At 58.9% G+C, this 56,224-nt stretch carries 55 protein-coding genes and 2 pseudogenes (1 of these 57 running past the window's edge); 29 read left to right on the plus strand and 28 right to left on the minus strand.

From position 1 onward, the window contains the following. Positions 1-131 precede the first annotated feature (131 nt). Entirely contained in the window at positions 132-1,469 is a 1,338-nt protein-coding gene (locus tag AC07VR_RS02965) for an ammonium transporter (RefSeq protein ID WP_494990868.1), read from the minus strand. A 33-nt stretch (positions 1,470-1,502) separates the two neighbouring features. After that, positions 1,503-1,841, minus strand: coding sequence for a P-II family nitrogen regulator (gene glnK, locus AC07VR_RS02970; RefSeq protein ID WP_002555808.1), 339 nt, complete (start codon positions 1,839-1,841; stop codon positions 1,503-1,505). A 419-nt stretch (positions 1,842-2,260) separates the two neighbouring features. On the opposite strand from glnK, the gene AC07VR_RS02975 reads away from it, so the two are divergent. Continuing rightward, positions 2,261-2,521, plus strand: a complete 261-nt coding sequence (locus AC07VR_RS02975; protein WP_494990869.1) for an accessory factor UbiK family protein — start codon at positions 2,261-2,263, stop codon at positions 2,519-2,521. 399 nt (positions 2,522-2,920) lie between these two features. Continuing rightward, positions 2,921-3,448, plus strand: coding sequence for a BRO-N domain-containing protein (locus AC07VR_RS02980; RefSeq protein WP_495010421.1), 528 nt, complete (start codon positions 2,921-2,923; stop codon positions 3,446-3,448). Positions 3,449-3,502: 54 nt separating this feature from the next. Here AC07VR_RS02980 and AC07VR_RS02985 read toward each other — a convergent pair whose 3' ends face one another. Both AC07VR_RS02985 and AC07VR_RS02990 read right to left on the minus strand, forming a co-directional pair. Further along, the gene (locus tag AC07VR_RS02985) at positions 3,503-3,808 is read right to left on the minus strand and encodes a HigA family addiction module antitoxin (RefSeq protein ID WP_494990871.1); all 306 of its coding nucleotides are present in this window, start codon (positions 3,806-3,808) and stop codon (positions 3,503-3,505) included. Between the two features lie 8 nt (positions 3,809-3,816). Then, a complete protein-coding gene (locus tag AC07VR_RS02990; RefSeq protein WP_494990872.1) occupies positions 3,817-4,095 on the minus strand; it encodes a type II toxin-antitoxin system RelE/ParE family toxin in 279 nt (92 codons plus the stop codon). A gap of 133 nt (positions 4,096-4,228) precedes the next feature. On the opposite strand from AC07VR_RS02990, the gene AC07VR_RS02995 reads away from it, so the two are divergent. Continuing rightward, positions 4,229-5,722 (plus strand): YifB family Mg chelatase-like AAA ATPase, encoded by a 1,494-nt coding sequence (locus AC07VR_RS02995; protein ID WP_494990873.1) that lies wholly within the window; start codon positions 4,229-4,231, stop codon positions 5,720-5,722. An 87-nt stretch (positions 5,723-5,809) separates the two neighbouring features. Here the strand turns inward: AC07VR_RS02995 and AC07VR_RS03000 are convergent, their stop codons facing one another. Both AC07VR_RS03000 and AC07VR_RS03005 read right to left on the minus strand, forming a co-directional pair. After that, positions 5,810-7,024: an aldose 1-epimerase family protein gene (locus tag AC07VR_RS03000; protein ID WP_495010422.1), complete on the minus strand. Its 1,215-nt coding sequence runs from the start codon at positions 7,022-7,024 to the stop codon at positions 5,810-5,812. Between the two features lie 198 nt (positions 7,025-7,222). Then, on the minus strand, positions 7,223-8,143 hold the full coding sequence (locus AC07VR_RS03005; RefSeq protein ID WP_494990875.1) for a LysR substrate-binding domain-containing protein: 921 nt from the start codon (positions 8,141-8,143) through the stop codon (positions 7,223-7,225). Positions 8,144-8,295: 152 nt separating this feature from the next. Between AC07VR_RS03005 and AC07VR_RS03010 the strand changes: the two genes are divergently transcribed. Then, positions 8,296-9,708: a NorM family multidrug efflux MATE transporter gene (locus AC07VR_RS03010; protein ID WP_495010423.1), complete on the plus strand. Its 1,413-nt coding sequence runs from the start codon at positions 8,296-8,298 to the stop codon at positions 9,706-9,708. On the opposite strand, the gene AC07VR_RS03015 is transcribed toward AC07VR_RS03010, so the two are convergent. Continuing rightward, positions 9,705-11,375, minus strand: a complete 1,671-nt coding sequence (locus AC07VR_RS03015) for a putative bifunctional diguanylate cyclase/phosphodiesterase (RefSeq protein ID WP_495010424.1) — start codon at positions 11,373-11,375, stop codon at positions 9,705-9,707. The genes AC07VR_RS03010 and AC07VR_RS03015 overlap by 4 nt on opposite strands. A gap of 265 nt (positions 11,376-11,640) precedes the next feature. Here AC07VR_RS03015 and rep point away from each other — a divergent pair, with 265 nt between their 5' ends. Together rep and AC07VR_RS03025 are read left to right on the plus strand one after the other, a co-directional pair. Next, positions 11,641-13,650 carry a DNA helicase Rep gene (gene rep / locus AC07VR_RS03020; RefSeq protein WP_494990878.1) on the plus strand — a complete coding sequence of 670 codons (2,010 nt, stop codon included), beginning with the start codon at positions 11,641-11,643 and terminating at the stop codon, positions 13,648-13,650. Positions 13,651-13,720: 70 nt separating this feature from the next. Continuing rightward, complete coding sequence (locus AC07VR_RS03025) at positions 13,721-14,293, plus strand: xanthine phosphoribosyltransferase (RefSeq protein WP_495010425.1); 573 nt, start codon at positions 13,721-13,723, stop codon at positions 14,291-14,293. Between the two features lie 128 nt (positions 14,294-14,421). Here AC07VR_RS03025 and AC07VR_RS03030 read toward each other — a convergent pair whose 3' ends face one another. The 6 genes from AC07VR_RS03030 to dadA form a co-directional block, all read right to left on the minus strand. Continuing rightward, positions 14,422-16,341: an acetyl-CoA hydrolase/transferase C-terminal domain-containing protein gene (locus tag AC07VR_RS03030; RefSeq protein WP_495010426.1), complete on the minus strand. Its 1,920-nt coding sequence runs from the start codon at positions 16,339-16,341 to the stop codon at positions 14,422-14,424. Positions 16,342-16,476: 135 nt separating this feature from the next. Further along, a complete protein-coding gene (locus AC07VR_RS03035) occupies positions 16,477-16,902 on the minus strand; it encodes a c-type cytochrome (protein ID WP_495010427.1) in 426 nt (141 codons plus the stop codon). 168 nt (positions 16,903-17,070) lie between these two features. Next, a complete protein-coding gene (locus tag AC07VR_RS03040; protein ID WP_489069446.1) occupies positions 17,071-17,619 on the minus strand; it encodes a cupin domain-containing protein in 549 nt (182 codons plus the stop codon). A gap of 127 nt (positions 17,620-17,746) precedes the next feature. Next, positions 17,747-18,820, minus strand: a complete 1,074-nt coding sequence (gene alr / locus AC07VR_RS03045) for an alanine racemase (protein ID WP_495010428.1) — start codon at positions 18,818-18,820, stop codon at positions 17,747-17,749. Positions 18,821-18,927: 107 nt separating this feature from the next. Next, the gene (locus AC07VR_RS03050; RefSeq protein WP_495010429.1) at positions 18,928-19,281 is read right to left on the minus strand and encodes a RidA family protein; all 354 of its coding nucleotides are present in this window, start codon (positions 19,279-19,281) and stop codon (positions 18,928-18,930) included. Further along, positions 19,253-20,557, minus strand: coding sequence for a D-amino acid dehydrogenase (dadA, locus tag AC07VR_RS03055; protein ID WP_495010430.1), 1,305 nt, complete (start codon positions 20,555-20,557; stop codon positions 19,253-19,255). Before dadA ends, AC07VR_RS03050 begins: the two co-directional genes overlap by 29 nt. A gap of 156 nt (positions 20,558-20,713) precedes the next feature. On the opposite strand from dadA, the gene AC07VR_RS03060 reads away from it, so the two are divergent. Further along, complete coding sequence (locus AC07VR_RS03060) at positions 20,714-21,202, plus strand: Lrp/AsnC ligand binding domain-containing protein (RefSeq protein WP_494990885.1); 489 nt, start codon at positions 20,714-20,716, stop codon at positions 21,200-21,202. Positions 21,203-21,245: 43 nt separating this feature from the next. On the opposite strand, the gene AC07VR_RS03065 is transcribed toward AC07VR_RS03060, so the two are convergent. Then, complete coding sequence (locus AC07VR_RS03065) at positions 21,246-21,599, minus strand: YkgJ family cysteine cluster protein (protein ID WP_494990886.1); 354 nt, start codon at positions 21,597-21,599, stop codon at positions 21,246-21,248. Between the two features lie 148 nt (positions 21,600-21,747). On the opposite strand from AC07VR_RS03065, the gene AC07VR_RS03070 reads away from it, so the two are divergent. Beyond that, complete coding sequence (locus AC07VR_RS03070) at positions 21,748-23,061, plus strand: NAD(P)/FAD-dependent oxidoreductase (RefSeq protein ID WP_495010431.1); 1,314 nt, start codon at positions 21,748-21,750, stop codon at positions 23,059-23,061. A gap of 180 nt (positions 23,062-23,241) precedes the next feature. Here the strand turns inward: AC07VR_RS03070 and AC07VR_RS03075 are convergent, their stop codons facing one another. Next, positions 23,242-23,487, minus strand: a complete 246-nt coding sequence (locus AC07VR_RS03075; protein WP_494990888.1) for a DUF1127 domain-containing protein — start codon at positions 23,485-23,487, stop codon at positions 23,242-23,244. A gap of 179 nt (positions 23,488-23,666) precedes the next feature. Here AC07VR_RS03075 and AC07VR_RS03080 point away from each other — a divergent pair, with 179 nt between their 5' ends. Both AC07VR_RS03080 and AC07VR_RS03085 read left to right on the plus strand, forming a co-directional pair. Beyond that, positions 23,667-25,100 carry an aminotransferase-like domain-containing protein gene (locus AC07VR_RS03080; protein ID WP_495010432.1) on the plus strand — a complete coding sequence of 478 codons (1,434 nt, stop codon included), beginning with the start codon at positions 23,667-23,669 and terminating at the stop codon, positions 25,098-25,100. Between the two features lie 60 nt (positions 25,101-25,160). Further along, a pseudogene (locus AC07VR_RS03085) lies at positions 25,161-25,369 on the plus strand (phospholipase D family protein); the annotation flags it as partial. Between the two features lie 114 nt (positions 25,370-25,483). On the opposite strand, the gene AC07VR_RS03090 reads toward AC07VR_RS03085, so the two are convergent. Both AC07VR_RS03090 and AC07VR_RS03095 read right to left on the minus strand, forming a co-directional pair. Beyond that, positions 25,484-26,626 (minus strand): MFS transporter, encoded by a 1,143-nt coding sequence (locus AC07VR_RS03090; RefSeq protein ID WP_494990890.1) that lies wholly within the window; start codon positions 26,624-26,626, stop codon positions 25,484-25,486. Between the two features lie 187 nt (positions 26,627-26,813). After that, positions 26,814-28,307 (minus strand): aldehyde dehydrogenase, encoded by a 1,494-nt coding sequence (locus tag AC07VR_RS03095; protein WP_495010433.1) that lies wholly within the window; start codon positions 28,305-28,307, stop codon positions 26,814-26,816. 237 nt (positions 28,308-28,544) lie between these two features. Between AC07VR_RS03095 and AC07VR_RS03100 the strand changes: the two genes are divergently transcribed. Further along, positions 28,545-28,907, plus strand: a complete 363-nt coding sequence (locus AC07VR_RS03100; RefSeq protein WP_495010434.1) for a cupin domain-containing protein — start codon at positions 28,545-28,547, stop codon at positions 28,905-28,907. 58 nt (positions 28,908-28,965) lie between these two features. On the opposite strand, the gene rpmG is transcribed toward AC07VR_RS03100, so the two are convergent. Together rpmG and rpmB are read right to left on the minus strand one after the other, a co-directional pair. Further along, positions 28,966-29,121, minus strand: a complete 156-nt coding sequence (rpmG, locus tag AC07VR_RS03105; protein WP_274106790.1) for a 50S ribosomal protein L33 — start codon at positions 29,119-29,121, stop codon at positions 28,966-28,968. Between the two features lie 11 nt (positions 29,122-29,132). Continuing rightward, positions 29,133-29,369 (minus strand): 50S ribosomal protein L28, encoded by a 237-nt coding sequence (gene rpmB / locus AC07VR_RS03110; RefSeq protein ID WP_150803776.1) that lies wholly within the window; start codon positions 29,367-29,369, stop codon positions 29,133-29,135. Between the two features lie 545 nt (positions 29,370-29,914). Between rpmB and AC07VR_RS03115 the strand changes: the two genes are divergently transcribed. Next, positions 29,915-31,501 carry an ABC transporter substrate-binding protein gene (locus tag AC07VR_RS03115; RefSeq protein WP_494990893.1) on the plus strand — a complete coding sequence of 529 codons (1,587 nt, stop codon included), beginning with the start codon at positions 29,915-29,917 and terminating at the stop codon, positions 31,499-31,501. A 12-nt stretch (positions 31,502-31,513) separates the two neighbouring features. Here the strand turns inward: AC07VR_RS03115 and radC are convergent, their stop codons facing one another. Further along, positions 31,514-32,188, minus strand: a complete 675-nt coding sequence (radC, locus tag AC07VR_RS03120) for a RadC family protein (RefSeq protein WP_494990894.1) — start codon at positions 32,186-32,188, stop codon at positions 31,514-31,516. A gap of 139 nt (positions 32,189-32,327) precedes the next feature. Here radC and coaBC point away from each other — a divergent pair, with 139 nt between their 5' ends. The 4 genes and pseudogenes from coaBC to argB all read left to right on the plus strand — a co-directional run bounded on the left by coaBC (position 32,328) and on the right by argB (position 36,724). Beyond that, complete coding sequence (gene coaBC / locus AC07VR_RS03125) at positions 32,328-33,536, plus strand: bifunctional phosphopantothenoylcysteine decarboxylase/phosphopantothenate--cysteine ligase CoaBC (RefSeq protein WP_494990895.1); 1,209 nt, start codon at positions 32,328-32,330, stop codon at positions 33,534-33,536. Positions 33,537-33,541: 5 nt separating this feature from the next. Then, positions 33,542-33,997, plus strand: coding sequence for a dUTP diphosphatase (gene dut / locus AC07VR_RS03130; protein WP_494990896.1), 456 nt, complete (start codon positions 33,542-33,544; stop codon positions 33,995-33,997). Positions 33,998-34,308: 311 nt separating this feature from the next. Next, positions 34,309-35,789, plus strand: a pseudogene (locus AC07VR_RS03135) (phosphomannomutase/phosphoglucomutase); the annotation flags it as partial. Between the two features lie 29 nt (positions 35,790-35,818). Continuing rightward, positions 35,819-36,724 (plus strand): acetylglutamate kinase, encoded by a 906-nt coding sequence (argB, locus tag AC07VR_RS03140; RefSeq protein WP_494990897.1) that lies wholly within the window; start codon positions 35,819-35,821, stop codon positions 36,722-36,724. 74 nt (positions 36,725-36,798) lie between these two features. Here argB and pyrE read toward each other — a convergent pair whose 3' ends face one another. Further along, positions 36,799-37,440: an orotate phosphoribosyltransferase gene (gene pyrE, locus AC07VR_RS03145; RefSeq protein ID WP_494990898.1), complete on the minus strand. Its 642-nt coding sequence runs from the start codon at positions 37,438-37,440 to the stop codon at positions 36,799-36,801. An 81-nt stretch (positions 37,441-37,521) separates the two neighbouring features. Between pyrE and crc the strand changes: the two genes are divergently transcribed. After that, a complete protein-coding gene (gene crc / locus AC07VR_RS03150; protein ID WP_003176915.1) occupies positions 37,522-38,301 on the plus strand; it encodes a catabolite repression control protein Crc in 780 nt (259 codons plus the stop codon). Between the two features lie 61 nt (positions 38,302-38,362). On the opposite strand, the gene AC07VR_RS03155 is transcribed toward crc, so the two are convergent. Both AC07VR_RS03155 and rph read right to left on the minus strand, forming a co-directional pair. Beyond that, positions 38,363-38,731: a DUF4870 domain-containing protein gene (locus tag AC07VR_RS03155; protein ID WP_494990899.1), complete on the minus strand. Its 369-nt coding sequence runs from the start codon at positions 38,729-38,731 to the stop codon at positions 38,363-38,365. Positions 38,732-38,760: 29 nt separating this feature from the next. Continuing rightward, positions 38,761-39,483: a ribonuclease PH gene (gene rph / locus AC07VR_RS03160; RefSeq protein WP_494990900.1), complete on the minus strand. Its 723-nt coding sequence runs from the start codon at positions 39,481-39,483 to the stop codon at positions 38,761-38,763. A gap of 280 nt (positions 39,484-39,763) precedes the next feature. Here rph and AC07VR_RS03165 point away from each other — a divergent pair, with 280 nt between their 5' ends. From AC07VR_RS03165 to AC07VR_RS03190, 6 genes are all read left to right on the plus strand, one after another. Further along, on the plus strand, positions 39,764-40,627 hold the full coding sequence (locus AC07VR_RS03165) for a YicC/YloC family endoribonuclease (RefSeq protein WP_494990901.1): 864 nt from the start codon (positions 39,764-39,766) through the stop codon (positions 40,625-40,627). Between the two features lie 12 nt (positions 40,628-40,639). Beyond that, positions 40,640-41,260, plus strand: a complete 621-nt coding sequence (gmk, locus tag AC07VR_RS03170; RefSeq protein WP_495010435.1) for a guanylate kinase — start codon at positions 40,640-40,642, stop codon at positions 41,258-41,260. A gap of 166 nt (positions 41,261-41,426) precedes the next feature. Then, positions 41,427-41,690: a DNA-directed RNA polymerase subunit omega gene (rpoZ, locus tag AC07VR_RS03175; protein ID WP_150640823.1), complete on the plus strand. Its 264-nt coding sequence runs from the start codon at positions 41,427-41,429 to the stop codon at positions 41,688-41,690. A 57-nt stretch (positions 41,691-41,747) separates the two neighbouring features. Beyond that, positions 41,748-43,853 (plus strand): bifunctional GTP diphosphokinase/guanosine-3',5'-bis pyrophosphate 3'-pyrophosphohydrolase, encoded by a 2,106-nt coding sequence (gene spoT, locus AC07VR_RS03180; protein ID WP_494990903.1) that lies wholly within the window; start codon positions 41,748-41,750, stop codon positions 43,851-43,853. A 24-nt stretch (positions 43,854-43,877) separates the two neighbouring features. After that, positions 43,878-44,258 (plus strand): RidA family protein, encoded by a 381-nt coding sequence (locus AC07VR_RS03185; RefSeq protein ID WP_003229509.1) that lies wholly within the window; start codon positions 43,878-43,880, stop codon positions 44,256-44,258. Positions 44,259-44,322: 64 nt separating this feature from the next. Further along, a complete protein-coding gene (locus AC07VR_RS03190; RefSeq protein WP_494990904.1) occupies positions 44,323-45,063 on the plus strand; it encodes a putative periplasmic lipoprotein in 741 nt (246 codons plus the stop codon). Between the two features lie 52 nt (positions 45,064-45,115). On the opposite strand, the gene AC07VR_RS03195 is transcribed toward AC07VR_RS03190, so the two are convergent. Continuing rightward, positions 45,116-45,973 carry an SDR family oxidoreductase gene (locus AC07VR_RS03195; RefSeq protein ID WP_495010436.1) on the minus strand — a complete coding sequence of 286 codons (858 nt, stop codon included), beginning with the start codon at positions 45,971-45,973 and terminating at the stop codon, positions 45,116-45,118. 188 nt (positions 45,974-46,161) lie between these two features. Between AC07VR_RS03195 and exbB the strand changes: the two genes are divergently transcribed. The 6 genes from exbB to AC07VR_RS03225 all read left to right on the plus strand — a co-directional run bounded on the left by exbB (position 46,162) and on the right by AC07VR_RS03225 (position 53,049). Further along, positions 46,162-47,139, plus strand: coding sequence for a tonB-system energizer ExbB (exbB, locus tag AC07VR_RS03200; RefSeq protein WP_495010437.1), 978 nt, complete (start codon positions 46,162-46,164; stop codon positions 47,137-47,139). 6 nt (positions 47,140-47,145) lie between these two features. Further along, positions 47,146-47,574: a TonB system transport protein ExbD gene (gene exbD / locus AC07VR_RS03205; protein WP_494990907.1), complete on the plus strand. Its 429-nt coding sequence runs from the start codon at positions 47,146-47,148 to the stop codon at positions 47,572-47,574. Then, entirely contained in the window at positions 47,571-48,317 is a 747-nt protein-coding gene (locus tag AC07VR_RS03210; RefSeq protein ID WP_495010438.1) for an energy transducer TonB family protein, read from the plus strand. The genes exbD and AC07VR_RS03210 overlap by 4 nt, the downstream gene beginning before the upstream one ends. A gap of 247 nt (positions 48,318-48,564) precedes the next feature. After that, entirely contained in the window at positions 48,565-49,485 is a 921-nt protein-coding gene (locus AC07VR_RS03215; protein ID WP_495010439.1) for a hydrogen peroxide-inducible genes activator, read from the plus strand. A 9-nt stretch (positions 49,486-49,494) separates the two neighbouring features. After that, positions 49,495-51,570 (plus strand): ATP-dependent DNA helicase RecG, encoded by a 2,076-nt coding sequence (recG, locus tag AC07VR_RS03220; RefSeq protein ID WP_495010440.1) that lies wholly within the window; start codon positions 49,495-49,497, stop codon positions 51,568-51,570. Positions 51,571-51,648: 78 nt separating this feature from the next. Continuing rightward, positions 51,649-53,049 (plus strand): aminoacyl-tRNA deacylase and HDOD domain-containing protein, encoded by a 1,401-nt coding sequence (locus AC07VR_RS03225; protein WP_494990911.1) that lies wholly within the window; start codon positions 51,649-51,651, stop codon positions 53,047-53,049. Between the two features lie 135 nt (positions 53,050-53,184). Here the strand turns inward: AC07VR_RS03225 and AC07VR_RS03230 are convergent, their stop codons facing one another. The 4 genes from AC07VR_RS03230 to AC07VR_RS03245 all read right to left on the minus strand — a co-directional run. Continuing rightward, positions 53,185-53,955 (minus strand): hypothetical protein, encoded by a 771-nt coding sequence (locus tag AC07VR_RS03230; RefSeq protein WP_495010441.1) that lies wholly within the window; start codon positions 53,953-53,955, stop codon positions 53,185-53,187. Positions 53,956-54,112: 157 nt separating this feature from the next. Continuing rightward, the gene (locus AC07VR_RS03235; RefSeq protein WP_495010442.1) at positions 54,113-54,532 is read right to left on the minus strand and encodes a hypothetical protein; all 420 of its coding nucleotides are present in this window, start codon (positions 54,530-54,532) and stop codon (positions 54,113-54,115) included. A 179-nt stretch (positions 54,533-54,711) separates the two neighbouring features. Further along, positions 54,712-55,530 carry a hypothetical protein gene (locus AC07VR_RS03240; RefSeq protein WP_495010443.1) on the minus strand — a complete coding sequence of 273 codons (819 nt, stop codon included), beginning with the start codon at positions 55,528-55,530 and terminating at the stop codon, positions 54,712-54,714. Between the two features lie 160 nt (positions 55,531-55,690). Then, positions 55,691-56,224 carry the 3' portion of a hypothetical protein gene (locus AC07VR_RS03245; protein ID WP_495010444.1) on the minus strand. It continues 36 nt past the right edge of the window, so the window shows 534 of its 570 coding nt (coding positions 37-570); its start codon lies beyond the right edge, outside the window — the gene reads right to left on this strand; the stop codon is at positions 55,691-55,693.

Here is a 56,224-nt window from a genome sequence, read left to right on the forward strand (position 1 = left end):
AAAACAGCTTCGATGAACACGCCTGGGAGCGAAGGAAAAAACCTTTCAGCTGTTCCCTTATCGACAAAAGCCAGACAAAAAAATGCCCGACGGGGTCGGGCATTTTTTTCTCGCGTTTCTTTCTCGAGAACTTACACGTTGTAGGCGCGCTCATTGTGTTGCGCCAGATCGAGGCCGACCGACTCTTCCTCTTCGGTGATACGCAGCCCCATGACGGCGTCCAGCACCTTGAGAATGATGAAGGTCGCGATCGCGGTGTAGATCACCGTGAAGCCAACACCTTTGCACTGAATCCAGACCTGCGCCGCTATATCAGTCACGGTGCCGAAACCGCCCAGCGACGGAGCCGCGAACGCACCGGTGAGGATCGCGCCAAGGATACCGCCGATACCGTGCACGCCGAAGGCGTCCAGGGAGTCGTCATAACCCAGTTTGCGTTTCAGGGTGGTCGCGCAGAAGAAGCACACCACACCCGCCGCCAGACCGATAATCAGCGAACCCATCGGGCCGACCGTACCGGCCGCCGGGGTAATCGCCACCAGACCGGCAACCACACCCGAAGCGATACCCAGTGCGCTAGGTTTGCCGTGGGTCAGCCACTCGGCGAACATCCAGCCCAGGGCCGCAGCAGCGGTAGCGATTTGAGTCACCAGCATCGCCATGCCGGCAGTGCCGTTGGCCGCAGCGGCGGAACCGGCGTTAAAGCCGAACCAGCCGACCCACAGCATGGCGGCGCCCATCAGGGTGTAACCAAGGTTGTGCGGCGCCATCGGCGTGGTCGGGAAGCCTTTACGCTTGCCCAGCACCAGACAGGCCACCAGCCCGGCGACACCGGCGTTGATATGCACCACGGTGCCGCCAGCAAAGTCGAGCACGCCCCAGTCACCCAGCAGCGAACCCGGACCACTCCAGACCATGTGCGCAATCGGTGCGTAAATCAGGGTGAACCACAAACCCATGAAGATCAGCATCGCGGAGAACTTCATCCGCTCGGCAAAGGCACCGACAATCAGCGCCGGGGTGATGATCGCGAAGGTCATCTGATAAGTAACGAAAACCGCCTCAGGAAACAGCGCCGTAGGACCGGTAATACTGGCGGGCGTGATGCCGGCCAGGAAGGCCTTGGCGAAGCTGCCGACAAACGAGTTGAAGTTGACGACGTTTACTTCCATGCCAGTCGTGTCAAACGCCATGCTGTAGCCATACAGGAACCACAGGATGGTGACCAGACCGGTAATGGCAAAGCACTGCATCATCACCGAAAGAATGTTTTTGGAGCGAACCATGCCGCCGTAGAACAGCGCGAGGCCGGGAATAGTCATGAACAGCACGAGTGCAGTGGAGGTCAACATCCAGGCGGTATCGCCGGAGTTGAGGACTGGAGCCGCCACCGGATCTGCCGCCATGGCCAGGCTGGGCATTACGAGGGACAACAGGGCTCCTAGCCCTGCGAAATTACGCAGAGTCATATTGTTTTCTCCTGGGGCGTTGGGTTTGGTGGCTTAGATTGCGTCGGTGTCGGTTTCGCCGGTACGGATGCGAATAGCCTGTTCCAGATTGACCACAAAGATCTTGCCGTCACCAATCTTGCCGGTGTTGGCCGCCTTGGTTATCGCCTCGATAACCCGATCAAGATCCTTGTCGTCAATGGCGACATCAATCTTCACCTTGGGCAGAAAATCGACCACGTACTCCGCGCCGCGATACAGCTCGGTGTGACCCTTCTGCCGACCAAAGCCTTTGACCTCAGTAACGGTAATGCCCTGCACGCCGATCTCGGACAACGACTCGCGCACATCGTCCAGTTTGAACGGCTTGATGATGGCAGTGACTAGCTTCATGAAAACTCTCTCCCGAATTGGTGGACTTGCCCCAGGAAAACAAACCCGTCTCAAGTCTAAGCGCAGTGCCTGGCTTTGTAACGCATCGTCGGCCTGACTCAGCCATCCCGACGCCAGCTAACCGCTCCTGACGAAACACTTCCCCGTTCCGCCCGGCGCACTGCATTCGTCACAGCGACTGCATCAGTGCATGGGTTACCAACGACTAAGCAGAAAGCTTGCCATCTCGTGAAAACCCATTGATTTCAATCCCTTGGCCGCTGCAGCAGGCGTCTGTTTACAACCAGCGCAACAGATACGCACAACAACAGTGCGCGATCGCCCGCCAACATGCGCGAAAAGCGTGCATCCCTGCCTGCGCCATTGACTATAGACACTGCGTGATACACTGGCGGCCATCAGTTTTCAGGACACCTCCCATGCTCGCGCCCAAAGATCTCCTCGACGCCCTGAGCGGCCACGCTTCCCGCCTGTTCAGCGGCGACACCCCGCTGCCACGCAACGAAATCGAAAGCCAGTTCAAAGCCCTGCTGCAAAGCGGCTTCAGCAAGCTTGATCTGGTGAGCAGAGAAGAGTTCGACAGCCAGATGGTGGTACTGGCGCGCACGCGCGCTCGACTGGAAAGCCTGGAAGCGAAGGTGGCCGAACTTGAAGCGAAGCTGAGTCCGCCTGCAGAATGACGTTATCGTCCACCCCGCTCCTCCTGTAGGAGCGAGGCTTGCCCGCGATAAGGTCGGAACGACCTTCCGGCAATCTTGAAGCCCGCCCTACATCCAGGCTGATTCCTACAAAAACCACCACCGATTTCCGATTGCGCCGCTAGACCCGGGTCTCTACGCTCACCCCCAGCTGAACATTCAGCACTGGGTTTGGCGACCCGGAAGCTTAAGGCGCACGACGCCCACCATACGATAGCGGGCGTTTTTCATGTCCGTCGACTCATGTCATGGCGGCTGTGCGTGGGAGACTTTCGGGTCTGCCGGGTTCCTTTTGCTCCGGTTCGCCAACCCGCGTACAGCTGCCACCCAATCGTTTGGCGACGATTGCTGGCAGCCCCTTAAGCAGAAGGAGCTGTATCAATGAATAAAAATGAAGCTTATCTAGTCCCCCACGTCTTCACCCGCCACAAACTCCACCTCCACGCACTCCTGCTGGAAAACCAGGCATGGTTCAGCGCCCGCGATCTTGGGCGTTTGCTCCGGCTTTTTCTGGATGAGCGCGCGTTGCGCAAACTTGATTCCGATCAGCGCCAGACCTTGCGGCTGCTTTGCCATGGCAAGGTTGAGCACACGCTACTGATCAGCGAGTCCGGGGTCTATGCGTTACTGGTCTATCACTACTGCCCGGAGTACCGGGGTTTGCGGGAGTGGCTGACTCACGATGTGGTCCCTGCGTTGAGGGATGCCCAGCAAGCGACTTCAAGCGAACGCCCGATTCTGAGCCTGCTGGATTGGCCGCAGATGTCCCTGAGCCTGTTGCACTGGAATAACCAGCCATGGATCCGGTTGCAGGATGTTCCACACATGCTGCCGGAGGGTGAGCGGCCACGGAGTGTGAGCAATGCACCTTGGTGGAAACGTGCTTCACGGTTGCTTCAATCGTTTTAAGCCCTGTAAAGAACGAACCCCACGCTTTGGCATGGGGTTCGATCAACAGGTCTGTCAGGCGCAGTGTGGAAGACGCTCAACCTGATCCCGGATCGCAGCGCCACGCTCGATTTCAGCTTTGCGCAGGTCGTAAGTCGATTGCAGGTTCAGCCAGAACTCGGGGGTGGTGTCCAGGCAAATGGCAAGCCTGAGCGCGACATCGGCACTCACGCCGCGGCGCTGAAGCACGATGTCATTCACCGTTGGGGTGGATACATTCAGCGCCCTGGCCAAAGCCGCTGCCGTAAGACCCAGAGGCTCAAGGTATTCCTCTTTAAGGATTTCGCCGGGGTGAACCGGGCGCATACCGTTCTTAGTCATTTCTCACCTCAGTGATAATCGACGATTTCGACATTTTCAGGTCCGCTAGGACCCCAGATAAAGCAAATTCGCCATTGAGCGTTGATGCGGATGCTGTGTTGCCCTTTGCGATTTCCCTCCAACGCTTCCAGGCGATTGCCCGGAGGAGACCGAAGGTCCATCAACACGGCAGCAGCATCAAGCATCGCCAGTTTCCGTTCCGCGACACTGAGAATGGCTGACCACAGACGGGTCCTACCGTTGCGAAACAAGTACTCGGTCTCAGAACATTTAAAGCTTACGATCATGATTAAAGCTTAACGTTATTCGTTAACGTGAAGTGTATAGTCAAGATACATAAATGCAACCTGCTCGCTCGTTCACCTCAACTATCCTTCCAAAACCGCAGGACGCGGCTTCCGCACCATCAAGGAATGATTTATGTCTCTGGCCATCGTCCACAGCCGCGCCCAGATCGGCGTGGACGCACCCGCTGTCACCGTTGAGGTCCATCTGGCCAACGGCTTGCCATCCCTGACGCTGGTGGGCCTGCCGGAAACGGCCGTCAAGGAAAGCAAAGACCGGGTGCGCAGTGCGATTCTCAATTCAGGCCTCGATTTTCCGGCGCGTCGCATCACATTGAATCTCGCTCCCGCCGATCTGCCAAAGGACGGCGGGCGCTTTGATCTGGCGATTGCCTTGGGGATTCTCGCGGCCAGCATGCAGGTTCCGACATTGACGCTGGACGATGTCGAGTGTCTTGGGGAGTTGGCGTTGTCCGGTGCCGTACGGGCGGTACGCGGGGTATTGCCGGCCGCACTGGCCGCCCGCAAGGCCGGACGCACCCTGGTGGTGCCGCGCGCCAATGCCGAAGAGGCCTGCCTGGCTTCCGGGTTGAAGGTAATCGCGGTCGATCATCTGCTGGAGATAGTCGCGCACTTCAACGGCCACACACCTGTCGAACCTTTTGTTTCCAACGGTTTGCTACTGGCGAACAAGCCTTATCCCGACTTGAATGAAGTGCAGGGTCAGCTCGCGGCCAAGCGAGCCCTGCTGATCGCCGCAGCGGGCGCTCATAACCTGCTGTTCAGTGGCCCACCAGGCACCGGAAAAACGCTGCTGGCCAGTCGCTTGCCCGGTTTGCTTCCACCATTGGACGAGCATGAAGCGCTGGAAGTCGCAGCGATTCAGTCAGTCGCCAGCCATGTGCCGCTGAGCCACTGGCCACAACGGCCGTTTCGCCAACCCCATCATTCGGCATCCGGCCCGGCGCTGGTGGGTGGTGGCTCAAAACCGCAACCGGGGGAAATCACCCTCGCCCACAACGGTGTACTGTTTCTCGATGAACTGCCGGAGTTTGATCGCAAGGTTCTGGAGGTTTTAAGAGAGCCCCTGGAGTCCGGTGAAATCGTCATTGCCCGAGCCCGAGACCGGGTACGTTTCCCGGCACGCTTCCAATTGGTGGCAGCCATGAATCCCTGCCCGTGCGGTTATCTCGGCGAGCCCAGCGGACGTTGTCGCTGCACGCCGGAACAGATTCAGCGCTATCGCAACAAGCTCTCCGGCCCTCTGCTGGATCGCATCGACCTGCACCTGACCGTCGCTCGCGAAGCCACGGCGCTCAACCCTGCGAAACCATCCGGCGATGACACCGCCAGTGCCGCTTTACTGGTCGCCAATGCCCGCGAACGGCAGCAACGGCGTCAGGGTTGTGCCAATGCCTTCCTCGACCTGCCGGGGCTGCGCCAGCATTGCCAGTTATCCACAGTCGATGAGAATTGGCTTGAGACGGCATGCGAGCGGTTGACGTTGTCGCTGCGGGCGGCCCATCGACTGCTCAAGGTAGCGCGCACGTTGGCGGACCTTGAGCAGGTCGACTTGATCAGCCGGGAACATCTGGCTGAGGCGTTGCAGTATCGACCGACGGGTCAGTAAGCCGCGTTTGTAATCATTTTTTTAAGAAAACCCTCATTTCCAATCGTTTTTCTCAACGAACAATCGATTTTTCAGGTTTCGCCTCGCTCACCCCTTGCTCAGATCCACCAACGGCGTCTGCCGCACTTCGGTCTGTCGCCCGTTCTGAATCTCGTTGACTCGCTTCAGTGCCTTATCCACAGCCGGCTTATCCGCCAACAAGCTGTAATTGATCTGGAACTGACGCTGCTGCTTGGCACCGATAGTTGGCACCAGGTTCAGCGGCCGCTGATAGCGACGGTTGTAGGAGAAACTCGTGCCCGGCTCCAGGCCGGTAACGTAACCCTGGCCTTGGGTGTCGGTGTTTTTCCAGAGGGAGAACACAGGCAATTGCTCGGTGTTGAAACCGACCGCCACGCCCAGACTGCCCGCTTTGTTGTGCAGAACGGTGAGCGTGTCGCCCTTGGCGTCGGCGTATGGCACCACGTTGTAGACGGTTTCGTCGTAATCCTTGGTCGGACCTCGATAGGTTTGCCAGTCAGACAAATCCGCTTTGGCCTTGTCGTTGAACGGTGAGACTTGTTTCACCGGCGCGGCGAAACGGGCGCCTTGCTCCAGGAATGGCGTGCTGAAGTTGCTGTGATAAAGCGCCTGATATTCTTTCGGATAGTCGCCGTTGTTGGTCAGCGTGTCGTTGAGCGCAAAGCGCACGCTGCCGGGGTCGGTGACCAGTTCGGTCGCCACCGAAAAGTCGACTTTCTTGAAGGCCTGCTCTTTCAGCTCACCGCGCAGGCTGATGGCATAGGGCGGCTTTTCGTCGATATGCAGGGTGACCTTGTTCGCCGGGATATTGGCGGCGCGGCCATGCAGGGTCAGCAGCTCACCGTTGTCCATGCCCGGATGGCCGACCCATTCGTAGCCACAACGGGTGACCAGTTCGTTGAAACCCTCCAGCCAGCCCAGTCCGCCGCGGCCGTTGAGTTCGATAAACGACGGGTTGACCACGTCCTTCACTGGAGAATCCCAGCCCATGCGCACATTACCCACCGAGGCCTGCAGGACGTTCATTCCGCGAGTCGGCACCACGGACAGCTTCATTGCACCATTATCGATGTCGACAATGCTGACGCCCTCCTGACGACCACCATGCAGCGTGCGCATCGTCACGGAGAATGGCTTGGCGGTTTTTACTCCCAACTTTTCGCTGGTGATCTGAAAGTTTTGCGCGGCTTTGTCGGTATCGAGCAACACATAATCCCAAGCCATGGCTTGAGATGCAGCAGTCAGTGCGCTGAGGGCAACGATCAATTTGAGCGGGGTCATGGGAAAGCCTTTCTTGGAGTTGTGCAATTTTTATAGCGCTGATGAAACGATTCAGCAAGTATAAAAACGCACAGTTGAACGCCAATTGAGCTTTTGGCAGCGGATCCGTCACCTCGGTCATTTCGTGGGACTCGAGTTGCTTGTTCTGATGTCTTCGCGAGCAAGCCCGCTCCAGGGGGAAATCAGGGCGTCATCGTTTCAGCTCAGGCGCTCGACGTCAGGTAACTCCATCGCCTGGACTTCGCTCTGGAGAAAATCGCTGAGCCTGCGCAAACGCTCACCTCCTGGACGGGTTTTCGGCCAGACCAGGTAATAATTCTCACCGCTGGCGACGGCTGTCGGCCACGGCAGACTCAACCGCCCCTGCGCGACATCCTCAGCCACCATGAGCAGGTCGCCCATGGAAACACCGTAGCCACGGGCAGCGGCGATCATGCCCAGCTCCAGTGTGTCGAAGACCTGGCCGCCCTTGAGTGACACTTGTTCGGAGAGACCCATGCGCTCCAGCCAATTGCGCCAATCGCGACGGTCCGGCGTCGGATGCAGCAACTCGGCGCTAGCCAGGCGCGCGGCGTCCCAGGGTTGATCGCTCAATAGACTCGGCGCGCCTACCGGGATCAGCAGCTCGGGGAACAGGTAGCTGGCCTCCCAATCCGGGGGAAAGTGCCCGTTGCTGAGCAGTACCGCACAATCGAAGGGTTCCTGGTTGAAGTCCACCGAGTCGACATCCATCCAGGCGCTGGTCAGTTGCACCTCGTTACCCGGTTGCAAATGCCGGAAACGGCTGAGGCGCGCCAGCAGCCAACGCATGGTCAAGGTCGACGGCGCCTTCATTCGCAGGATGTCATCTTCAGCGCGCAGGGTATTGCAGGCACGCTCCAGTGCCGAGAAGCCTTCACGTATCCCTGGCAGCAGCAGACGCGCAGCTTCGGTCAGCTGCAAGTTTCGACCGCTGCGCTGAAACAGACGGCAGGCGAAATGCTCTTCCAGCGTGCGAATGTGTCGGCTGACAGCGCTCTGGGTAATCGACAGCTCTTCGGCCGCACGAGTAAACGAGCTATGCCGCGACGCCGCTTCAAAAGCGCGCAAAGCGTAAAGAGGAGGAAGACGACGGGACATTGGGAGCGTTCCTATAGCGCAATGGCAAAACCCTACCAGAAACCTCGACGCATGAGTTTTAATCATGCGAGCAATCGTTTTTATCCCTTTGTGCACACGCCCGAGAGCGCCGAGAATCAACCCTTCCCTGCCCTTGTGAACAATCGAGACTGATGATAATGCAGCATCCAGCACGTATCGAACTCCGGGCCATCCTGCGGCTGGCCGGGCCGCTGATCGCCTCGCAGTTGGCACACATGCTGATGGTGCTCACTGACACTTTGATGATGGCCAGACTGAGCCCCGAAGCCCTCGCTGGTGGCGGTTTGGGCGCCGCCAGCTATACGTTCGTGTCGATCTTCTGCATCGGTGTGATTGCCGCGGTTGGCACCCTGGTTGCCATTCGCCAGGGCGCAGGCGACATCAAAGGCGCTACCCGCCTGACCCAGGCCGGGCTCTGGCTGGCCTGGCTGATGGCACTGGTGGCCGGTCTGCTGCTGTGGAACCTCAAGCCCGTTCTGCTGATGTTCGGCCAGACCGAAACCAACGTCCACGCCGCCGGCCAGTTCCTGCTGATCCTGCCATTCGCCCTGCCCGGCTACCTGAGTTTCATGGCCTTGCGCGGTTTTACCAGCGCCATCGGCCGCGCGACTCCGGTGATGGTCATCAGCCTGGGCGGTACCGTGGCCAACTTCCTGCTCAACTATGCGTTGATCACCGGCATGTTCGGCCTGCCGAAGCTCGGTCTGACCGGGATCGGCCTGGTCACGGCAATCGTCGCCAATTGCATGGCTCTGGCGCTGGCCTGGCATATCCGTCGGCATCCGGCCTACGACGCTTATCCGCTGCGTCAGGGGCTGTCGCGGCCAAACCGCCAGTACCTGCGCGAGCTGTGGCGTCTGGGGCTGCCAATCGGTGGCACCTATGCGGTGGAAGTCGGCCTTTTTGCGTTCGCCGCGCTGTGCATGGGCACCATGGGCAGCACGCAACTGGGCGCACATCAGATCGCGCTGCAAATCGTCTCGGTGGCATTCATGGTTCCAGCGGGTATTTCCTATGCGATTACCATGCGCATCGGTCAGCACTATGGCGCAGGGCAATTGCTGGACGCCCGCTTGGCCGGTCGGGTCGGGATCGCCTTCGGTGGGGCCGCGATGCTCGGTTTCGCGATGGTGTTCTGGCTAGTGCCGAACCAGCTGGTCGGGCTGTTCCTCGATCAAAACGACCCGGCCTTTCGCGATGTGATCAACCTGGCTGTGAGCTTGCTGGCGGTGGCTGCCTGGTTCGAGCTGTTCGACGGCACGCAAACCATCGCCATGGGCGCGATTCGCGGGCTCAAGGACGCCAAGACCACCTTTGTGGTGGGCCTGGGCTGCTATTGGCTGATCGGCGCACCCGCTGCGTGGTTAATGGCCTTTACCCTCGGTTGGGGGCCGACCGGCGTTTGGTGGGGTCTGGCGTTGGGGCTGGCCTGCGCGGCAGTGAGCCTGACGCTGGCGTTCGAAGGGAAGATGAAGCGGATGATCAAAGGCAAGCCCTCATCGCAGAGGGCTCTGGAGCAAGGCATCGGCGACCTGTCGGCTTAGCAGAAATCCTGCACGGTTTGCTGGCAGGCGCCGAACGTCAAGTACTCGACCAATTCAACCAAGGGTAACGGCTTGCTGATCAGGTAACCCTGAACCTGATCGCAGCCGAAGCCGCTCAGTAACGCAAGCTGCTCCGGCGTTTCGACGCCTTCGGCCACCACTTCCAGGTTGAGGTTGTGCGCCAGATTGATCATCGCGTGGACCAGCTTGCGGTTCTCTTCGCGCAGTTCCATGCCGCCGACAAAGCTCTTGTCGATCTTCAGCAGCGCAATCGGCAGGCTGTTGAGGTGAACGAACGAAGAGAAGCCGGTGCCGAAGTCATCCAGTGAGAAACGCACACCCAAACGACCCAGCGCATCCATGGTCTGCTTGACCAGGTCACTTCGGCGCATCACTGCGGTTTCCGTCAGTTCGAACTCCAGCCATTGCGCCTCGACGCCACGCTCGGCAATCAGGCGACTCAACGTCGAGAGCAGCTGACTGTCCTGGAACTGCCGGAACGACAGGTTGACCGCCATGTGCAACGGCGGCAGGCCGCGTTCGCGCAGAGCCTGCATATCCCGCAGGGCGCGGGAAATCACCCAATAACCGAGCGGCACGATCAAACCGCTTTGCTCGGCCAGCGGAACGAATTCGCTGGGCGGCAACAGGCCACGCTCGCCATGCCGCCAGCGCACCAACGCCTCGAGACCGACAATCTGCCCGTCTTCCAGGTTCAGCCGTGGCTGGTAATGCAGTTCCAGTTCGTCACGACGCAAGGCACGACGCAGTTCGCTTTCGAGATCGGCGAGGCTGCGGGCGTTACGATTGATGCGCTCATTGAAAATATGAAAAGTGCAGCCTTGGGTGCTTTTGGCCTGTTGCATGGCGATATGCGCGTGCCACATCAGCGGGTCGGCACCGGCCCGTGTGCGGGCATGGGCAATACCCAGACTGCAGCCGATCAGCAGGCTTTCACCATCGACCCAATAGGGCTCGGACATGGCTTCGATAATGCGTTCAGCCATCCACTCGGCACGCTGCGGCGCCCGGCGGGTGTCGACCAACAAGGCAAATTCATCACTGCCCAGACGCGCCAGTTGATCGCCGGCTTCAAGCTGGCTTTTGAGCCGCGAGACCACCTGCAGGATCAGCCGGTCACCGGCCTGGTGACCGAGGGCATCATTGGCGTGACGAAAGTTGTCGAGGTCCAGATGACCCAGCGCAAGGCCACGCCCTTCATTCTCGGCAAGACGGGCTGCCAGCAAGGTCTGAAACCCCTGGCGATTGGCGATGCCGGTCAGCGGGTCCTGTTCAGCCAGGCGTTGCAAGGTGTTTTCCAGCACACCTCGCTCACGAACATGGCGCAGACAACGGCGCAACGTAGCAATATCCAGAGCATCGCGGACCAACCAGTCGCTGACACCGTCCGGTGCGACTACCGGTTCGTGCTCCAACAGCAATACCGTTGGCAAACTGCAGCGACCCGGAGCGGGTTGCAGGGCTGGAGTCGTCAATAACACCGCAGTGCGGTCGTCATCGAACAAACTACTGACCGACTCCCAGCTCGGCGCACTGATCAGCACAGCCGAGCTCCCCATCGGAGCCAGACACTCGCGCAACAACGCTGCCCACGCTGGCTCTTGGGCCAGAAGCAGCAAACGCAAGGGTTCGACAGGCGTAGACAAGCTAGCTCCCTAGACTCTGCAAAAGATGTTGGCGGCGGGCATTATGACGTGCCGATAAACACTGACCAATGCTATTGATTATCAAAAACCGGCTTGTACCGCTCAAACACGAACATTAGACGCAAATTCATTGCGCATCCTGCGGGAAAGTAACAAAACCGGCAAATTTAGATCGAGTGCTACGTCACAAGTCGCAGAGGAGCGGCAGAATCTTTCCAGCCTGTTAAAATGCCCGCCCATTTCGCAAGCGACCTCCTTTTCCGTCATGTCCCGACTCAATCCCCGGCAGCAAGAAGCCGTGAACTATGTCGGCGGCCCTCTTTTGGTGCTCGCCGGCGCAGGCTCCGGCAAGACCAGCGTGATCACCCGCAAAATCGCCCATCTGATCCAGAGCTGCGGCATCCGTGCGCAGTACATCGTCGCCATGACCTTTACCAACAAGGCCGCGCGGGAGATGAAGGAGCGAGTCGGCAGCCTGCTGCGCGGCGGCGAAGGCCGCGGGTTGACGGTGTGTACGTTCCACAATCTGGGTCTGAACATCATCCGCAAAGAGCATGCACGTCTGGGCTATAAGCCAGGGTTCTCGATTTTCGACGAGACCGACGTCAAAGCCCTGATGACTGACATCATGCAGAAGGAATACTCGGGCGACGACGGCGTCGACGAGATCAAGAACATGATCGGCTCGTGGAAAAACGACCTGATTCTGCCGCCCGAAGCCCTGGAAAATGCCCGCAACCCCAAGGAGCAGACCGCCGCCATCGTCTACACCCACTATCAGCGCACGCTCAAGGCATTCAACGCGGTGGACTTTGACGACCTGATCCTGCTGCCGGTAAAACTGTTCCAGGAGCACGCCGACATCCTGGAAAAATGGCAAAACAAGGTCCGCTACCTGCTAGTGGACGAATACCAGGACACCAACGCCAGCCAGTATTTGCTGGTGAAGCTGCTGATCGGCAAGCGTAACCAGTTCACCGTGGTGGGTGATGATGACCAGTCGATCTACGCCTGGCGCGGCGCACGCCCGGAAAACCTGATGTTGCTCAAGGACGACTATCCGTCCTTGAAAGTGGTAATGCTCGAGCAGAACTACCGCTCCACCAGCCGTATCCTGCGCTGCGCCAACGTGCTGATTTCGAACAATCCCCACGCGTTTGAAAAACAACTGTGGAGCGACATGGGGCACGGCGACGAAATCCGCGTGATCCGCTGCCGCAACGAAGACGCCGAAGCAGAGCGCGTGGCCGTGGAACTCCTCACCCTGCACCTGCGCACCGACCGGCCCTACAGCGACTTCGCCATTCTTTATCGCGGTAATTACCAGGCCAAGCTCATTGAGCTCAAGCTTCAGCATCACCAGATTCCGTATCGCCTCTCCGGCGGCAACAGCTTTTTCGGACGTCAGGAAGTCAAAGACCTGATGGCTTACTTCCGCCTGCTGGTGAACCCGGACGACGACAACGCCTTCCTGCGGGTGATCAACGTCCCACGCCGGGAAATCGGTTCGACCACCCTGGAAAAGCTCGGCAACTACGCCACTGGGCGCAAGATCTCAATGTACGCCGCTACCGAAGAAATTGGCCTTGGCGAGCACCTGGACAGCCGCTTCACCGATCGCCTGACGCGCTTCAAGCGCTTCATGGATCGCGTACGTGAGCAATGTGCGGGAGAGGACCCGATTTCCGCACTGCGCAGCATGGTCATGGACATCGATTACGAGAACTGGCTGCGCACCAACAGTTCCAGCGACAAAGCCGCGGACTACCGCATGGGCAACGTCTGGTTCCTGATCGAGGCGCTGAAGAACACCCTGGAAAAAGACGAAGATGGCGAAATGACCATCGAAGACGCCATCGGCAAGCTGGTCTTGCGCGACATGCTCGAACGTCAGCAGGAAGAGGAAGACGGCGCCGAAGGTGTGCAAATGATGACCTTGCACGCCTCCAAGGGCCTGGAATTCCCCTACGTGTTCATCATGGGCATGGAAGAGGAAATTCTCCCTCACCGCTCCAGCATCGAAGCCGACACCATCGAAGAAGAACGCCGCCTGGCCTACGTCGGAATTACCCGAGCTCGTCAGACTCTGGCCTTCACCTTCGCTGCCAAGCGTAAGCAATACGGCGAGATCATCGACTGTGCGCCGAGCCGCTTCCTCGATGAACTGCCGCCGGACGACTTGGCCTGGGAAGGCACCGACGACATCCCTACCGAAGTCAAAGCCGTTCGTGGCAATACCGCGTTAGCGGATATACGCGCAATGTTAAAGCGCTAAATTGACTACTTTTTAACCGAACACTTTTTATCAGAGCTTAGGCGCACAAAGCGCTAAAAGAGGACGTTCCGTGGAAGCCCTGCACAAGAAAATTCGCGAAGAAGGCATCGTGCTTTCCGATCAGGTCCTGAAAGTCGACGCCTTTCTGAACCACCAGATCGACCCGCAATTGATGAAGCTGATCGGCGATGAGTTCGCCACCCTGTTCGCAAATTCGGGCATCACCAAGATCGTTACCATCGAAGCCTCGGGTATTGCTCCGGCGATCATGACCGGACTGAATCTCGGTGTGCCGGTGATTTTCGCCCGCAAGCATCAGTCCCTGACCCTGACCGAAAACCTGCTGTCGGCGACTGTGTACTCGTTCACCAAGCAGGTCGAAAGCACTGTGGCGATTTCTCCACGGCACCTGACCAGCAGCGACCGCGTGCTGATCATCGATGACTTCCTGGCCAATGGTAAGGCCTCGCAAGCGCTGATCTCGATCATCAAACAAGCCGGCGCCACCGTGGCAGGCCTGGGTATCGTGATCGAGAAGTCATTCCAGGGCGGCCGTGCCGAGCTGGACGCTCAGGGCTATCGCGTTGAATCCCTGGCCCGGGTGAAATCCCTGGCGGGCGGCGTCGTGACCTTTATCGACTAATCCGCCACACCACAAACCCCCTGCGGGAGCGGGCTTGCTCGCGAATGCGGTTTGTCAGTCACATCAATGCTGGATGTGCCGCCGTCTTCGCGAGCAAGCCCGCTCCCACATTTGATCGTCGCTGGTAGTTACTTCGCGGTGGCCTGTAGACCTGCCAACAGCAATCGCTGATACAGATCCTCGCGCAGGCCCTCAGGTTTCGTCAGTTGCATCCGTTCAAGATGAGCCGGGTATTGCGATGGCTGCGGCGCATCCAGCGCGGCCTTGCCCAGCTCGAGAATCTCGGTGAGCTTGAACTTGCTCTTCAACCAGTTGAGCGCCCGCAACAGATCACGCTCCTCGTTGCTGAAGTCGCTGCCCAACGGATACTCCGGAAAAAGCTGGGAATGCCGTGCCTGAATCGCCTGCAGACGCTGCGGGTTGTTGTCGGTGAAACGTGGATCAAGACGGAAGTCCTTGGGCAACTTGCCGACTTTCTGTGCCTGCTCGATCAAGCCCTGCTGGAAGCGTGAATCGCTGATACTCAGCAAGGCCTCGATCACCGCCGCATCGGTCTTGCCGCGCAGATCGGCGATGCCGTACTCGGTCACCACGATGTCGCGCAGATGCCGCGGGATCGTGCAGTGACCGTAATCCCAGACCATGTTCGAACTCACTTCGCCGCCTGATTCGCGCCAGCTGCGCAAAATCAGGATAGAACGCGCACCCTCCAGTGCATGGCCTTGGGCAACAAAGTTGTATTGCCCGCCGACACCGCTCAGTACCCGCCCATCCTCCAGTTGATCCGCCACCCCGGCACCGAGCAGGGTCATGGTAAAGGCACTGTTGATGAAACGTGCATCCTGGCGCTGCAACCGCTTGAGCTGTTCATTGCCGTACAGCTCATTGATGTAGCTGATGGCGGTCATGTTGAATTCAACCAGCTTGCTCGGCGGCAACTCGCGTAACCGCTGATAGAAACTGCGCGGCCCGAGAAAGAACCCGCCATGCACTGAGATACCGCCCTGCTGCGCGGCCTCATCCAGCGCTCCGGCATTCGCCTGCTCTTGCAGCGCAACCTGCGCATAAACCTTACGCCTTACGATTCCTGCATCGGCCAGAACCAACAGCCCGTTGACGAACATTTCGCTGCAACCGTAAAGCCCTTTGGCGAAGGGCTCGACGCCGCCTTCACGCTCGATCAGACGCTGCCAGTGTGTGACATCGATCTCCGCCAACAGCGCTCGATAACCGTCGTTATCCGCCTGACGTGCCAGCAGTGCTGCAGTCAGCGCATCGCCCATGGAGCCGATGCCGATCTGCAAGGTGCCGCCATCGCGCACCAAAGTACTGGCGTGCAGCCCGATGAAATGGTCCTGCAAGCCCACGGGCATATTCGGCGTGGAAAACAGCGTTGTGTGGTCCTCCTCGTCGATCAGCAGATCGAAGGCGTCACTGCCGATTTCCGCATGGCCCGGCATGTAAGGCAGGTCTCGATGAACCTGGCCGAGCAGCAGAATGGTTTCTCCCGCCGCGCGGCGCTTGGCGATCATCGGCAGCAAGTCGAGTGTGATATCCGGGTTGCAGCTCAAGCTCAGGCGATCCGCCTGTGGATCACGAGCGACCAGTTGCGCGACCAGGTTCAAACCGGCGGCATTGATGTCCCGCGCGGCATGGCTGTAGTTGCTGCTGACGTAGTCCTGTTGAGCGGGCAGGCTGTTGAGCAAACTCCCTGGCTGCATGAAGAACTGCTCGATGCGGATGTTGGCCGGCAGGCTGTCGTGGTGCAGATCAGCGAGATAATCCAGTTCCGTATAATCGCCGAATACACGTTCGACAAAGGGCTCGAGAAAGCGCCGTTGCAAGCCATCACCCAAGGATGGGCGACCCAGACTCAGGGCTGTGTAGATCGTCAGCCGTCGCCCGGGCAGTTGTGCAATGCGTTGGTACAGCGCGTTAACAAAAGCATTGGGTTTGCCAAGGCCCAGCGGCAAACCCATATGAATATGCACCGGTAAACGTGCGAGCACAGCATCGACCGCATGCTCGATTGAACAGGACTGCACCATCTGACCCTCCGTGGACGCGCCTTGAGCCGGGGAGGGACTGAGCTTGCCGGGTCTTTGCTGCAAAGAACAGCCTTGAGGCCAAATCTCGGGCACAAAAAAGCCGCTTGTAAGCGGCTTTTTCGCGGAAGATGGGGCTTATTTCAGGCCGGACATCTTCTGGATTGCGCCTTTGAGATCGCTATCGGAGCAATCGGCGCAGGTGCCTTTGGGCGGCATCGAGTTGATGCCGGTAATGGCTTTGGCCAACAGGCCGTCAAGACCACCTTGCTCTTTGGCGCGCTTGCCCCAGTCGGCAGCGTCGCCGATTTTTGGCGAACCCAGCAGGCCGGTGCCGTGGCAAGCATTGCAATGCTTGGCAATCACGTCGTCAGGGGTTTTCGCACCGCCGCCGCCCGCCGAAGCAGCGACTTCCATCCCCTTGCACTCTTGACCTTGTACACAGACCTGGCCGACTGGTTCAAGGCGTTTAGCGATATCGTCGTTGGTCGCAGCTTGAGCGCTGACTGCCCAAAGGGCCAATACGGTTGCTGGTGCAGCCAGCATTTTCATAATTAGGTTCACGCGTACACCCTCAATGGTGGCTAGTCACGCCCACGGCCACGGTTCGCAGGCGGGCGCAAGTATAGCGGTTAGCCTGCCACACTGAAACAACCCTAAAGTCGAAGGGGTATTAGTCGCGGCGGAAAACTAACCAGAGCGCCTGCACAAACCTTGCTGGACGCCTTCCTCTTAGAAATTCGCTGGCGTGGCTGCGCTGATTAGCCGCGCCGGCGCGTCGAACGGATTACGGAAACGGTGCGGCTTGGTGCTTTCGAAGTAGTAGCTGTCACCGGCCTCAAGCACGAATGTCTCAAGCCCCACCACCAACTCCAGACGACCTTCCAGGAGAATCCCGGTCTCCTCACCTTCGTGGGTGAGCATTTCGCCGCCGGTATCGGCGCCTGGTGGGTAAATCTCGTTGAGAAAAGCGATTGCCCGACTCGGATGAGCCTTACCAACCAGCTTCATGGTGACCGCGCCATCGGAGATATCGATCAGTTCGTGAGCTTTATAGACGATCTGAGTCGGTTTTTCCTGGAGGATTTCTTCGGAAAAGAACTCGACCATGGACATGGGGATACCACCAAGAACCTTCCTCAGCGAACTGATCGAGGGACTGACGCTGTTTTTCTCGATCATCGAAATGGTGCTATTGGTGACCCCCGCACGCTTGGCAAGCTCACGCTGGGAAAGACCTTTCAGTTTACGGATCGATTGCAGTCGTTCACCGACGTCCAATGCATTAGCCTCCCAGGATTCAGGTTGTAGGGTATTGAGCGTTATCATGGCGACAGCGTTCAGTATTTACAACACTTGGGCCTGAATCCGCTTCAGGAAGGCGACTTCCGGTAAGGCAGAGTGCCCTTTAGCTCCCGGAATAGAGCAGTGGCACTCGGCGCAGGTTGCAGAAAATCTGATAAGGAATAGTGTCGGCAGCCATCGCCACGTCGCTGGCAAGGATGTTCTTGCCCCACAACTCGACCGTCGAACCGAGGCCGGCCTGCGGTACATCGGTCAGATCAATGCACAACATGTCCATCGATACCCGCCCAAGCAGCTGACTGCGTTGACCAGCCACCAACACTGGCGTACCGGTAGGCGCCTGACGCGGATAGCCGTCGGCATAACCCATGGCAACCACGCCAATACGCATTGGTTTGGGCGTGATGAACTTCGCACCGTAACCAACCGGTTCGCCGGCGGGCAGCTCACGCACGCTGATCACTTTCGATTCCAGGGTCATCACTGGCTGCAAACGCGCAGCCACCGCATTGGCCTCCTCGAACGGAGTCGCGCCGTAAAGCATGATGCCCGGGCGCACCCAGTCACTGGGAATGTTCGGCCAACCGAGAACCGCCGGCGAGTTGCGCAAACTGACCTGAGCCGACAACCCCTGGCGAGCGGCTTCGAACACCGCGACCTGCTCGGTACTGCGGGCGCAATGGAGCTCATCGGCGCGGGCGAAGTGGCTCATCAGGACAATCTTTGCCACTTTGCCACTGGCCAGGAGTCGTTGATAGGCCCCTTGATAATCCGCCGGATGCAGTCCGACGCGGTGCATGCCCGAGTCGAGCTTGAGCCAGATGGTCAGCGGCTTGGCCAGTGCGGCTTTCTCGATCGCCTCGAGCTGCCACAACGAATGCACCACACACCAGAAATCATGCTCGACGATCAGCGCCAGCTCATCGGCTTCGAAAAACCCTTCGAGCAACAGCACCGGCGCACGAATACCGGCTGCACGCAGTTCCAGCGCTTCCTCGATACAGGCCACGGCAAAACCGTCAGCCTCAGCTTCCAGAGCCTGGGCGCAGCGCACCGCGCCATGGCCATAAGCATCGGCCTTGATCACGGCGAGAGCCTTGGCTCCCGACACTTCGCGGGCCAGTTGGTAGTTGTGACGCAGAGCTTGAAGATCGATCAGGGCACGGGCAGGACGCATGGCGGCAGACTTCTAGGCGGTCATGAGGGAAGAAAAAACCGGCGCTGGCTGACAGCGTGAACCACCAACAGCGCCGGGAGAGGGATCGTTGTTACTTAAAGCGTTACTTAAGGCAGAGCGGCCACAACCGACAGCTCAACCAGAATTTCCGGCTCGCAGAGCTTGGCTTCGACGGTTGCGCGGGCAGGTGCCACACCTTTTGGCAGCCACTTGTCCCAGACAGCGTTCATACCGGCGAAGTCAGCGTCGATGTCTTTCAGGTAGATCGTCACCGACAGCAGACGATTCTTGTCGGTCCCGGCCAGATCCAGCAAACGCTCGATGTTGGCAAGGGTTTCACGGGTCTGCTGTTCAATCCCGGCGTTCATATCGTCGCCAACCTGTCCTGCCAGATACACGGTATTGCCGTGTACAACGATCTGGCTCATGCGCTCATTGGTGAGCTGGCGCTGGATTGACATGTTTAGCTGACTCCTTGGGATTGTTATCGTAACGAGAAATATCGAGGCCTTCGGCACTGATCTGCGGCGTTTTCTTCGCCATCAGGTCAGCCAGCAAGCGACCAGAACCACACGCCATGGTCCAGCCGAGCGTACCGTGACCGGTGTTCAAAAACAGATTGCGCAACGGTGTGGCACCGACAATCGGTGTGCCATCCGGTGTGGTCGGACGCAGGCCGGTCCAGAAACTGGCCTGGGACAAATCACCGCCCTGAGGATAGAGGTCGTTGACGATCATCTCCAGGGTTTCGCGCCGACGCGGATTGAGCGACAGGTCAAAACCGGCAATTTCAGCCATGCCACCGACACGAATGCGGTTGTCGAAACGGGTGATCGCGACCTTGTAAGTCTCGTCGAGGATAGTCGAAGTCGGGGCCATCTCCGGGTTGGTGATCGGCACGGTCAACGAGTAACCCTTGAGCGGGTACACCGGCGCCTTGATGCCCAGCGGCTTGAGCAACTGCGGCGAATAGCTGCCGAGTGCCAGCACGTAGCGGTCAGCGGTTTCCAGCTTGCCGTCGATCCACACACCATTGACCCGATCACCCACGTAGTCGAGGCGCTGAATGTCCTGGCCGAAGCGGAATTCCACACCCAGTTTCACAGCCATTTCGGCCAGGCGGGTGGTGAACATCTGGCAGTCACCGGTTTGGTCATTCGGCAAGCGCAAGGCACCGGCGAGGATGTCGGTGACGCTGGCCAGTGCGGGTTCAACGCGGGCGATGCCGGCGCGGTCGAGCAGTTCAAAAGGTACGCCAGACTCTTTGAGCACCGAGATGTCTTTCGCCGCGCCATCGAGTTGCGCCTGTGTGCGGAACAGCTGGGTAGTCCCCAGGCTGCGTCCTTCGTAGGCAATACCGGTTTCGGCGCGCAGTTCGTCGAGGCAGTCACGGCTGTATTCGGACAGACGGACCATACGCTCTTTGTTCACCGCATAGCGGCTGGCGGTGCAGTTGCGCAGCATCTGCGCCATCCACAGGTATTGATCAATTTCGGCAGTGGCCTTGATCGCCAGCGGCGCGTGGCGCTGCAACAGCCACTTGATGGCTTTGAGCGGCACACCCGGCGCGGCCCAGGGCGAGGCATAACCTGGCGAGACCTGGCCTGCGTTGGCGAAACTGGTTTCCATGGCAGCGGCCGGCTGGCGGTCGACGACCACCACCTCGAAGCCGGCCCGAGCCAGATAATAGGCACTGGCGGTACCTATGACGCCGCTACCCAAGACCAGAACGCGCATTTTCATATCCCTCATCGCGGCTTACCGCTGACGTTTGTTGTTCAGAGCGAAGATGCGCGCAGTGTAAAAAACATTTGCCAGTGCTTTTCACTATATAAGTGCCTATATTTGGCGAGAATTCTCGGCAAAAAACCTTTTCACGGAGGCGCATCCCCTATGCGTACCAACACCCAGACCAAACGTGAGCTGGACAAGATCGACCGCAACATCTTGCGTATCCTGCAGGTGGACGGGCGCATTTCCTTCACCGAACTGGGGGAAAAGGTCGGCCTGTCGACCACACCCTGTACCGAGCGGGTACGTCGTCTGGAGCGCGAAGGAATCATCATGGGCTACAACGCCCGGCTCAACCCGCAGCACCTCAAGGGCAGCCTGCTGGTATTCGTCGAGATCAGCCTGGACTACAAATCCGGCGACACCTTCGAAGAGTTCCGGCGAGCCGTGCTGAAGCTGCCCCATGTGCTGGAGTGCCATCTGGTGTCGGGCGACTTCGACTATCTGGTGAAAGCACGGATTTCCGAGATGGCGTCGTACCGTAAATTGCTGGGCGACATCCTGCTTAAACTGCCCCATGTTCGGGAGTCCAAGAGCTATATCGTGATGGAAGAGGTGAAAGAGAGTTTGAATCTACCGATTCCGGATTGAGCGCATCACGCTCGTTCCCACGCTCTGCGTGGGAACGATCATTTCAAACCAGAACCTGCCGCGTGCTGGCCATGTACTCATGGATCTGCTTTTCGACTCGCGGATGAATCAACTCCACCGGACGGCGGCCATTGGGGCATGGCAAGGTCGGCGTAGTGCCAAATAGACGACAGATCAACGGACGCTCGTCGTACACCGTGCAACCGTTGGGGCCCAGGTGAACGCAGTTCAACTCATCCATCGCCGCTTCCTGCTCGGCCGCCGTCTTGCGCGGTAAACGGGACATTTCTTCGGTCGAAGTGGTCACCGGACCACAGCAGTCATGGCAACCGGGGACACACTCGAACGAGGGGATCTGCTGCCGGAGAGTGCGAATTTTCTGGCTGTTGCAGCTCATCGAAGCGGTTACCGGGAAAGTGGATGGATTGGGATTCTGCCTTAAAAGCCACGTTCCAGACAGCGCCAGCCGACCAGTGTTGCCGCACCGGAAAGGTCCGGCTTATGCTCCGTAAAGTTTTCCAAACACAATAATCCGGATTATGCACATGAATGCCCGTGCTCAGAAACCTGTCCCGAGCAACCAGCACACCGCGTCTTACTACGCCGCCAGCAGCCTGCCGCAGCCCGACCATCCGGTGCTCACAGGTGAGTTACAGGCCGACGTCTGCGTGGTCGGCGGTGGTTTCTCGGGGTTGAACACGGCAATCGAACTGGCCGAGCGCGGTTTGAGCGTAGTGCTGCTGGAAGCGCGCAAGATTGGCTGGGGCGCCAGCGGGCGCAACGGCGGGCAGCTGATTCGCGGTGTCGGCCACGGCCTCGATCAGTTCGCCAATGTGGTAGGCACGCAAGGCGTGCGTCAGATGAAGTTGATGGGGCTTGAGGCGGTGGAAATAGTCCGCCAGCGGGTCGAACGTTTCCAGATCGCCTGCGACCTGACCTGGGGTTATTGCGATCTGGCCAACAAACCTCGCGATCTTGAAGGATTCGCCGAGGATGCCGAAGAACTGCGCAGCCTCGGTTATCGTCACCAAACCCGCCTGCTGCAAGCCCATGAAATGCACACTGTGGTCGGCTCCGACCGTTATGTCGGCGGTTTGATCGATATGGGCTCGGGGCATCTGCATCCGTTGAATCTTGCGCTGGGCGAAGCCGTCGCCGCGCAGCAACTGGGCGTCAAGCTGTTCGAGCAATCGGCCGTTACCCGCATCGATTACGGCCCTGAAGTTCGTGTTCACACCGCTCAGGGTTCAGTGCGGGCCAAAACGTTAGTGCTGGGCTGCAACGCCTACCTCAACGGACTCAACCCGCAACTCAGCGGCAAAGTGCTGCCGGCCGGCAGCTATATCATCGCCACCGAACCCTTGAGTGAAGCCCAGGCTCACGCGTTGCTGCCACAAAACATGGCGGTCTGCGATCAACGGGTAGCGCTGGATTACTACCGTCTCTCGGCGGACCGGCGCTTGCTGTTTGGCGGTGCTTGTCACTATTCCGGGCGCGACCCGCAGGACATCGCCGCTTATATGCGGCCGAAAATGCTGGACGTATTCCCGCAGCTGGCCGGGGTGAAGATCGACTATCAATGGGGCGGGATGATCGGCATCGGCGCCAATCGCCTGCCGCAAATCGGACGGCTCAAGGACCAGCCGAATGTGTATTACGCCCAGGCCTACTCAGGTCATGGCGTAAACGCCACGCACCTGGCCGGCAAGTTGCTGGCCGAGGCCATCAGCGGCCAGCAGAGCGGCGGCTTCGATCTGTTCGCCCAGGTTCCACACATCACCTTCCCCGGCGGCAAATACCTGCGCTCTCCACTGCTGGCGCTGGGAATGCTCTGGCACAGGCTTAAAGAGCTGACCTGAGGCGATTACCGGAACGAGCCCTCCCCGCGTAGCAGCTGCCGCCAGGCTGCGTTCGGCCGCGAAGCGGTCGTAGAACGGTAGGCCTCGATCTCACAGGAAAACCGAGGTGGCCAGATTACGACTGCTGCGCAGCCGGACGCAGCCTGGCGGCAGCTGCTACATAGGGATGTGTTTCACACCCTAAATCCGCCAAAAAGGCTTCAACCCTTCTTGCCGCGCCTGTTCACGGCTCAAGCCGATGTCGCGCAACTCCTCGGTCGTCAAATCGAGCAGGGTTTTGCGGGTGCGCAGGCGATGCCAGAACAGGCCCCAACGGCTCAGACCGGACGGGGCGTTGCGCATAGTCGCCGCACGTGACCCTTTCTCCTGCCCTGCCACTAGCTCCTGACTATGTAATGTGAGCCGCACATCGCTCAAGCCGTTCATTTTTCTGCTCCTGTTTACTTGGGTAGCCATGAGCAGACATGATGCGTGGGTGTCAAAAACCATTACAGATTCAAAGTAGCTGTATTATTTCCATACAGAATTTCCAATCGCAGCACTGAATCCTGTATTTTTGCTCCATCTGTACTGCTTATCCGAATCGATCCCATCGAGGCCCCGCCATGACCCTTTACGTCAATCTTGCTGAACTGCTCGGCACGCGTATCGAACAGGGCTTCTATCGCCCTGGTGACCGGTTGCCTTCGGTGAGGGCCTTGAGCGTCGAGCACGGGGTCAGCTTGAGCACGGTGCAGCAGGCCTATCGGGTGTTGGAAGACAGCGGATTGGCGACGCCGAAGCCCAAATCCGGCTATTTCGTCCCGGTCGGCCGCGAGTTGCCGGCGCTGCCCGCGGTCGGTCGCCCCGCACAACGGCCGGTGGAAATTTCCCAGTGGGATCAGGTACTCGAATTGATCCGCGCCGTACCGCGCAAGGATGTCGTCCAGTTGGGCCGCGGCATGCCGGACATCACCACGCCGACCATGCAGCCGCTGCTACGTGGCCTGGCGCAGATCAGCCGCCGGCAGGACATGCCCGGCCTGTATTACGACAACATCTATGGCACCCTGGAATTGCGTGAACAGCTTGCCCGGTTGTTGCTCGACTCCGGTTGTCAGCTAGGTGCCAGCGATCTGGTGATCACCACCGGCTGCCATGAAGCGCTGTCCACCAGCATTCGTGCCACCTGCGAGCAAGGCGACATCGTCGCCGTGGACTCGCCGAGCTTTCACGGCGCCATGCAGACCCTCAAGGGCCTGGGCATGAAAGCCCTGGAAATCCCCACCGACCCGCTCACCGGGATCAGCCTCGAGGCCCTGGAGCTGGCGTTGGAGCAATGGCCGATCAAGGCCATACAGTTGACCCCCAACTGCAACAACCCGCTGGGCTACATCATGCCGGAGTCGCGCAAACGGGCCTTGCTGACCCTGGCCCAGCGCTTCGACGTGGCGATCATCGAGGACGATGTGTATGGCGAACTGGCCTACACCTACCCGCGCCCACGGACCATCAAATCCTTCGACGAAGACGGTCGCGTCCTGCTCTGTAGTTCGTTCTCGAAAACCCTGGCACCGGGTTTGCGCATTGGCTGGGTAGCGCCAGGGCGTTACCTGGAGCGGGTGCTGCACATGAAATACATCAGCACTGGCTCGACTGCACCGCAACCACAGATCGCTATCGCCGAATTCCTCAAGGCCGGACATTTCGAGCCGCATTTGCGGCGCATGCGCACGCAGTACCAACGTAACCGCGACTTGATGATCGACTGGGTCAGCCGTTACTTCCCCGCTGGCACCCGCGCCAGCCGCCCGCAAGGCAGCTTCATGCTGTGGGTCGAGCTGCCCGAGGGCTTCGACACCTTGAAACTGAATCGCGTGCTGCTTGAACAAGGCGTACAGATCGCTGTCGGCAGTATCTTTTCGGCCTCAGGCAAATATCGCAATTGTCTGCGGATGAACTACGCTGCCAAGCCGACGGCACAGATTGAAGAAGCTGTGCGCAAGGTGGGGGCTGCGGCAATCAAGCTGCTGGCCGAAACCGATGGTGCCGTCGACTGACCTTTGACCGCAAGCCAGCGTCCACATGACGACAACCGCCGCCAATCGGGACGATCCGACTTGAGAACCACACGGGCACTGCACTTTCTTCTGCTTTTCGCCCTGACCCTGGGCGGTTGCGCCACGTTCGACGTACCGCGAGAACCTTGCCAGCGGAGGATTCGGCGTTTGGTCGTTCGATCCAGGCCCAGGCAGCGCCTTATAAGGGCCGCTCCGGCTTTCGCTTGCTGTCCAACAGCAGCGAAGCTTTCATGGCCCGCGCCGAGCTGAAATTTCATCGACATCGACATGCTCAGCGTCGGCCCGGAGCGGATGCTGTGAGCTGCCGAAGGTTCGGGCCGTGTTCGCACGAGCTTTCAGGACTACCAACTCCCCGATAAACGTTACACCGGCTGCACAGCGCCAAACGCCCCTTGGCGCGATACAAGAATCACCAACCCTAAAGCCCCGGCCGCCATTAGCAACGGCAATGCATGCCCGCTGATCCACTGACTGCCCGCTCCTGCCGCCAACGGTCCGATCAGGCAGCCAATGCCCCACAACTGTGCGACATGGGCGTTGGCGCGGACCAGCGCATCGTCGCGATAGCGTTCGCCGATCAGAATCAGCGACAAGGTAAACAACCCGCCGGCACTGGCTCCGAACAGCACCCATAGCGGCCAGATCAGCAACGTGTCGATCAGCAGCGGAATCGCCAGGCTCGACACCAGCAGAACCATTGCACAACCGGTAAACAGCGTACGGCGCGACAGCCGATCAGCTAGCGCGCCAATCGGCAGTTGCAACAAGGCATCGCCAACCACCACCGTGCTGACCATAGCCAAGGCCATTTCGGTGGTGAAACCCTGGCGCAAACAATAGACCGGCAACAAGGTCAGTATCATCGCCTCGAACGCGGCAAACAGCGCCACCGCCCAGGCAATCGCCGGCAACCCTCGGCAGAAGCCCAGCAAGTCGCTCAAGGTTACGCTGAGCGACTCGCTGGTCGGCGCTCCACTGCGCCCCAGCAGCAGCAACGGCGAGACCACCAACAGCCCGACGCCAACCCAGAAACCAAAATCCCTTTCGGTTCCCAGAACACCCAGCAGCAACGGCCCGGACAGTTGGCTCAAGGCATAGCTGCTGCCATACAGCGCCACCAACCGTCCACGCCATTGCTCCACCACCAACTGGTTGATCCAGCTCTCGCCGAGGATGAAGACAATGGTCAGGATGACCCCGATCATCAGGCGCAGTACCAGCCAGATCGGGTAGCTGGGCAACAGCGCCAACAGACCGATGGAGATTGCTCCCGCCCACAGACACAAGCGCATCAAGGCCGCTGTGCCGAAACGTGCCGCCAGGCGACTCGAGATCCTGGCGCCCAGAAGCACGCCAATCGCCGGCATCGCCGCCATCACACCAATGGCGAACGAGCCATAGCCCCAACTTTCCAGCCGCAGCGACACCAGAGGCATACTGACACCCAGCGCCAGACCGACACTCAGGACAGACGCCAATACGGCGAAATAAGTCGCCCAACGCATTACCACGCTCCTGTGGATTGTTGTTTTTTACATGCCATAAAAAGCAATGTGGGAGCGAGCTTGCTCGCGATGACGGCGCAACATTCAACATTGACGTCGACTGTCATACCGCTATCGCGAGCAAGCTCGCTCCCACAAGGGATCTGCGTTGTATTGAGCCCCGGATGCGACCGGGGCCCGCCACAATTTACAGCTTGATCCAGGTCGCCTTCAGTTCGGTGTACTTGTCGAACGCGTGCAGCGATTTGTCACGACCGTTACCCGATTGCTTGAAGCCACCAAACGGTGCGGTCATGTCGCCGCCGTCGTATTGGTTGACCCAGACGCTACCGGCACGCAAGGCCTTGGCAGTCAGGTGAGCCTTGGAAATATTGGTTGTCCACACCGCTGCGGCCAGGCCATATGGCGTGTCGTTGGCGATCTGAACGGCTTCTTCCACGGTGTCGAAAGCAATAACCGAAAGCACTGGGCCAAAGATTTCTTCCTGAGCGATTTTCATCGCGTTGCTCACGCCGTCGAAAATCGTCGGCTCAACATAAGTGCCACCGGTTTCCTGCAGGATGCGCTTGCCGCCGGCCACCAGTTTGGCGCCATCGGAATGACCAGCCTCGATGTAAGACAGCACGGTGTTCATCTGCTGGGTGTCCACCAACGCACCAACGTTGGTCGCCGGGTCCAGGGGATTGCCAGGTTTCCAGCCTTTGAGGGCTTCGACCACCAAAGGCAGGAAGGTGTCCTTGATCGAACGCTCGACCAGCAGACGCGAACCGGCGGTGCAAACCTCGCCCTGGTTGAAAGCGATGGCGCCGGCTGCGGCTTCGGCGGCGGCCTGCAAGTCCGGCGCATCGGCGAACACGATGTTCGGGCTCTTGCCACCGGCTTCGAGCCAGACGCGTTTCATGTTCGATTCGCCGGAGTAGATCAGCAATTGCTTGGCAATCTTGGTCGAACCGGTGAATACCAGCGTGTCGACATCCATATGCAAGGCCAGGGCCTTGCCGACGGTGTGACCGAAGCCCGGCAGCACGTTCAGCACGCCAGCCGGGATACCCGCCTCAACGGCCAGCGCAGCGATACGGATGGCAGTCAGCGGCGACTTTTCGGACGGTTTGAGGATCACCGAGTTACCCGTGGACAGCGCCGGGCCGAGTTTCCAGCAGGCCATCATCAACGGGAAGTTCCACGGCACGATGGCAGCGACAACACCCACCGGCTCGCGAGTCACCAGACCCAGCTGATCGTGCGGCGTGGCGGCGACTTCGTCATATATCTTGTCGATGGCTTCGCCGCTCCAGCTCAGCGCTTGCGCTGCGCCCGGAACGTCGATGCCCAGGGAATCGCTGATCGGCTTGCCCATGTCGAGGGTTTCAAGTAGCGCCAGCTCTTCGGCGTGCTTTTTCAGCAGGCCGGCGAAACGAATCATGGTGGATTTGCGCTTGCTCGGTGCCAAACGCGACCAGACACCGGAATTGAATGTGGCGCGGGCATTTTCTACTGCGCGCTGGGCGTCGGCGGCGTCACAGCTGGCGATCTTGCCCAGCAGACGACCATCGACCGGGCTGATGCACTCGAAGGTCTCGCTGGAGACCGCTTCGGTGTATTCGCCATTGATATAAGCACGGCCTTCGATCTTCAGATCGCGGGCGCGTTGTTCCCAATCGGCACGAGTCAGGGTGGTCATACGAGTGTCCTCCTCTTATTGAATACAAGCGCCACGCGTTCTACGCAGGCACCCTCAAGAATTCTGCCCGGCCAGCCTTCACATCGGCCCAAGGCACCTGCCACCCTAAACCAGCGGCACCACAAGTTTCAATATATTTGACACAATGCCATCAAACGGCCTTGCGATGTTCATTTTAATAAACATAGACTTTGGGCTTTCCAGCCATTCGCGCCGCAATCACGGGGGATAAAAAGAATGAGCATCCAAGACATCGTAGACTTCAACCAGGCCAACACCAAGGTGGAACGCTTTCGCCCAGCGCAGGAAAAAATCCTCAAGGGCGACCCCGAGCAAACCCTCTACAACCACTACAACAGCCCTTGTGGCCAGATGAACGCGGGCGTGTGGGAAGGTGCGGTGGGTCAGTGGCTGGTGAACTACACCGAGCATGAATATTGCAAGATCGTGCAGGGCGTTTCCGTTTTGCGCGACACAGAAGGCAACGCCAAGACCTTGCGCGCCGGCGATCGCTTCGTCATCCCGGCCGGTTTCAAAGGCACTTGGGAGGTGTTGGAACACTGCCGCAAGATCTACGTGGTGTTTGAACAGAAGGCTTGAATCGCAGGCACAAAAAAACCCGCCAAAAGGCGGGTTTTTTTGTCAGAAGCAAAACCAATTACTTGATTTTGGCTTCTTTGTAGATCACGTGCTTGCGAACAACCGGATCGAATTTTTTGATTTCGATTTTGTCCGGAGTGGTGCGCTTGTTCTTATCAGTGGTGTAGAAGTGGCCAGTGTTAGCGCTCGACACCAAACGGATCAATTCACGCATGATTCTCTCCCTTAGACCTTAGCGCCATTGCGGCGAATTTCGACCAGCACGACATCAATGCCACGCTTGTCGATGATACGCATGCCTTTGGCAGATACGCGCAAACGCACAAAACGCTTCTCGGACTCGACCCAGAAGCGGTGATGCTGCAGGTTCGGCAGGAAACGACGACGGGTTTTGTTGTTTGCGTGGGAAATGTTATTCCCAGTCACCGGACCCTTACCGGTAACTTGACATACTCTCGACATGCCTCAGCCCTCTAAAACCACATGCCCAACCCGGCATGGGTTGGCCGCTTAATCTCTCAGTCATTTGGCGCCAGGCGCCGCGTTTCTTTAAGGGTCTTACCGGCTACACCTACAAGCGAAGGAACCGGGCCCCTAGAAAAGAGCGCTGCTTTATACCAGAAAGACCCCATAGCAACAACAGTCGGTGTGATCTGTCTTTCATAAAGTCCCGGTTTTCTTGCTCCGGGCGCCCAAACCAAAGGCTGACAAAGGTAGTTACCGCTCGTCGCCGAGCTTGGGATTTGATGCCCTACCCGCGACCTACCGACAAAGATTAGCCGTAAATTGCCCCGATAAAATGCCCAAAAAGCGGATGCTTTCCCGAAAACAAGGCTCTGGCTTTGTCAGAAAAGCCGGTTATCTGGCAATTTACCACTTAATAAACAACAAACCTGAAAAGCGGCAATCTGAAAAATTGGATAGTCATTTTCACAAGAGGCCACTAGGGTAAGCCTTTTCCAGACTGCACTCGCAGATGGGCCTTCGATCTGCAAAGGAAACTGAATATGCGTCTCGCTGCCCTAACGCTGCTGCTCGCCCCTCTTCTGAGCCCGCTGGCCCATGCCGCCGCCCTGAGCGTCTGCACAGAGGCCAGCCCGGAAGGATTCGATGTCGTTCAATACAACTCGCTGACGACCACCAATGCGTCCGCTGACGTACTGATGAACCGACTGGTGGACTTCGATACCGCCAGCGGCAAAGTGGTCCCCAGCCTCGCTGACAGCTGGGAAGTCTCCGTCGACGGCCTGACCTATGTCTTCAAACTGCATCCGCAGGTGAAATTTCATCGCACCGATTATTTCAGCCCAAGCCGCGAGCTCACCGCAGAAGACGTGAAGTTCAGCTTCGAGCGGATGCTCGACCCCGCCAACCCATGGCATCAAATCGCCCAGAGCGGCTTCCCGCATGCCCAATCAATGCAATTGCCGGCCCTGATCAAAAAGATCGACGCGCTTGACCCGCTGACTGTGCGCTTCACCCTCGACCATCCGGACTCGACTTTTCTTGCGACCCTGAGCATGGGTTTCGCATCGATCTACTCCGCTGAATATGCCGACCAATTGCTCAAGGCTGGCACCCCGGAAAAGCTCAACAGCCAGCCGATCGGCAGCGGCCCGTTCATTTTCGGGCGTTTCCAGAAGGACGCGTCGATTCGCTACAAGGCCAACCGCGACTACTTCGCCGGTAAACCTCCGGTGGACAGCCTGGTGTTCGCCATCACACCAGACGCGAACGTGCGCCTGCAAAAATTGCGGCGTAACGAATGCCAGATTGCCCTGTCGCCCAAACCGCTGGATGTGCAAGCTGCCAGCCAGGAAACGGCGCTGAGAGTCGAGAAAACACCGGCTTTCATGACCGCCTTCGTCGCCATCAACAGCCAACACCCTCCGCTGGACAAACCTGAAGTCCGCCAGGCAATCAACCTTGCCTTCGATAAGACCAGCTACCTCAAAGCTGTCTTCGAAGACACCGCCCAACCCGCTAACGGCCCTTACTCACCCAACACCTGGAGCTACGCCAAGGAGCTTTCGGGCTACCCCCATGACGTTGCAAAAGCTCGGGATTTGCTGGTAAGGGCCGGACTTAAGGACGGCTTCAAAACCACGATCTGGACCCGCCCGACAGGCAGCCTGCTCAACCCGAATCCAAGCCTTGGCGCCCAGCTGTTGCAAGCAGATCTGGCCGAGATCGGCATTCAGGCCGAAATTCGGGTGATCGAATGGGGTGAGCTGATCCGCCGTGCGAAAGCCGGTGAGCACGATCTGCTGTTCATGGGCTGGGCCGGCGACAACGGCGACCCGGATAACTTCCTCACTCCGCAATTCTCATGCGCCGCGGTGCAATCCGGCACCAACTTCGCCCGCTACTGCGAGCAAGGCCTGGACAAGCTGATCAGCGCCGGCAAGACCACCACCGAGCAAGGTGTGCGCAGCAAGCTGTACCAACAGGCTCAGGTGCAAATCCAGCAACAGGCGCTCTGGCTGCCGCTGGCGCACCCGACCGCCTTCGCCCTGACGCGCAAGGAGGTTCAAGGCTACCAGGTCAGCCCGTTCGGTCGTCAGGACTTCTCAAAGGTCAGCATCAAGCCCTGAGCCTTTGTGCGGCTACATCCAGCCGTACTCGGCCATCGACAGGGGGTCGCCATCACCGATGATGAAATGGTCGAGCACTCGTACATCTATCAGATCCAGCGCCTTCTGCAGGCGCTTGGTCAGTACGCGGTCAGCCTGACTCGGCTCGGCGATGCCCGAAGGGTGGTTATGACACAGAATCAACGCCGCCGCGTTGTGCGCCAAAGCACGCTTGACCACCTGCCGGGGATAGACGCTGGTGGTGTCGATCGTGCCTCTGAACAACGCCTCGAATCCCAGCACGCGATGCTTGGCATCCAGAAACAAACAGCCAAACACTTCGTGCGGCTCATGACGCAACAACGCTTTGAGGTAATCGCGTACGGCTAACGGACTTTCCAGCACGGAGTCCCGCCGCAACGTCTCGGCCAAGTGCCGCCGGGCCATCTCCAATACCGCCTGCAATTGGGCAAACTTCGCCGGACCCAGCCCCAGATGGCGGCTGAACGTCAGCTGATCCGCCTCCAGCAATGTCCGCAGGCTGCCAAATTGAAGTAGCAGGTGTCGCGCAAGATCGACGGCACTTTTGCCCGCAACCCCGGTTCGTAGAAAGATTGCCAGTAACTCGGCATCGGAAAGGCTCGCCGAACCTTGATCAAGAAGCTTCTCCCGCGGGCGCTCTGCCGCAGGCCAATCGCGAATGCTCATAGCACCTCCATGTGTGTGGGCGCCGCTGTTCCATAGCGGTCGCTGTGCTATCTTAGCCCATCTTTTTTGCGTGCGATTTCACCTGGGGAGGGGGCATCGCACCCGCAACGTAGTCATCACTGAACTGAAAGGCAGGCCTATGCAGCGGCTGTATCGGAAACGCATTGTTCTCGGCGTCGGCGGCGGCATCGCCGCCTATAAGAGCGCCGAGCTGGTTCGCCGACTCCTCGACCAGGGCGCAGAAGTGCGCGTGGTCATGACCCGTGGCGGCAGCGAGTTCATCACCCCGCTGACCATGCAGGCCCTGTCGGGGCACCCGGTCCATATGGACTTGCTCGACCCTGCAGCCGAGGCTGCAATGGGCCATATCGAGCTGGCGAAGTGGGCCGACCTGGTGCTGATCGCCCCCGCCACTGCGGACCTTATCGCCCGCCTGGCGCAAGGCATTGCCGATGACCTGTTGACCACCCTGGTACTGGCCACCGACGCCACCGTCGCCATTGCACCGGCCATGAACCAGGCCATGTGGCGCGATCCGGCCACCCAAGCCAACACCCAATTGCTCGAAAGCCGTGGCCTTCGGGTATTCGGCCCGGCCTCTGGCAGCCAGGCCTGCGGCGATGTCGGCATGGGCCGCATGCTCGAAGCCAACGATCTCGCACTTTGTGCCGCCGAATGTTTCCAGCGCCAGTCGCTGACCGGCAAGCACGTGCTGATCACCGCCGGCCCGACTCAGGAAAACATCGATCCGGTGCGCTACATCACCAACCACAGCTCCGGAAAAATGGGCTTCGCGCTGGCGGAAGCAGCTGTTGAAGCCGGTGCCCGTGTGACCTTGATCACCGGCCCCGTGCATTTGCCGACCCCGGACCGCGTGACGCGAATCGACGTAGTCAGCGCCCGGGACATGCTCGCCGCCTGCGAAGCCGCGATCCCCTGCGACCTGTTCATCGCCTCCGCGGCGGTCGCCGATTACCGCCCCGAAGTCGTCGCCCCACAGAAACTCAAGAAAGATCCTACGAACGGCGACGGCTTGCTGCTGCAGATGGTACGCAACCCAGACATTCTGGCCACCATCGCCACCCGCCCCGACCGTCCGTTCAGTGTCGGCTTCGCTGCCGAAACCGAACATCTGCTCGACTACGCTGCACGCAAGTTGAAAGACAAAAACCTCGATCTGATCGTCGCCAACGACGTAGCCAACCCGAGCATTGGCTTCAACAGTGAGGAAAACGCCTGCAGCGTGATTGACCGGGAGTTGCATGCAACTCTCTTTGCCCAGACCAGCAAGGGCAAGATTGCCCGCCAGCTGATCACTTTTATCGCCGAACGTCTGAACCAGGTTTAACTCGCATGCACGCTTTACAAGCCAAGATCCTCGACCCACGCATTGGTAACGAATTCCCGCTGCCGCACTACGCCACGCCTGGCTCTGCCGGGCTCGACCTGCGGGCAATGCTCAAAGAAGACACCCTTCTTGAGCCTGGCCAGACCTTGCTGATCCCCACTGGCCTGTCCATATACATCGGCGATCCGGGTCTTGCCGCACTGATTCTGCCGCGCTCGGGCCTGGGTCATAAGCACGGTATCGTGCTGGGTAACCTGGTCGGCCTGATCGACTCCGACTATCAGGGCGAACTGATGGTTTCTTGCTGGAACCGCGGCCAGACTGCGTTCAACATCGCCGTTGGCGAGCGCCTCGCACAGCTTGTTCTGGTGCCGGTGGTTCAGGCGCATTTCGAGCTGGTCGAAGAGTTCGACGAAAGCCAGCGCGGCGCAGGCGGTTTCGGCCACTCCGGCAGCCACTGATTACTTCAAGGCAGGTCGGACTCTCAACCCGACCTGCGCAATACGCGTTGCATTTCAGGATGAATTCAGCGGAGGCGTTATTTGAAAGGCATCAAGCCCGGCACGAAGGCCCTGGATGGGCCCACGTTGCGTGACGCTCGTCAGACGAGGCGTTTACCTCACGAACTCTATGACGCAAATGCCGTCCAACCCTTCAGCTTGAGCCTGCCGGTACCTGATGTCCCGGCAAATTCCGCATTCGCCCAGACCTTACGACCCGCAGTGCCGCAGCGCCGCGCCAACCCGGCACCCCGGGTGTCGAGCGGACCTGACCGCTGTTCCAGGATACCGACACTCTCGATATCGACCCCCTCAACGAAAACCAGGACTTCCTGAGATTGGAGCACCCCCAGTGATGAGCAGCACCGCCCAAGTTGCACCCAAATTCCCTGACAGCATTTTTCGCGCATACGACATTCGTGGTGTTGTCCCGAAAACCCTGACCGCCGAGACCGCTTATTGGATCGGCCGCGCCATCGGCTCCGAAAGCCTGGCCCAGGACGAACCGAATGTCTCGGTCGGCCGTGATGGTCGCCTGTCCGGCCCAGAGCTGGTCGAACAATTGATTCAGGGCCTGCACGACAGTGGCTGCCATGTCAGCGATGTCGGCCTGGTGCCGACCCCGGCGCTGTATTACGCCGCCAACGTTTTGGCCGGCAAGTCTGGCGTCATGCTCACCGGCAGCCACAACCCGTCGGATTACAACGGTTTCAAGATCGTCATTGCCGGCGATACCCTGGCCAACGAACAGATCCAGGCCCTGCACGAACGCCTCAAGACCAACAACCTGAGCAGCGGCAAGGGCAGCATCACCAAGGTCGATATCCTTGATCGCTACAACACCGAAATCGTCCAGGACATCAAACTGGCTCGCCGCCTGAAAGTGGTGGTCGATTGCGGCAACGGCGCCGCCGGCGTGATCGCCCCGCAGCTGATCGAAGCCCTGGGCTGCGAAGTGATCCCGTTGTTCTGCGAGGTCGACGGCAACTTCCCGAACCACCATCCGGATCCGGGCAAGCTTGAGAACCTGGTGGACCTGATCGCCAAGGTCAAGGAAGTGAACGCCGACCTGGGTCTGGCCTTCGACGGCGATGGCGATCGCGTCGGTATCGTCACCAATACCGGCAGCATCGTCTTCCCCGACCGCCTGCTGATGCTCTTCGCCAAGGACGTGGTTTCACGCAATCCTGACGCGGAAATCATTTTCGACGTCAAATGCACCCGCCGTCTGACTCCACTGATCAAGGAATACGGCGGTCGCCCGCTAATGTGGAAGACCGGGCACTCATTGATCAAAAAGAAAATGAAGCAAACTGGCGCCCTGCTTGCAGGCGAAATGAGCGGGCACATCTTTTTCAAGGAGCGCTGGTTCGGTTTCGACGACGGTATTTACAGCGCCGCACGCCTGCTGGAGATCCTCAGCAAGGAAAAATCCAGCTGCGATGAGCTGTTCGCGACCTTCCCGAACGATATTTCTACGCCGGAAATCAATATCCATGTGACCGAAGAGAGCAAATTCAGCATCATTGATGCACTGCACGATGCCCGTTGGGGCGAAGGCGCCGAACTGACCACCATCGATGGTGTGCGAGTCGACTACGCCAAAGGCTGGGGCCTGGTTCGCGCCTCCAACACCACACCGGTGCTGGTGCTGCGTTTCGAGGCTGATACCGAGGCCGAGTTGCAGCGCATCAAGGACGTGTTCCACGCCCAATTGAAACGTGTTGCCCCTGATCTTCAACTACCGTTCTGATCGACTAGATAGTTTCACCGGAGACCTGAATGACCCTCGAACGCGATGCCGCCGCCAATACCGCCAAGGTTCTATCCGAAGCGCTGCCTTACATTCGCCGCTACATCGGCAAGACGCTGGTGATCAAATACGGCGGCAATGCCATGGAAAGCGAAGAGCTGAAAACCGGCTTCGCCCGCGACATCGTGCTGATGAAGGCCGTAGGGATCAACCCGGTGGTCGTGCACGGTGGCGGTCCGCAAATCGGCGATCTGCTCAATCGCCTGTCGATCGAGAGCCACTTCATCGATGGTATGCGCGTCACGGATGCGCAGACCATGGACGTCGTGGAAATGGTCCTCGGCGGCCAGGTGAACAAAGACATCGTCAACCTGATCAACCGTCACGGCGGCAGTGCCATCGGCTTGACCGGCAAGGACGCGGAGCTGATTCGCGCGAAAAAGCTCACCGTCACCCGTCAAACGCCTGAAATGACCACGCCGGAAATCATCGACATCGGCCACGTTGGCGAAGTGGTCGGAATCAACACCGACCTGCTGAACCTGTTGGTCAAAGGTGATTTCATCCCGGTCATCGCACCTATCGGTGTCGGTGCCAACGGCGAGTCATACAACATCAACGCCGACCTGGTGGCTGGCAAAGTGGCTGAAGCCCTCAAAGCCGAAAAGCTGATGCTGCTGACCAACATTGCCGGCTTGATGGACAAGCAAGGCAAGGTCCTGACGGGCCTGACCACCGAGCAGGTCAATGAGTTGATCGCTGACGGGACCATCTACGGCGGCATGCTGCCGAAGATCCGTTGCGCACTGGAGGCGGTGCAAGGCGGCGTCACGACCTCGCACATCATCGACGGCCGCGTACCTAACGCAGTGTTGCTGGAAATCTTCACCGACACCGGTGTGGGCACATTGATCAGCAATCGCAAGCGCCACTAAGCGATGCAAACAAAAGGCCCCGCTCAGCATGCTGAGGGGGGCCTTTTTTATTGCGGTTCAAACCCTGGCGAAGTTCAGATCCCGAACTGCGCGCGGTAGGCTTCCACCGCCGGCAGGTGCTGTTTGAGCTGCGGATCATCAGCCAGGAACTGCAGAACCTGGGTCAAGGACACAATGCTGACCACCGGAATGCCAAAGTCACGTTCGACTTCCTGAATCGCCGACAACTCACCGTTGCCACGCTCCTGGCGGTTCAGGGCAATCAATACACCGGCAGCCTTGGCGCCCTGGGCCTGAATGATTTGCATGACTTCACGGATGGCCGTGCCTGCAGTGATCACGTCGTCGATGATCAATACATCGCCAGCCAACGGCGCGCCGACCAGACTACCGCCTTCGCCGTGAGCTTTGGCTTCCTTGCGGTTGAAACACCAGGGCAGATCGAGCTGGTGGTGCTCAGCCAACGCCACAGCCGTCGTGGCCGCCAAAGGAATGCCTTTGTAGGCCGGACCGAACAGCACGTCGAAGGAAATACCGCTTTCGACAATGGCCGCCGCATAGAAACGGCCAAGCTGCGCCAGCGCCGAACCGCTGTTGAACAGGCCTGCATTGAAGAAGTAAGGACTGGTACGCCCGGACTTCAGGGTGAACTCACCGAAGCGCAAAACGCCGCGATCGATGGCAAAACGAATGAAATCGCGCTGATACGCCTGCATGAAAAAAGCCCCAATATCACGGATTTAGCTAATTAGGTAGACCTCGGGTATCATACACGCACGTGATTTTTGGGGCCATTTATGCGGATCATCAGTGTGAACGTCAATGGTATTCAGGCTGCAGTCGAGCGTGGTTTGCTCAGTTGGCTGCAAGCACAGAATGCCGACGTCATCTGCCTGCAGGACACCCGCGCCTCCGCCTTTGAACTGGACGACCCAGCCTTCCAACTGGATGGCTACTTCCTTTATGCCTGCGATGCCGAAGTCCCCGCCCAAGGTGGCGTGGCTTTGTATTCGCGGCTGCAACCGAAGGCTGTCATCAGCGGTCTTGGTTTCGAGACGGCAGACCGCTACGGGCGCTACCTGCAAGCCGATTTCGACAAGGTCAGCATCGCGACCTTGCTGCTTCCATCAGGGCAGAACGGCGATGAAGACTTGAACCAGAAGTTCAAGCTTATGGACGACTTCGCTCGTTACCTGGATAAACAGCGACGCAAACGTCGCGAGTACATTTATTGTGGCTCGCTCTACGTGGCGCAACAGAAGCTGGATATCAAAAACTGGCGCGACAGCCAGCAATCTCCTGGATTCCTGGCGCCTGAGCGGGCCTGGATGGACGAGATTGTCGGCAACATGGGTTATGTCGATGCCCTGCGTGAAGTCAGCCGCGAAGGCGATCAGTACAGCTGGTGGCCGGACAACGAACAGGCCGAGATGCTCAACCTGGGTTGGCGTTTCGACTACCAACTGCTGACTCCTGGCCTGCGTCGCTTCGTACGTAGCGCACGCCTGCCACGCCAGCCGCGCTTCTCGCAGCATGCGCCGCTGATTGTGGATTACGACTGGACGCTGACCATCTAAGCGTCTTTTCGCAGCCACAAAAAAGCCGACAGCAATGTCGGCTTTTTTGTGGGCGTCAATTTTACTTGATCAGGCGCCAGGTGAAGGGATAGCGATACGGCACCCCGTCATTGGCCTTGATGCCGCCGATGATCGCCAGCACCAAGGCACCAATCGCTACCAGCCCGAACAGGAAAAACCCGATTATCACCGCCATCAACAAGAAGCAGATGGCCGATGCGATGGCGACGGTGATCTGAAAGTTCAGCGCCTCCTTGCCCTGCGCATCGATGAAGGGGTCCATCTCGCGCTTCAACTGCCAGAGAATCAGCGGCCCGATCAGCGTACCGAAAGGAATCCAGATCCCCAGCAAGGCGGAAAAGTGACAAAACATCGCCCATTGGCGAACCTCCCGGCTCGGCGTAGGCAGTGGAAGCTGCTCTTCACTCATGTCGCTCTCCTTGCTGGATGCCAGGGCAATCAGTCAGCCAGTGCAGCCTTTTGCAGTTCAAAAATGTCGTTCATGCCTTTGCTCGCCAAAGCCAGCATCGCGTTCAGCTCTTCAGGCTGGAACGGCGCACCTTCGGCAGTTCCCTGAACTTCAATGAAACCACCGGTGCTGGTCATCACGACGTTGAGATCCGTCTCGGCAGCCGAGTCTTCCAGATAGTCCAGATCGAGCACAGGCTCGCCTTGGTACATACCCACCGAAACTGCAGCGATCATTTGCTTGAGCGGGTCGCCACCTTTCAGGCCGCCACGCTTCTTGATCACTTTCAAGGCATCGATCAGTGCAACCATGGCGCCGGTAATCGACGCGGTGCGAGTGCCGCCATCGGCCTGGATCACATCGCAATCGACGAACAAGGTGACATCGCCCAGCTTGGACATGTCCAGAGCGGCGCGCAGGGAACGGCCGATCAAACGCTGGATCTCGAGCGTACGACCACCTTGTTTGCCACGGCTTGCCTCACGCTGGTTACGCTCACCCGTGGCACGCGGCAGCATGCCGTATTCAGCAGTCAACCAACCCTGACCCTGGCCCTTAAGGAAGCGCGGCACGCCATTTTCGACGCTGACCGTACAAATCACTTTGGTATCACCGAACTCGACCAGTACAGATCCCTCGGCGTGTTTGGTGTAGTTGCGGGTGATGCGGATCGAGCGGAGCTGATCGGCAGCGCGACCACTTGGACGTTTCATAGGGAAATACCTGTACGGGGACGGAAATCTGCCGAGCATTATAGAGCCCGGAGCGCCGAGTGGGCACTTCTAAAAAACCTGCGCCGCGACCGAAGGCTCTGGACAAGGGCCTGGCGCCGGACGGCGACGGCTTGCAGCCCTTTGTCACACGCGCAATTTGGGAGCATTCGCTGCACTGCGTTACAATCCTGCGCCTTTGCAGCCTGTCGGCTTTAATTTATCAATCAGGCCCGCTGAACCCATCGGGGTTTGTAGCAGGCCCGAATCGCGAGGTACCTCCATGGTGCATAGCATGACCGCCTTCGCCCGCGTCGAAAAAGCCGGCATTCAGGGCACGCTGAGCTGGGAGTTGCGCTCGGTCAACAGCCGCTACCTGGAGCCGCACCTGCGTCTGCCGGAGTCTTTTCGCGACCTCGAAGGTGCTGTGCGCGAAGCGCTGCGCCAGGGCTTGTCCCGCGGCAAACTCGAATGCACCCTGCGCTTCACCGAAGAAACCACCGGCAAGCCTTTACAGGTTGATCGTGAGCGCGCCGCACAATTGGTGGCTGCAGCCGAGACCGTGGCCAGCCTGATCAAACACCCCGCGGCCTTGAACCCGCTGGAAGTCCTGGCCTGGCCGGGCGTACTGGTGGCCGACGCGACCGACCCGCAAGCGCTGAACGCGCAAGCCCTGACGCTGTTCAACCAGGGCTTGAAAGAGCTCAAGAGCGGCCGCGAGCGCGAAGGCGCGGAGCTGGCCCGCCTGATCAACGATCGCTTGAGCTCCATAGAAGAAGACGTTGTGACCCTGCGTGAGCTGGTCCCGCAAATGCTCGCGACCCAGCGCCAGAGAGTCCTGGACCGCTTCGCCGACATGAAGGCCGAGCTGGATCCGCAGCGCCTGGAACAGGAGATGGTCATGCTCGCACAAAAGAGCGACGTGGCCGAAGAACTGGACCGGCTGAGCACCCACATCATTGAAGTTCGCCGCGTGCTCAAATCCGGTGGTGCCGCCGGTCGGCGCCTGGACTTCCTGATGCAAGAGCTCAACCGCGAAGCCAATACACTGGGCTCCAAAGCCTTCGACCCGCGCAGCACCCAAGCGGCGGTCAACCTCAAAGTGTTGATCGAGCAGATGCGCGAACAAGTGCAAAATATTGAGTAAGGCTACCCCGACATGACCCACAGCACCGGCACCCTCTACATCATTTCCGCCCCGTCTGGCGCGGGCAAGACCAGCCTGGTCAAGGCCCTGATCGACGCGCAGCCGCAAATTCGCGTTTCGGTTTCCCACACCACCCGCGCCATGCGCCCCGGTGAAATCGACGGCGTGAACTACAACTTTGTCGACCGGGCCGAGTTCGTGCGGATGATCGAGCATGGTGATTTCCTGGAGCGCGCCGAAGTGTTCGGCAACCTCTACGGCACTTCGCAGAGCCATTTGCAGCAGACCCTGGATGAAGGTCACGACCTGATTCTGGAAATCGACTGGCAAGGTGCCGAGCAAGTGCGCAAGTTGATGCCCCAGGCTCGCTCGATCTTCATTCTGCCGCCGTCCCAGCAGGCCTTGCGCCAACGCCTGACCAATCGCGGCCAGGACAGCGACGAAATTATCGAAGGCCGGATGCGCGAAGCCGTCAGCGAGATGAGCCATTACCTCGATTACGACTTCCTGATCATTAACGATGACTTCGCCACTGCACTGGACGATCTGAAAGCTATCTTCCGCGCCAATCAGCTGCGCCAAAAGCCTCAACAACAGCGTTTCGGTAAATTACTCGCTGAACTGTTGGGCTAAAGACCTCTTCCCAAAAACGCTGCAAGGGCTTTACATTGGCACTTGTAGCGCGTTGGAGAGCTGGGCGGAAAATCAGCGCTTCCCTAAACGCTGGTGATTTTTTAAACTGTTGAGTCCGCTCGCCCATCCGGGCAGCGCGCATATTGCATTTGCTACGAGGAATACCATGGCCCGCGTAACCGTTGAAGACTGCCTAGATCACGTGGCTAACCGCTTTGAGCTGGTCATGCTCTCTACCAAACGTGCTCGTCAATTGGCGACCGGTGGCAAAGAGCCAAAGCTGGCCTGGGAAAACGACAAACCTACCGTAATGGCGTTGCGTGAAATCGCAGCAGGTTTGATGAGCTATGAAGTCATCGCTGAAGCTGAAATCGTTGAAGACGAACCGCTGTTCGCAGCGTTCGAGGACGAGTCCAACGAGGCCGTCTAAGCCTATGCCTGGTCGACGTAGCACGGCGCGGGGTCACAGCCATCGGCAGGAGTCATCATGCCGAGCATAGACGCCCTCGCCGATCGCTTATCGACCTATCTCGGCACGGACCAGGTCAACCTGGTTCGCCGAGCGTACTTTTACGCCGAACAAGCCCACGACGGCCAACGCCGGCGCAGTGGCGAAGCCTACGTCACGCACCCGTTAGCGGTCGCGAATATTCTTGCCGACATGCATATGGACCATCAAAGCCTGATGGCGGCCATGCTGCATGACGTGATCGAAGACACCGGTATTGCCAAGGAAGCGCTCTCGGCGCAGTTCGGTGAAACCGTGGCCGAACTGGTCGACGGGGTCAGCAAACTGACCCAGATGAACTTCGAGACCAAAGCCGAAGCCCAAGCCGAAAACTTCCAGAAAATGGCCATGGCCATGGCCCGCGATATTCGCGTGATCCTGGTCAAGCTGGCCGACCGCCTGCACAACATGCGAACCCTGGAAGTGCTGTCCGGCGAAAAACGCCGGCGGATCGCCAAGGAAACCCTGGAAATCTATGCGCCCATCGCCAACCGCCTGGGCATGCACAGCATCCGCATAGAGTTCGAAGACCTTGGCTTCAAGGCCATGCACCCGATGCGTTCCGCGCGGATCTACCAGGCAGTCAAACGCGCCCGGGGCAACCGCAAGGAAATCGTCAACAAGATCGAAGAGTCCCTCAGTCACTGCCTGGCCATTGACGGCATTCAGGGCGAGGTCAGCGGTCGGCAGAAACACCTCTACGGCATCTACACGAAGATGCGCGGCAAGCGTCGGGCCTTCAACGAGATCATGGACGTCTATGCGTTCCGCATCATCGTCGACAAGGTCGATACCTGCTATCGAGTGCTCGGCGCTGTACATAATTTGTACAAGCCGCTGCCGGGGCGTTTCAAGGATTACATCGCGATCCCCAAAGCCAACGGCTATCAGTCGCTGCATACCACCCTGTTCGGCATGCATGGCGTACCGATCGAGATCCAGATCCGCACCCGCGAAATGGAAGAGATGGCCAATAACGGCATTGCTGCCCATTGGCTGTATAAATCCAGCGGCGAGGAGCAACCGAAAGGTACTCACGCCCGTGCTCGCCAATGGGTCAAGGGCGTTCTGGAAATGCAGCAGCGCGCCGGCAACTCTCTCGAATTCATCGAAAGCGTGAAGATCGACCTGTTCCCGGACGAGGTCTATGTCTTCACGCCCAAAGGCCGGATCATGGAGCTGCCCAAAGGCTCCACGGCAGTCGACTTCGCTTACGCGGTACACACCGACGTTGGCAACAGCTGCATTGCCTGTCGGATCAACCGTCGCCTGGCGCCACTGTCCGAACCACTGCAAAGCGGCTCGACCGTGGAAATCGTCAGCGCACCGGGCGCCCGGCCAAACCCGGCCTGGCTCAACTTCGTGGTCACCGGCAAAGCCCGCACACACATTCGTCACGCCCTGAAACTGCAACGCCGCTCCGAGTCCATCAGCCTCGGCGAACGCCTGCTGAACAAGGTGCTCAACGGTTTCGACAGCTCGCTGGAAAAAGTTCCGGCCGAGCGCATCCAGGTGATGCTCAACGAATACCGCCTTGAAGTGATCGAAGACCTGCTGGAAGACATCGGCCTGGGCAATCGCATGGCCTACGTCGTCGCCCGCCGCCTGCTCGGCGAAGGCGAACAGCTGCCGAGCCCGGAAGGCCCGCTGGCGATTCGCGGCACCGAAGGTCTGGTCCTCAGCTACGCCAAGTGCTGCACACCGATCCCTGGCGACCCGATTGTCGGCCATCTGTCCGCAGGTAAAGGGATGGTGGTGCACCTGGACAACTGCCGCAATATCAGCGAGATCCGCCATAACCCGGAAAAATGCATCCAGCTCTCCTGGGCCAAGGATGTCACCGGCGAATTCAACGTCGAACTGCGCGTCGAGCTGGAACACCAGCGCGGCCTGATTGCCCTGCTGGCCAGCAGCGTCAACGCGGCCGATGGCAATATCGAAAAAATCAGCATGGACGAACGCGATGGTCGCATCAGCGTGGTCCAACTGGTGGTCAGCGTGCACGACCGTGTGCATCTGGCCCGCGTGATCAAGAAACTACGCGCCCTGACCGGGGTCACCCGCATCACCCGCATGCGTGCGTAACCAGCCCATTACAAGGAGTCATACATGACCAAGACTGTTATCACCAGCGACAAGGCACCTGCCGCCATCGGTACATACTCCCAGGCGATCAAGGCTGGCAACACCGTCTACATGTCCGGTCAAATTCCTCTGGACCCGAAAACCATGGAGCTGGTCGAAGGCTTCGAAGCCCAGACCGTTCAGGTTTTCGAGAACCTCAAGGCCGTGGCTGAAGCCGCTGGTGGTTCGTTCAAGGACATCGTCAAACTGAACATCTTCCTCACCGACCTGAGCCACTTCGCCAAGGTCAACGAGATCATGGGCAAATACTTCGACCAACCTTACCCTGCCCGCGCCGCCATCGGTGTCGCCGCACTGCCAAAAGGCTCGCAGGTTGAGATGGATGCCATTCTGGTCATCGAATAACTGCCAGCACATATCCTGGCGCAGCCGCCACGCTGCGCCAATTCCGTTTTGAAAGGATTCCGTCATGCGCAAAGCGCTTGCCCTCTCGCTGCTCGCCATATTCCTCGGCGGCTGTGCCAGCAATCCCGCCGACCGCGACATCAGTGGCACCTGGATCAACCAGGTAGCAATCGATGCTGCTGCCAAAGGCGGCCCCTTGCGTGAAGCCCTCCAGGCCAACGGTCCAAACCTGGAATGGGACATCAATACCAAAGCCGGTCAGGCGAGATTTACCAACGGTTTCGAGAATGTCGAAGGCAAGCTGCTGGGTGAGAAATCCGGCGCCTGGAAGATCGATTTCTATGGCGGCTCCTCCAGCGAACTCAGTCGCGACGGCAAACAGCTGCAGCAAGTGGCAAACGACTCAGAACCGGAACAGGTTTTCAATCGAGCGCAAGACACGGTTCCCGAAGGCGCACCGATTGGCGCCAGCTTCGAGCGAGCCCTGTACTCCGCTTATATGGGCGGCAGCTGGAAAGTCGTCAGCGGCCCGGGCGAAGGCAGCACCGTTCAGTTCCAGGCCGATGGCCGGGTTGAAGGCCTGCCAGGCACTGATCGTTACGCGCTGTGCCTGGCCGGTGATTGTGCGTCCATGAGCGGCGGCCATGACAACATCTGGCTGCAGCAAGGCGGCCAGGGCAACCCATGGATTTTTACTCGCAAAGGCAAACAACTGGAGATCTTCCAGGTGGTCAATGCGTCTCAAGCCGATGAAGTACCATCACTCTCTCCTGGTACCCGGCAGTGGTTACTGGAAAAACAGTGACCCCGCAATAAAGGAGCCCATGGGCTCCTTTTTCTTTGCCTTGAAGGTTGAGTCAACGACTGCCCTCGAGAATCGCCGTATACCCTTCACGAAAGCTTGGATAACGCGGCACCCAACCCAGCGCCCGCGCCCGCGCGTTGCTACACCGCTTGCTGCCGGCCCGACGGACACTGGCGTCGGCCGCCCATTCGGTGACACCCAGATACTCGTGTAACCAGTCGACCACTTCCGCGAGCGGCGCAGGTGCATCGTCGACACCGATGTAGCAGTCCTGCAGCGCCTCACCTCGACGATCCGCCTGTAGCAGGAACGCCAGCAGACCGGCAGCATCGTCGACATGAATCCGGTTGCCATACAGCGGCGGATCGATGACTACACGATAACCCTGGCGTACTTGAGTCAACAGCCGCTCACGGCCCGGACCATAGATACCCGTCAGACGCACCAGACTTGCCGGTATGCCACTGTGCAAAGCCACCCGCTCGGCTTCCAGCATCAAACGTCCGGAGTAACCGCCGGCCTCGGTCGGCGAACTTTCGTCGACCCATTCGCCCGCCTGCTGGCCATACACGCTGCTGCTGGAGACAAACAGCAGGCGCTTTGGCTGCTGACCATGCTGCTTCAACCAGCTCAATACATGCTGCAAACCTTCGACATAGGCCGCGCGATAGCCGGCTTCATCGTGTTCGGTGGCCGCGGCGCAATACACCAGGTAATCCAGCTTTTCAGTCGGCCAGGCGGCCGGACACTGCTCACTGAACAGATCACCCGCCACTCCCACGACACCGCTTGGCAGGCGCGAAATGTTCCGTCGCAGCCCATGAACCAACCAGTTCCCGGCCAGTAGCTGGGTGGCCAAACGGCTGCCGACATCACCGCAGCCGGCGATCAAAACAGAAGGGGTGGACATCACAAAACTCCTATCGGAAAGACCCAGCCTAGCGTCGGCAATGGACGAGCGGCTGGTAATCCAAGAAAAAAAGATACTCTATTACTTTTGTTAACGAGAATTAATTGCGATAATTGCCGCCCATTTGTTCTCGGCCCTGCGAGGCCTGGAAGGACATTTACTCTTTTTCCCTCTTAGGTCCGGCCAGCATGACAAGCAATCAACTCCCCGCTTCGCCAACCACGCTTCCTAGCCCATCGCGCGCCTGGCGCATGGTAGCAGCGCTGCTGTTCAGCCTGCTGCTGGCACCAACCGCCGCGTTCGCCGATGAGCCTGTGCCTGCCACCGGACCTGCCGCTCACGGCAGCGCTGACCATGCCGCTGCAGTCGCGACCCCGGTCGTCAGCGACCTGGCTCTGGCTGCTCAAGGCGCACCTCTCCAAAATCAGCCTGAAGTACTCGAGGCCGATAACACCCTGGGCATGGCCCACGACCTGTCGCCTTGGGGCATGTACCAGAACGCCGACATTATCGTGAAAATCGTGATGATCGGTCTCGCCATCGCCTCGATCATCACCTGGACCATCTGGATCGCCAAGGGCTTTGAGCTGCTCGGCGCCAAGCGTCGTCTGCGTGGTGAAATCGCCAGCCTGAAAAAAGCCACCACCCTTAAAGAAGCCAGCTCGACTGCCACCAAGGAAGGTACCCTCGCCAACCTGCTGGTCCACGACGCTCTGGAAGAAATGCGCCTGTCGGCCAACAGCCGTGAAAAAGAAGGCATCAAGGAACGCGTCAGCTTCCGTCTCGAGCGTCTGGTTGCCGCATGCGGCCGCAACATGAGCAGCGGCACCGGCGTACTGGCAACCATCGGTTCCACCGCGCCCTTCGTCGGCCTGTTCGGTACCGTGTGGGGCATCATGAACAGCTTCATCGGCATCGCCAAGACCCAGACCACCAACCTCGCTGTCGTGGCTCCCGGCATTGCCGAAGCCTTGCTGGCGACCGCGCTGGGTCTGGTTGCGGCGATTCCGGCGGTGGTGATCTACAACGTCTTCGCCCGCTCCATCGCCGGTTACAAGGCGCAGGTTTCCGATGCCTCGGCAGAAGTCCTGCTGCTGGTCAGCCGCGACCTCGACCACCTGCCGCCCGAGCGCGTCTCGCAACCGCACATGGTGAAAGTGGGGTAATCAGCCATGGGCCTGCATTTAAAAGAAGGCGCTGACGACGATCTCGCCGAGAATCACGAAATCAACGTCACGCCGTTTATCGACGTAATGCTGGTGCTGCTGATCATCTTCATGGTGGCAGCACCGCTGGCGACTGTAGACATTAAAGTCGACCTGCCCGCCTCGACCGCCAAACCGGCGCCGCGGCCAGAGAAGCCGGTGTTCCTCAGCGTCAAGGCCGATCAACGGCTGTTCCTCGGTGAAGACCAAGTGAAGGCTGAAAGCCTTGGCGCGACCCTTGATGCCAAGACTCACGGCAAGAAGGACACGACGATCTTCTTCCAGGCCGATAAAGGCGTGGACTACGGCGACTTGATGAGTGTGATGGATGCCTTGCGGGCAGCCGGTTACCTGAAAGTCGGCCTGGTCGGACTTGAGACGGCAGCCAAGAAATGATCACGACGCGCCAAAAGCTGACGCGTTACAGCGGTAGCCTGGCAGTGGTGCTGGGCGTCCACGCGGTCGCGATTCTCCTCGCGCTCAACTGGTCGTCGGCACAGCCGGTCGAACTGCCGCCGATGGCAATGATGGTCGAGCTGGCGCCGGTTCCGGCACCGCCTCCACCGGCACCGCCCAAAGTCGTGACGCCGCCGCAACCACCTGCACCGGTGGAAGAACTCCCGTTGCCAAAACTCGCGGAGGCGCCGAAGCCGACCATCTCCGTGCCCAAGCAGGTCAAGCCCAAGCCAAAGCCGCAACCGCCCAAGCCTGAGAAGACACCGGAGCCGCCAAAGGAAAAGCCTCCCGAGGAAAAACCTGGCGACACGCCGCCCACGCCTGCGCAGACGGACAAGTCCGCGCAGCCGGCACCCGGCCCTACTGCGGCGCAGAATGCCGCCAAAGCCAGCTGGCAAAACACGCTGTTGGCGCACTTGCAAAAGTACAAGAAGTACCCGCCCGCAGCTCAAGCGCGCGGCAAGGAAGGGATGAACCGTTTGCGCTTCGTGGTCGACGCCGAAGGTAATGTGCTGTCGTTCGAACTGGCCGGTCTCTCCGGCAACGCCGATCTCGATCGGGCGACACTGGAAATGATTCGCCGCGCCCAGCCGCTGCCTAAACCGCCAGCCGAAATGCTGACCAACGGCTCGATCGAAATCGTTGCGCCATTCGTTTACAACATCGAAAAACGTCGCCGCTGACTTCGGTTGGCGCGAATGCCGGACACAAAACCTGTGGCGAGGGGGCAAGCCCCCTCGCCACAGGTGCGACGTTCGCCAATGTCCTTCGCTGGCTGGCACTCCCCCAAAAGGCACCGAAAGGTGCCTTTTGCATTTCCGACACCGGCAAACATGCATTGCCCTGTGTCGCTCTCCGCCCTCAGTCTGATAACGTGCGTCTATCGATTGCAGCCGGTATGCTTGGCTCGCAACCTCATGGACGCCCGCTATGACTCTCACAGAATTACGCTACATCGTTACCCTCGCCCAAGAGCAGCACTTCGGCCACGCGGCCGAGCGTTGCCATGTCAGTCAGCCGACCTTGTCGGTAGGCGTGAAGAAGCTTGAAGACGAACTCGGTGTGCTGATTTTCGAGCGCAGCAAAAGCGCGGTGCGCCTGACGCCTGTCGGCGAGGGCATCGTCGCCCAGGCCCAGAAGGTTCTTGAGCAAGCCCAAGGTATTCGTGAGCTGGCCCAGGCCGGTAAAAACCAGCTGACCGCTCCGCTGAAAGTCGGCGCGATCTACACGGTCGGTCCGTACCTGTTCCCGCACCTGATTCCACAACTGCACCGGGTCGCCCCGCAGATGCCGTTGTACATCGAAGAAAACTTCACCCATGTACTGCGCGACAAACTGCGCAACGGCGAGCTGGACGCGATCATCATCGCCCTGCCGTTCAACGAGGCTGACGTACTGACCCTGCAGCTCTACGATGAGCCGTTCTACGTACTGATGCCCAGCGCGCACCCATGGATCCAAAAGAAAACCATCGACGCCAACATGCTCAACGACAAGAGCCTGCTGCTGCTCGGCGAAGGGCACTGCTTCCGCGATCAGGTACTCGAGGCCTGCCCGACTTTGGGCAAGGGCACCGACGGCACCAAGCACACCACGGTTGAATCCAGCTCCCTGGAAACCATTCGGCACATGGTCGCTTCCGGCCTGGGTATCTCGATCCTGCCGCTCTCGGCGGTGAACAGCCATCACTACGCCCCTGGCGTGATCGAAGTACGCCCGATGACGCCACCCGTGCCGTTCCGCACGGTGGCGATTGCCTGGCGCGCCAGCTTCCCACGGCCAAAAGCGATTGAAATCCTCGCTGACTCGATCCGCCTGTGCTCGGTGGCCAAGCCGCCAGCGGCGAGCTAAGACACCGCGATGACTGAGCTGTCGAAGGTGCCGGTCACGGCGCTCAAGGGCGTCGGTGAAGCAATGGCCGAGAAACTGGCCAAGGTCGGCCTGGAGAATCTCCAGGACGTCCTGTTTCACCTGCCGCTGCGTTATCAGGACCGCACCCGCGTAGTACCGATCGGCCAACTGCGACCTGGGCAGGATGCCGTGATCGAAGGTACCGTCAGCGGTGCCGACGTGGTCATGGGCAAGCGCCGCAGCTTGCTGGTGCGCCTTCAGGATGGCACCGGCGGGCTGAGCTTGCGCTTCTACCATTTCAGCAACGCACAAAAAGAAGGCCTCAAACGCGGCACCCGCGTGCGCTGTTATGGCGAGGCCCGGCCCGGCGCGTCGGGGCTGGAGATCTATCACCCGGAATACCGCGCCATCAACGGCGACGAACCACCGCCGGTGGATCAAACCCTGACGCCGATCTACCCGCTCACCGAAGGCCTGACCCAGCAACGTTTGCGTCAACTGTGCCAGCAAAGCCTGGCCCTGCTCGGCCCGAGCAGCCTGCCCGACTGGCTGCCGGAAGATCTGGCGCGGGACTATCAGCTGGCCCCGCTGGACGACGCGATTCGCTACCTGCACCACCCACCGGCGGACGCCGACGTCGACGAACTCGCCCTAGGTCATCACTGGGCGCAACACCGGCTGGCGTTCGAAGAGCTGCTGACCCATCAACTGTCTCAGCAACGCCTGCGTGAGAGCCTGCGCTCCCAGCGTGCGCCAGCCTTGCCGAAAGCCAAAGAGTTGCCGGCGAAATACCTGGCCAACCTGGGCTTCTCGCCCACGGGCGCGCAGCAACGGGTCGGCAATGAAATCGCCTACGACCTCAGTCAGCGCGAGCCGATGCTGCGGCTGATTCAAGGTGATGTTGGCGCCGGCAAGACCGTGGTCGCCGCCCTCGCCGCCTTGCAGGCACTGGAGGCGGGCTATCAGGTTGCATTGATGGCACCCACCGAGATTCTTGCCGAACAACATTTCATCAACTTCAAGCGCTGGCTCGACCCCCTGGGAATCGAAACCGCCTGGCTGGCCGGCAAGCTCAAAGGCAAAAACCGCGTAGCGGCGCTGGAGCAGATCGCCAACGGCGCGCCGATGGTGGTTGGTACCCATGCGCTGTTCCAGGACGAAGTACAGTTCAAGAACCTCGCACTGGTGATCATCGACGAACAGCACCGCTTTGGTGTGCAGCAGCGTCTGGCCCTGCGTCAGAAAGGCGTGGGCGGGCGGATGTGTCCACACCAGCTGATCATGACCGCCACGCCGATTCCGCGCACGCTGGCCATGAGTGCCTACGCGGATCTCGACACCTCGATCCTCGACGAACTGCCGCCTGGCCGGACCCCGGTGAACACCGTGCTGATCACGGATACGCGGCGCATCGAAGTCATCGAACGCGTGCGCGCCGCCTGCGCTGAAGGTCGCCAGGCCTATTGGGTATGTACGCTGATCGAAGAGTCCGAAGAGCTCACGTGCCAGGCCGCCGAAACCACCTACGAAGACCTGACCAGCGCCTTGGGCGAACTGCGGGTCGGACTGATTCACGGGCGAATGAAGCCTGCCGAGAAGGCTGCGGTCATGGCCGAGTTCAAGGCCAGCGCCCTGCAACTGCTGGTGGCGACCACGGTGATCGAAGTCGGCGTCGACGTGCCCAATGCCAGCTTGATGATCATCGAAAACCCCGAACGTCTGGGTCTTGCGCAACTGCACCAATTGCGCGGCCGGGTTGGCCGGGGCAGCGCCGCCAGTCACTGTGTGCTGCTCTACCATCCGCCATTGTCACAGATCGGCCGTCAGCGCCTGGGTATCATGCGCGAGACCAACGACGGCTTCATCATCGCCGAAAAAGACCTCGAACTGCGTGGCCCCGGCGAGATGCTCGGCACCCGGCAAACCGGCCTGCTGCAATTCAAGGTCGCCGACCTGATGCGCGACGCCGATCTTCTGCCCGCCGTGCGCGATGCCGCCCAAGCCTTGCTTGAGCGCTGGCCGCAACACGTGAGCCCGCTGCTGGAGCGCTGGCTGCGTCATGGGCAGCAATACGGCCAAGTGTGAGCAGTGTTTCAGTTAATGGGCGATCACCCGAACCAAGCTGGTTATACTGGCGAAATTGTAAAAAAACGGATACAGGCCATGACCGAAGTTGCCCTTGCTACCGAAGCTCCGCACGCGCCGTCCGTTATTCGGCTGCTGCTCGGCAAGCTGGCTATCAGCTATAACGAAGTGCTTGACCACCCCGGCCTTCGCGCCGCGCGCAAGGTTCAGGCAGTTCTGCTGGACGACGCCGTCGGCACACTCATGGTGCTGTTCGCGCAGAGTCAACTTCTGGACCTCAACCGCCTCGCCGAACTGACCGGCCGACGCCTGACCGCGGTGCCTCTGGATCGCCTGGAGCGCATGCTCGGCAAACACAACCTGAGCCTGCTGCCCGGTCTGCCAGCGCTCACCAGCTCCCCCTGCCTCTATGAAGAAAGCCTGCTGCGCGAACCGAGCCTGCTGATCAACTCGGGCGAGCCGGGCCTGCTGCTGGAAGTCTCCAGCGAAGCCTTCAAAAGCATGCTCAACAAGGCCAGCGCCGCGAACTTCGGCGAAGCCCTGAACACGATCCGTCCGAACCTCGACCGCCCCCACGATGACCGCGAGGAAATCACCCAGGCGGTGCAAGCCTTCACTGCCCGGCGTATCCAGCAACGACTGGAAGAGACCATCGAGATTCCACCACTGGCCGAGACCGCGCAGAAAATCATCAAACTGCGGGTCGACCCCAATGCCACCATCGACGACATCACCGGGGTGGTGGAAACCGATCCGGCCCTGGCCGCGCAAGTGGTGAGCTGGGCGGCGTCGCCGTACTACGCCTCGCCGGGCAAGATTCGCTCCGTGGAAGACGCGATCGTCCGCGTGCTCGGTTTCGATCTGGTGATCAACCTGGCGCTGGGCCTGGCGCTGGGCAAAACCCTGAGCCTGCCCAAAGACCATCCGCAACACACCACGCCGTACTGGCAGCAGTCGATCTACACCGCGGCAGTCATCGAAGGCCTGACCCGCGCCATGCCCCGCGCCCAGCGCCCGGAGGCTGGCCTGACCTACCTCGCAGGCTTGCTGCACAACTTTGGCTATCTGCTGCTGGCCCACGTCTTCCCGCCGCACTTCTCGCTGATCTGCCGCCATCTGGAGGTCAACCCGCACCTGTGCCACAGCTATGTCGAGCAGCACCTGCTGGGCATCAGCCGCGAGCAGATCGGCGCCTGGCTAATGCGCCATTGGGACATGCCTGAAGAACTGTCCACCGCCCTGCGCTTCCAGCACGACCCAGGCTACGACGGCGACTACGCTGAGTACCCGAACCTGGTCTGCCTGGCCATACGCCTGCTGCGCAGTCGCGGGATCGGCTCCGGTCCCGATGAAGAAATCCCCGACGCCCTGCTCGACCGCCTGGGCCTGACCCGCACCAAAGCCGATGACGTCGTCAGCAAAGTCCTGGAAGCCGAAGCCCTGCTACGCGAACTGGCCTCGCAGTTCAGCCAGGGCTAAAGCACCGCAGGCAAGAACTGGGCGGCCCCCTGCTCCTGCGGGTTACGCGAGCGTCGAACGGCTCATCAGACTCAATACCGGCTGCTCCCACACTCGATCTTATGTGGGGGAGCAGCCAGGCTACGCTGCGCTTGTTCACGAAGGCATAGAGAGTCTGGAGGGTGAATCAGTCAATTTTGGGGCTGGGATAACTGATTCACTCTCGCTAAAGGCACTTTTATCAAAAATTAGATCGAGTATTTTCTGTGGGCTACCGTGGCCTTCAACTGTGTGTGTCCAATAGTTGAAGTCACGGTCTATCCATCCTTGCAGTTGGGTTGCGTAACTGGCTGGGTACTGCGCCTGCTCGATGCCGGGCAACGTTTTATAGTGATCCAGTACCGCGGTGAAAAAGTGGGTGAGTTTTCCTGTGCCATTGTATTCAGCCGTCGCCATGGCTACGACCATTTGACGCCACGCTGACTCTTGGTGAAACGCTTCACTCCACGCCGCTCTTCTTTCATTGACCGTGAACGTTCCACTCTCATCATAGGTAATCAGCGCAAGCTGATCTCGTGACAGGCCAGCAAAAGGATTTGATCCACTCCCGTTTTCGAACTGTGTGGCTTTCCTGGCGCGAGCCAGAAGCTCAGGGTTATCTGTATTCGGAACCTCAGCGTCATTATTGGCCTTGTTGGCAAAGTAGCTGTCCCCCGCAACCTGGCTGAGCAACTCGGTAGCCTTCGCGCCGAGCGCCCTCCTGCTCAGACTTGCAGCGAGCAATGAAAGCCTGCTAGCGCCTCCAGAATTTTCTGTGACACGAGTTGCGGCACTGGCACTGGCTGTTGCGACAGATTGAGTTGAGGGGGTAGAGATACTGGCCGTCTGGTTATTAGTGAGCAGAGTCGAGCTTACTGAAGTCACCATTATGAGGCTCTCCTTAACATGAAGTTTTCATGGAAATATCTTTGGCAGACTTATTATTGGCAGCTTAAAAGCTGCATTTTTTGGCGCACAACACGATTGAAGTCCTTCTATCAAGGTAGGGCCGTGCAGAAAACTCTCCGCACGGCCCGATCAGGTATCACTTCATCGTAAATTCAACTGACCACGCGTAAGTTGTTGCGTTCATCGAAGCAGACTTCGCCGTGCAGGTTGCTCCACCACCAGCGGTGGCTCTATTGTTCCATTTAGGAATTTTCGAGCCCTGTGGTCCTGACATAGCGACAAAAGTCGCAATAAAAGTACAAGTTTTACCGCCCATCATGTAGCGCAAGTTAGCGTAACTGCCATCTGGGGAAACATTGCTTTGCACAACATAAGTGTCAGCCTCCCCACTCCTGACTAAAGCAACAGGTTTTGGAGTTGCATTATTATGGGTAGAAGCTTCGTTGCTTGTTCCAATCCTGTAAATCGCGTCGGTGCTCCCAAGGTTCTTGAATGTCACCGTAACCGGGGGACCGGCCAGCGCCGAACCTGCAGCGGAAAGTGCGATAATTGTCATTGCTACAAAAAAAGATGTTGATAGTTCATGCGTATTGCTCCCTGAATGTTAAGTTGTTATTCCTTTACCGAATTGAACGCCGAAGATCTTTTGTGCGCTTTATATTCAATGTCAGTGACTGGGCCAGTCTAGTGTGCTGAGCCATATCCACTCCCTGGATATGGTTCTTTTATCTAAGCCTATGGAATCAAGTGCGCTAAGAATCCGGAGGGTGAATCAGTCAACTTTGGGGCTGGGACAGCTGATTCACTCTCGTTAAAGACACTTTTATCGAAAATCAGATCGAGTATTTTCTGTGGGCTACCGTGGCCTTCAACTGTGTGTGTCCAATAGTTGAAGTCGCGGTCTATCCATCCTTGCAGTTGGGTTGCGTAACTGGCTGGGTACTGCGCCTGCTCGATGCCGGGCAACGTTTTATAGTGATCCAGTACCGCGGTGAAAAAGTGGGTGAGCTTTCCTGTGCCATTGTATTCAGCCGTCCCCATGGCTACGACCATTCGACACCACGCTGACTCTTGGTCAAACGCCTCACGCCACGCCGCTCTTCTTTCATTGACCGTAAACGTTCCACTCTCATCATATTTAATCAGCGCAAGCTGATCTGGTGACAGACCAGCAAAAGGATTTGTTCCGCTCCCGTTTATGAACTGTGTGGCTTTCCTGGCGCGAGCCAGAAGCTCAGGGTTATCTGTATTCGGAACCTCAGCGTCATTATTGACCTTGTTAGCAAAGTAACCGTCCCCCGCAATTTGGCTGAGCAACCCGGTAGCCTTCACACCGAGCTCCCTCCTGCTCAGACTTGCATCGCGTGCTTCGGCACGTGTCGCACTTTCGCTTAACTGCTGAGCAAGTAATGAAAGCGTACTAGTGCCTCCAGTATTTTCTGTGACACGAGTTGCTGCATTGGCACTGGCTGTTGCGACAGATTGGGTTGAGGGGGCAAAGATACTGGCTGTCTGGTTGTTAGTGAGCAGCGTCGAGCTTACTGAAGTCACCATTATGAGGCTCTCCTTAACATGAAATTTTTATGGAAATGTCTTTAGCAGACTTATGATTATCGGCAGCTTAAAAACTGCATTTTTTGGCGCACGATACGATTGAAATTCTTCTATCAAGGTAGGGCCGTGCAGAAAACTTTCCGCACGGCCTGACCAGGCATCACCTCATCGTAAATTCAACTGACCACGCGTAAGTTCTTGCGTTCATCGAAGTAGACCTCGCCGTGCAGGTTGCTCCGCCATCAGCGGTGGCTTTATTGTTCCACTTAGGAATTTTCGAGCGCAGTGGTCCTGGCATAGCGACAAAAGTCGCGAGAAAAGTACAAGTTTTACCGCCCATCGTGTAGCGCAAGTTAGCGAAATTGCCATCTGGGGAAATATCGCTTTGCACTATATAAGTGTTAGTATCTCCACTCCTGACTGAAACAACGGGCTTTGGCTTTGCATTGGCATGGGTAATTGCTTCATTGCTTGTTAAGACTGTGTAATCTGCGGCCGTGTTCCCAAGGTTCTTGAATGTCACCGTAACGGCGGGGCCCGCCAGTGCCGAACCTGCAGCGGAGATTGCGATAATTGTCATTGCTACAAAAAGTGATGTTGATACTTTCATGCTTAGTGCTCCCTGAATTTTAAGTTGGTATTCCCTTACCGAATTGAACGCCGAAGATTTTGTGTACGTTTTATATTCAATGTC

It is taken from the genome of Pseudomonas sp. GW821-FHT02H09, assembly GCF_059421425.1.

Bases quoted from the DNA above. Each gene is read 5' to 3' on its own strand.
- rph (WP_494990900.1), bottom strand. From the start codon at position 39,483: ATGAAACGTCCAAGTGGTCGCGCTGCCGATCAGCTCCGCTCGATCCGC.
- argB (WP_494990897.1), top strand. From the start codon at position 35,819: ATGACCCTCGAACGCGATGCCGCCGCCAATACCGCCAAGGTTCTATCC.
- AC07VR_RS03195 (WP_495010436.1), bottom strand. From the start codon at position 45,973: ATGTCCACCCCTTCTGTTTTGATCGCCGGCTGCGGTGATGTCGGCAGC.
- AC07VR_RS02980 (WP_495010421.1), top strand. From the start codon at position 2,921: ATGAATAAAAATGAAGCTTATCTAGTCCCCCACGTCTTCACCCGCCAC.
- AC07VR_RS03010 (WP_495010423.1), top strand. From the start codon at position 8,296: ATGATAATGCAGCATCCAGCACGTATCGAACTCCGGGCCATCCTGCGG.
- AC07VR_RS03075 (WP_494990888.1), bottom strand. From the start codon at position 23,487: ATGAACGGCTTGAGCGATGTGCGGCTCACATTACATAGTCAGGAGCTA.
- glnK (WP_002555808.1), bottom strand. From the start codon at position 1,841: ATGAAGCTAGTCACTGCCATCATCAAGCCGTTCAAACTGGACGATGTG.
- coaBC (WP_494990895.1), top strand. From the start codon at position 32,328: ATGCAGCGGCTGTATCGGAAACGCATTGTTCTCGGCGTCGGCGGCGGC.
- gmk (WP_495010435.1), top strand. From the start codon at position 40,640: ATGACCCACAGCACCGGCACCCTCTACATCATTTCCGCCCCGTCTGGC.
- AC07VR_RS03005 (WP_494990875.1), bottom strand. From the start codon at position 8,143: ATGTCCCGTCGTCTTCCTCCTCTTTACGCTTTGCGCGCTTTTGAAGCG.
- AC07VR_RS03060 (WP_494990885.1), top strand. From the start codon at position 20,714: ATGCGTACCAACACCCAGACCAAACGTGAGCTGGACAAGATCGACCGC.
- rpmB (WP_150803776.1), bottom strand. From the start codon at position 29,369: ATGTCGAGAGTATGTCAAGTTACCGGTAAGGGTCCGGTGACTGGGAAT.
- AC07VR_RS03210 (WP_495010438.1), top strand. From the start codon at position 47,571: ATGATCACGACGCGCCAAAAGCTGACGCGTTACAGCGGTAGCCTGGCA.
- AC07VR_RS03155 (WP_494990899.1), bottom strand. From the start codon at position 38,731: ATGAGTGAAGAGCAGCTTCCACTGCCTACGCCGAGCCGGGAGGTTCGC.
- AC07VR_RS02985 (WP_494990871.1), bottom strand. From the start codon at position 3,808: ATGACTAAGAACGGTATGCGCCCGGTTCACCCCGGCGAAATCCTTAAA.
- AC07VR_RS03240 (WP_495010443.1), bottom strand. From the start codon at position 55,530: ATGGTGACTTCAGTAAGCTCGACGCTGCTCACTAACAACCAGACAGCC.
- AC07VR_RS03050 (WP_495010429.1), bottom strand. From the start codon at position 19,281: ATGTCAATCCAGCGCCAGCTCACCAATGAGCGCATGAGCCAGATCGTT.
- rpoZ (WP_150640823.1), top strand. From the start codon at position 41,427: ATGGCCCGCGTAACCGTTGAAGACTGCCTAGATCACGTGGCTAACCGC.
- AC07VR_RS03090 (WP_494990890.1), bottom strand. From the start codon at position 26,626: ATGCGTTGGGCGACTTATTTCGCCGTATTGGCGTCTGTCCTGAGTGTC.
- recG (WP_495010440.1), top strand. From the start codon at position 49,495: ATGACTGAGCTGTCGAAGGTGCCGGTCACGGCGCTCAAGGGCGTCGGT.
- AC07VR_RS03215 (WP_495010439.1), top strand. From the start codon at position 48,565: ATGACTCTCACAGAATTACGCTACATCGTTACCCTCGCCCAAGAGCAG.
- AC07VR_RS02975 (WP_494990869.1), top strand. From the start codon at position 2,261: ATGCTCGCGCCCAAAGATCTCCTCGACGCCCTGAGCGGCCACGCTTCC.
- AC07VR_RS03030 (WP_495010426.1), bottom strand. From the start codon at position 16,341: ATGGTGCAGTCCTGTTCAATCGAGCATGCGGTCGATGCTGTGCTCGCA.
- AC07VR_RS02995 (WP_494990873.1), top strand. From the start codon at position 4,229: ATGTCTCTGGCCATCGTCCACAGCCGCGCCCAGATCGGCGTGGACGCA.
- spoT (WP_494990903.1), top strand. From the start codon at position 41,748: ATGCCGAGCATAGACGCCCTCGCCGATCGCTTATCGACCTATCTCGGC.
- AC07VR_RS03235 (WP_495010442.1), bottom strand. From the start codon at position 54,532: ATGACAATTATCGCACTTTCCGCTGCAGGTTCGGCGCTGGCCGGTCCC.
- pyrE (WP_494990898.1), bottom strand. From the start codon at position 37,440: ATGCAGGCGTATCAGCGCGATTTCATTCGTTTTGCCATCGATCGCGGC.
- AC07VR_RS03115 (WP_494990893.1), top strand. From the start codon at position 29,915: ATGCGTCTCGCTGCCCTAACGCTGCTGCTCGCCCCTCTTCTGAGCCCG.
- crc (WP_003176915.1), top strand. From the start codon at position 37,522: ATGCGGATCATCAGTGTGAACGTCAATGGTATTCAGGCTGCAGTCGAG.
- rpmG (WP_274106790.1), bottom strand. From the start codon at position 29,121: ATGCGTGAATTGATCCGTTTGGTGTCGAGCGCTAACACTGGCCACTTC.
- rep (WP_494990878.1), top strand. From the start codon at position 11,641: ATGTCCCGACTCAATCCCCGGCAGCAAGAAGCCGTGAACTATGTCGGC.
- AC07VR_RS03185 (WP_003229509.1), top strand. From the start codon at position 43,878: ATGACCAAGACTGTTATCACCAGCGACAAGGCACCTGCCGCCATCGGT.
- AC07VR_RS03065 (WP_494990886.1), bottom strand. From the start codon at position 21,599: ATGAGCTGCAACAGCCAGAAAATTCGCACTCTCCGGCAGCAGATCCCC.
- dadA (WP_495010430.1), bottom strand. From the start codon at position 20,557: ATGCGCGTTCTGGTCTTGGGTAGCGGCGTCATAGGTACCGCCAGTGCC.
- AC07VR_RS02965 (WP_494990868.1), bottom strand. From the start codon at position 1,469: ATGACTCTGCGTAATTTCGCAGGGCTAGGAGCCCTGTTGTCCCTCGTA.
- radC (WP_494990894.1), bottom strand. From the start codon at position 32,188: ATGAGCATTCGCGATTGGCCTGCGGCAGAGCGCCCGCGGGAGAAGCTT.
- exbD (WP_494990907.1), top strand. From the start codon at position 47,146: ATGGGCCTGCATTTAAAAGAAGGCGCTGACGACGATCTCGCCGAGAAT.
- AC07VR_RS03165 (WP_494990901.1), top strand. From the start codon at position 39,764: ATGGTGCATAGCATGACCGCCTTCGCCCGCGTCGAAAAAGCCGGCATT.
- AC07VR_RS02990 (WP_494990872.1), bottom strand. From the start codon at position 4,095: ATGATCGTAAGCTTTAAATGTTCTGAGACCGAGTACTTGTTTCGCAAC.
- dut (WP_494990896.1), top strand. From the start codon at position 33,542: ATGCACGCTTTACAAGCCAAGATCCTCGACCCACGCATTGGTAACGAA.
- AC07VR_RS03190 (WP_494990904.1), top strand. From the start codon at position 44,323: ATGCGCAAAGCGCTTGCCCTCTCGCTGCTCGCCATATTCCTCGGCGGC.
- alr (WP_495010428.1), bottom strand. From the start codon at position 18,820: ATGCGTCCTGCCCGTGCCCTGATCGATCTTCAAGCTCTGCGTCACAAC.
- AC07VR_RS03100 (WP_495010434.1), top strand. From the start codon at position 28,545: ATGAGCATCCAAGACATCGTAGACTTCAACCAGGCCAACACCAAGGTG.
- AC07VR_RS03070 (WP_495010431.1), top strand. From the start codon at position 21,748: ATGAATGCCCGTGCTCAGAAACCTGTCCCGAGCAACCAGCACACCGCG.
- AC07VR_RS03080 (WP_495010432.1), top strand. From the start codon at position 23,667: ATGACCCTTTACGTCAATCTTGCTGAACTGCTCGGCACGCGTATCGAA.
- AC07VR_RS03225 (WP_494990911.1), top strand. From the start codon at position 51,649: ATGACCGAAGTTGCCCTTGCTACCGAAGCTCCGCACGCGCCGTCCGTT.
- AC07VR_RS03095 (WP_495010433.1), bottom strand. From the start codon at position 28,307: ATGACCACCCTGACTCGTGCCGATTGGGAACAACGCGCCCGCGATCTG.
- AC07VR_RS03000 (WP_495010422.1), bottom strand. From the start codon at position 7,024: ATGACCCCGCTCAAATTGATCGTTGCCCTCAGCGCACTGACTGCTGCA.
- exbB (WP_495010437.1), top strand. From the start codon at position 46,162: ATGACAAGCAATCAACTCCCCGCTTCGCCAACCACGCTTCCTAGCCCA.
- AC07VR_RS03230 (WP_495010441.1), bottom strand. From the start codon at position 53,955: ATGGTGACTTCAGTAAGCTCGACTCTGCTCACTAATAACCAGACGGCC.